Annotated in this window: 49 protein-coding genes; 10 read left to right on the top strand and 39 right to left on the bottom strand. The window is 69.8% G+C overall.

The features are described from left to right. Together mycP (ATM97_RS09470) and ATM97_RS09465 are read left to right on the top strand one after the other, a co-directional pair. Positions 1-1368: type VII secretion-associated serine protease mycosin (gene mycP, locus ATM97_RS09470; protein WP_255587468.1), on the top strand; the 1368-nt coding region annotated here is incomplete at its 5' end. A gap of 65 nt (positions 1369-1433) precedes the next feature. Next, positions 1434-2198, top strand: a complete 765-nt coding sequence (locus tag ATM97_RS09465; protein ID WP_218717582.1) for an ion channel — start codon at positions 1434-1436, stop codon at positions 2196-2198. Here the strand turns inward: ATM97_RS09465 and eccB (ATM97_RS09460) are convergent, their stop codons facing one another. Beyond that, complete coding sequence (gene eccB / locus ATM97_RS09460) at positions 2199-3686, bottom strand: type VII secretion protein EccB (protein ID WP_218717581.1); 1488 nt, start codon at positions 3684-3686, stop codon at positions 2199-2201. A gap of 83 nt (positions 3687-3769) precedes the next feature. On the opposite strand from eccB (ATM97_RS09460), the gene eccE (ATM97_RS09455) reads away from it, so the two are divergent. Beyond that, positions 3770-5413, top strand: coding sequence for a type VII secretion protein EccE (eccE, locus tag ATM97_RS09455; RefSeq protein WP_218717580.1), 1644 nt, complete (start codon positions 3770-3772; stop codon positions 5411-5413). Positions 5414-5476: 63 nt separating this feature from the next. Here the strand turns inward: eccE (ATM97_RS09455) and ATM97_RS09450 are convergent, their stop codons facing one another. Beyond that, positions 5477-6037, bottom strand: a complete 561-nt coding sequence (locus ATM97_RS09450) for an NADPH-dependent FMN reductase (RefSeq protein ID WP_218717579.1) — start codon at positions 6035-6037, stop codon at positions 5477-5479. A gap of 116 nt (positions 6038-6153) precedes the next feature. Here ATM97_RS09450 and ATM97_RS09445 point away from each other — a divergent pair, with 116 nt between their 5' ends. Continuing rightward, on the top strand, positions 6154-7134 hold the full coding sequence (locus ATM97_RS09445) for a GAF domain-containing protein (protein ID WP_218717578.1): 981 nt from the start codon (positions 6154-6156) through the stop codon (positions 7132-7134). Here the strand turns inward: ATM97_RS09445 and ATM97_RS09440 are convergent, their stop codons facing one another. Beyond that, positions 7135-7944 (bottom strand): S-methyl-5'-thioadenosine phosphorylase, encoded by an 810-nt coding sequence (locus ATM97_RS09440; protein WP_218717577.1) that lies wholly within the window; start codon positions 7942-7944, stop codon positions 7135-7137. It abuts the gene before it with no gap. Positions 7945-8088: 144 nt separating this feature from the next. Here ATM97_RS09440 and ATM97_RS09435 point away from each other — a divergent pair, with 144 nt between their 5' ends. Beyond that, on the top strand, positions 8089-8424 hold the full coding sequence (locus ATM97_RS09435; RefSeq protein WP_218717576.1) for a metal-sensitive transcriptional regulator: 336 nt from the start codon (positions 8089-8091) through the stop codon (positions 8422-8424). A 6-nt stretch (positions 8425-8430) separates the two neighbouring features. Here the strand turns inward: ATM97_RS09435 and ATM97_RS09430 are convergent, their stop codons facing one another. From ATM97_RS09430 to infA, 16 genes are all read right to left on the bottom strand, one after another. Then, positions 8431-9306 (bottom strand): nitrilase-related carbon-nitrogen hydrolase, encoded by an 876-nt coding sequence (locus ATM97_RS09430; RefSeq protein ID WP_218717575.1) that lies wholly within the window; start codon positions 9304-9306, stop codon positions 8431-8433. A 204-nt stretch (positions 9307-9510) separates the two neighbouring features. Continuing rightward, entirely contained in the window at positions 9511-10476 is a 966-nt protein-coding gene (locus ATM97_RS09425) for a helix-turn-helix domain-containing protein (RefSeq protein WP_218717574.1), read from the bottom strand. An 80-nt stretch (positions 10477-10556) separates the two neighbouring features. After that, on the bottom strand, positions 10557-11495 hold the full coding sequence (locus ATM97_RS09420) for a nitrilase-related carbon-nitrogen hydrolase (protein ID WP_218717573.1): 939 nt from the start codon (positions 11493-11495) through the stop codon (positions 10557-10559). A 72-nt stretch (positions 11496-11567) separates the two neighbouring features. Beyond that, positions 11568-12572 (bottom strand): helix-turn-helix domain-containing protein, encoded by a 1005-nt coding sequence (locus ATM97_RS09415; RefSeq protein WP_218717572.1) that lies wholly within the window; start codon positions 12570-12572, stop codon positions 11568-11570. A 102-nt stretch (positions 12573-12674) separates the two neighbouring features. Then, positions 12675-13640: an AraC family transcriptional regulator gene (locus ATM97_RS09410; RefSeq protein WP_218717571.1), complete on the bottom strand. Its 966-nt coding sequence runs from the start codon at positions 13638-13640 to the stop codon at positions 12675-12677. Between the two features lie 85 nt (positions 13641-13725). Further along, positions 13726-14679, bottom strand: a complete 954-nt coding sequence (locus tag ATM97_RS09405) for a helix-turn-helix domain-containing protein (RefSeq protein WP_218717570.1) — start codon at positions 14677-14679, stop codon at positions 13726-13728. A 301-nt stretch (positions 14680-14980) separates the two neighbouring features. Further along, positions 14981-15958 carry a helix-turn-helix domain-containing protein gene (locus ATM97_RS09400; RefSeq protein WP_218717569.1) on the bottom strand — a complete coding sequence of 326 codons (978 nt, stop codon included), beginning with the start codon at positions 15956-15958 and terminating at the stop codon, positions 14981-14983. 461 nt (positions 15959-16419) lie between these two features. Continuing rightward, on the bottom strand, positions 16420-17586 hold the full coding sequence (locus ATM97_RS09395; RefSeq protein ID WP_218717568.1) for a hypothetical protein: 1167 nt from the start codon (positions 17584-17586) through the stop codon (positions 16420-16422). 125 nt (positions 17587-17711) lie between these two features. Continuing rightward, positions 17712-18551 (bottom strand): tRNA pseudouridine(38-40) synthase TruA, encoded by an 840-nt coding sequence (truA, locus tag ATM97_RS09390; protein ID WP_218717567.1) that lies wholly within the window; start codon positions 18549-18551, stop codon positions 17712-17714. 82 nt (positions 18552-18633) lie between these two features. Continuing rightward, positions 18634-19146, bottom strand: a complete 513-nt coding sequence (gene rplQ, locus ATM97_RS09385; RefSeq protein ID WP_019045113.1) for a 50S ribosomal protein L17 — start codon at positions 19144-19146, stop codon at positions 18634-18636. Positions 19147-19192: 46 nt separating this feature from the next. Continuing rightward, the gene (locus ATM97_RS09380) at positions 19193-20251 is read right to left on the bottom strand and encodes a DNA-directed RNA polymerase subunit alpha (protein WP_022567324.1); all 1059 of its coding nucleotides are present in this window, start codon (positions 20249-20251) and stop codon (positions 19193-19195) included. A 91-nt stretch (positions 20252-20342) separates the two neighbouring features. Continuing rightward, complete coding sequence (rpsD, locus tag ATM97_RS09375) at positions 20343-20948, bottom strand: 30S ribosomal protein S4 (RefSeq protein ID WP_218717566.1); 606 nt, start codon at positions 20946-20948, stop codon at positions 20343-20345. Positions 20949-20970: 22 nt separating this feature from the next. After that, positions 20971-21384, bottom strand: a complete 414-nt coding sequence (gene rpsK / locus ATM97_RS09370) for a 30S ribosomal protein S11 (RefSeq protein WP_019045110.1) — start codon at positions 21382-21384, stop codon at positions 20971-20973. 9 nt (positions 21385-21393) lie between these two features. Next, positions 21394-21765 carry a 30S ribosomal protein S13 gene (rpsM, locus tag ATM97_RS09365; RefSeq protein ID WP_019045109.1) on the bottom strand — a complete coding sequence of 124 codons (372 nt, stop codon included), beginning with the start codon at positions 21763-21765 and terminating at the stop codon, positions 21394-21396. A gap of 179 nt (positions 21766-21944) precedes the next feature. Next, complete coding sequence (gene rpmJ, locus ATM97_RS09360) at positions 21945-22058, bottom strand: 50S ribosomal protein L36 (RefSeq protein ID WP_011207363.1); 114 nt, start codon at positions 22056-22058, stop codon at positions 21945-21947. 148 nt (positions 22059-22206) lie between these two features. Further along, positions 22207-22428, bottom strand: a complete 222-nt coding sequence (infA, locus tag ATM97_RS09355; protein ID WP_003418601.1) for a translation initiation factor IF-1 — start codon at positions 22426-22428, stop codon at positions 22207-22209. A 269-nt stretch (positions 22429-22697) separates the two neighbouring features. On the opposite strand from infA, the gene ATM97_RS34295 reads away from it, so the two are divergent. Beyond that, complete coding sequence (locus ATM97_RS34295; RefSeq protein WP_308248427.1) at positions 22698-26021, top strand: AAA family ATPase; 3324 nt, start codon at positions 22698-22700, stop codon at positions 26019-26021. A gap of 21 nt (positions 26022-26042) precedes the next feature. Here the strand turns inward: ATM97_RS34295 and ATM97_RS09345 are convergent, their stop codons facing one another. Then, positions 26043-26435 carry a DUF4254 domain-containing protein gene (locus ATM97_RS09345; RefSeq protein WP_218717565.1) on the bottom strand — a complete coding sequence of 131 codons (393 nt, stop codon included), beginning with the start codon at positions 26433-26435 and terminating at the stop codon, positions 26043-26045. A gap of 281 nt (positions 26436-26716) precedes the next feature. On the opposite strand from ATM97_RS09345, the gene ATM97_RS09340 reads away from it, so the two are divergent. Continuing rightward, positions 26717-27526 carry a GntR family transcriptional regulator gene (locus tag ATM97_RS09340; protein WP_255587460.1) on the top strand — a complete coding sequence of 270 codons (810 nt, stop codon included), beginning with the start codon at positions 26717-26719 and terminating at the stop codon, positions 27524-27526. After that, positions 27523-28122, top strand: a complete 600-nt coding sequence (locus tag ATM97_RS09335; RefSeq protein ID WP_218717563.1) for a GNAT family N-acetyltransferase — start codon at positions 27523-27525, stop codon at positions 28120-28122. The genes ATM97_RS09340 and ATM97_RS09335 overlap by 4 nt, the downstream gene beginning before the upstream one ends. Positions 28123-28126: 4 nt before the next feature. On the opposite strand, the gene eccCa is transcribed toward ATM97_RS09335, so the two are convergent. From eccCa to eccD, 3 genes are read right to left on the bottom strand one after another with little or no spacing between them, the layout of a single operon-like run. Continuing rightward, positions 28127-32197: a type VII secretion protein EccCa gene (eccCa, locus tag ATM97_RS09330; RefSeq protein ID WP_218717562.1), complete on the bottom strand. Its 4071-nt coding sequence runs from the start codon at positions 32195-32197 to the stop codon at positions 28127-28129. 11 nt (positions 32198-32208) lie between these two features. Beyond that, positions 32209-33615 (bottom strand): type VII secretion-associated serine protease mycosin, encoded by a 1407-nt coding sequence (gene mycP / locus ATM97_RS09325; RefSeq protein WP_218717561.1) that lies wholly within the window; start codon positions 33613-33615, stop codon positions 32209-32211. Further along, entirely contained in the window at positions 33612-35072 is a 1461-nt protein-coding gene (eccD, locus tag ATM97_RS09320) for a type VII secretion integral membrane protein EccD (RefSeq protein ID WP_308248426.1), read from the bottom strand. Before eccD ends, mycP (ATM97_RS09325) begins: the two co-directional genes overlap by 4 nt. A gap of 157 nt (positions 35073-35229) precedes the next feature. Here eccD and eccA point away from each other — a divergent pair, with 157 nt between their 5' ends. After that, positions 35230-37071, top strand: a complete 1842-nt coding sequence (gene eccA, locus ATM97_RS09315) for a type VII secretion AAA-ATPase EccA (protein ID WP_218717560.1) — start codon at positions 35230-35232, stop codon at positions 37069-37071. Positions 37072-37125: 54 nt separating this feature from the next. On the opposite strand, the gene eccB (ATM97_RS09310) is transcribed toward eccA, so the two are convergent. Continuing rightward, entirely contained in the window at positions 37126-38634 is a 1509-nt protein-coding gene (eccB, locus tag ATM97_RS09310) for a type VII secretion protein EccB (RefSeq protein ID WP_218717559.1), read from the bottom strand. Positions 38635-38751: 117 nt separating this feature from the next. On the opposite strand from eccB (ATM97_RS09310), the gene eccE (ATM97_RS09305) reads away from it, so the two are divergent. Continuing rightward, positions 38752-40491 carry a type VII secretion protein EccE gene (gene eccE, locus ATM97_RS09305; RefSeq protein ID WP_218717558.1) on the top strand — a complete coding sequence of 580 codons (1740 nt, stop codon included), beginning with the start codon at positions 38752-38754 and terminating at the stop codon, positions 40489-40491. A gap of 214 nt (positions 40492-40705) precedes the next feature. Here eccE (ATM97_RS09305) and ATM97_RS09300 read toward each other — a convergent pair whose 3' ends face one another. From ATM97_RS09300 to ATM97_RS09230, 15 genes are all read right to left on the bottom strand, one after another. Then, positions 40706-40999: a WXG100 family type VII secretion target gene (locus tag ATM97_RS09300; RefSeq protein WP_255587458.1), complete on the bottom strand. Its 294-nt coding sequence runs from the start codon at positions 40997-40999 to the stop codon at positions 40706-40708. A gap of 32 nt (positions 41000-41031) precedes the next feature. After that, positions 41032-41361: a WXG100 family type VII secretion target gene (locus ATM97_RS09295; RefSeq protein WP_218717557.1), complete on the bottom strand. Its 330-nt coding sequence runs from the start codon at positions 41359-41361 to the stop codon at positions 41032-41034. A gap of 42 nt (positions 41362-41403) precedes the next feature. Beyond that, positions 41404-42195, bottom strand: coding sequence for an ESX secretion-associated protein EspG (locus ATM97_RS09290; RefSeq protein WP_218717556.1), 792 nt, complete (start codon positions 42193-42195; stop codon positions 41404-41406). Continuing rightward, positions 42192-43181 carry a PPE domain-containing protein gene (locus ATM97_RS09285; protein WP_218717555.1) on the bottom strand — a complete coding sequence of 330 codons (990 nt, stop codon included), beginning with the start codon at positions 43179-43181 and terminating at the stop codon, positions 42192-42194. Before ATM97_RS09285 ends, ATM97_RS09290 begins: the two co-directional genes overlap by 4 nt. A gap of 14 nt (positions 43182-43195) precedes the next feature. Continuing rightward, positions 43196-43507, bottom strand: coding sequence for a PE family protein (locus ATM97_RS09280; protein ID WP_218717554.1), 312 nt, complete (start codon positions 43505-43507; stop codon positions 43196-43198). A gap of 28 nt (positions 43508-43535) precedes the next feature. Beyond that, complete coding sequence (locus ATM97_RS34775; protein WP_218717553.1) at positions 43536-44897, bottom strand: hypothetical protein; 1362 nt, start codon at positions 44895-44897, stop codon at positions 43536-43538. A gap of 2 nt (positions 44898-44899) precedes the next feature. Then, positions 44900-45211, bottom strand: a complete 312-nt coding sequence (locus ATM97_RS09270; protein WP_218717552.1) for a type VII secretion target — start codon at positions 45209-45211, stop codon at positions 44900-44902. A gap of 100 nt (positions 45212-45311) precedes the next feature. Beyond that, entirely contained in the window at positions 45312-45596 is a 285-nt protein-coding gene (locus ATM97_RS09265) for a YbaB/EbfC family nucleoid-associated protein (RefSeq protein WP_308248425.1), read from the bottom strand. Between the two features lie 36 nt (positions 45597-45632). Beyond that, entirely contained in the window at positions 45633-45965 is a 333-nt protein-coding gene (locus tag ATM97_RS09260) for a hypothetical protein (protein WP_218717550.1), read from the bottom strand. A 20-nt stretch (positions 45966-45985) separates the two neighbouring features. Further along, positions 45986-46768 carry an ESX secretion-associated protein EspG gene (locus ATM97_RS09255; protein WP_218717549.1) on the bottom strand — a complete coding sequence of 261 codons (783 nt, stop codon included), beginning with the start codon at positions 46766-46768 and terminating at the stop codon, positions 45986-45988. After that, positions 46765-48519: a hypothetical protein gene (locus ATM97_RS09250; protein WP_218717548.1), complete on the bottom strand. Its 1755-nt coding sequence runs from the start codon at positions 48517-48519 to the stop codon at positions 46765-46767. The genes ATM97_RS09255 and ATM97_RS09250 overlap by 4 nt, the downstream gene beginning before the upstream one ends. A gap of 175 nt (positions 48520-48694) precedes the next feature. Beyond that, complete coding sequence (locus ATM97_RS09245) at positions 48695-49171, bottom strand: YbaB/EbfC family nucleoid-associated protein (RefSeq protein ID WP_218717547.1); 477 nt, start codon at positions 49169-49171, stop codon at positions 48695-48697. Positions 49172-49268: 97 nt separating this feature from the next. Beyond that, on the bottom strand, positions 49269-50468 hold the full coding sequence (locus ATM97_RS09240) for a hypothetical protein (protein WP_218717546.1): 1200 nt from the start codon (positions 50466-50468) through the stop codon (positions 49269-49271). Positions 50469-50483: 15 nt separating this feature from the next. Next, positions 50484-51233, bottom strand: coding sequence for a toxin-antitoxin system YwqK family antitoxin (locus ATM97_RS09235; protein WP_218717545.1), 750 nt, complete (start codon positions 51231-51233; stop codon positions 50484-50486). Between the two features lie 22 nt (positions 51234-51255). Further along, a complete protein-coding gene (locus ATM97_RS09230; protein WP_218717544.1) occupies positions 51256-56856 on the bottom strand; it encodes a hypothetical protein in 5601 nt (1866 codons plus the stop codon). Between the last annotated feature and the right edge of the window lie 142 nt (positions 56857-56998).

Raw genomic sequence — 56998 nt, 5'->3', positions numbered from 1 at the left:
GTGGCGCTCGGTGTGGGCGCGTCGTTCGGGTTGGGCGCGGCGCCCGCCTCGGCCGACCGGCCGCCCGCCGCCGATCCCGCCAATCTGCCCGCGGGCGATCCGGCCGCGCCGCCGGAGAAGACCGAAGTCGGCTCGAACGCGGTGTGCACCACGGTGGCCACCGGTGGCGACGGGCCAGCCATCCCGGACGCGCAACGGTCCCTCGATCTGGCTCGGGCGTGGGAATTCTCGCGCGGCGCAGGCCAATTGATCGCGGTGATCGACACCGGCGTGAGCAGGCACGACCGCCTGCCCGACATGATCGCGGCCGGCGACTTCGTCGCCAATTCCGGTGACGGTGCCGAGGACTGCGACGCGCACGGCACCTTCGTGGCCGGTTTGATCGCGGCGACCCAGGTGCCCGGCCAGGGATTCGCGGGAGTGGCGCCGGAGGCTCGCATCCTCACGATCCGGCAGACCAGCAAGATGTATCAGAAGGAGGGCGCCAACCGGAACAAGGCGCCCGAGGACCTGCCCGACGGCTACGGCAACCTGAACACGATGGCCTCGGCCATCCGGCGCGCCGCCGACATGGGCGCGGGCGTCATCAACGTCTCCGAAGTCTGGTGTGGCACCAACAAGGACGTCAACGACCGGGCGATCGGCGCGGCCCTGCAGTACGCGGTCGAGGTCAAGAACGCGGTTCCTGTGGTGGCGGCGGGTAATTCGGATACCTGCAAGACGGCGAACACGGTGGTCGATCCGCTGGAGCCCAACGCCGACCCGTGGACCAAGACGGCGATGAACGTCAGCCCGGCGCGCTGGGACGAGTACGTGCTGGCCGTCGGTTCGATCGACGCGAACGGCGCACCGTCGAAGTTCACCGTCGCCGGGCCGTGGCTCAGCGTCGCCGCGCCCGGCGAGAACATGACCTCGCTGAACCCGCGCGGGCCCGGCACCGCGACCGGAACGGTGAACCAACAGGGCCAGACCAGCCCGATCAGCGGCACCAGCTTCGCGACACCGCTGGTGTCCGGGGTGGTGGCGCTGGTGCGCGCGCGGTTCCCCGAGCTCAGTGCCAAAGAGGTGATGAAGCGGATCCAGGCGACCGCGCACGCGCCCGCCGAGGGCTGGAACCAGTACATCGGGTACGGCAGCGTCGATCCGATCGCGGCGCTCACCGCCGAGGTCACCGGGGCGCTGCCACCCAAGCGGCCGTCGCCGGCCAAGCAGGTGCAGCTCGCGGTTCCCGCGCCTGCCCCGGTGCCGGACAACACGGCCAGGAACGTCGGGTTGATCGGCGCGGGCGTGGTCGGGCTGCTGTTCGTGCTCGGCATGCTCGCCTCGTTCCCGATCCGGCGTCGATTCGGAGTACGCGAGGACACCTGAGGGAGCGGACGCGGTACCGTCCTGGTCGAGCGCACTCCGCGCAGCCCGTCGACCCAGGTAGCAGTATGGATCCGTTGACCACAGAGCAGCGCCCGCAGACCCGTCGGCAGCGGTGGGAGCAGGCGACCAACCTGCCGATGATGGTGCTGGCCGTGCTGTTCCTGCTGCTGTACGCGTGGCGGGTGCTCGACACCGACGCTTCGCCGACCCTGGACGCCTGCCTGGTGTGGGCCGATGTCGGGATCTGGGCGGTCTTCGCGGTGGACTTCGCGGTCCGGCTGCGGTTGTCCACCGATCGGCGCCGATTCGTCCGCAAGCATCCGCTCGACCTGCTCGTCGTGCTGGTGCCGCCGTTTCGTCCGCTGCGCCTGGTGCGCGCCGCGCTGCTGCTGCTCGACACGCTCAATCGCGCGACGCACCCGCGAACGCGCCTGGTCACCTTCGTCGGCACCAGCTCGCTGCTGATCCTGCTGCTGTCGAGTCTGGCCTTCTTCGACGCCGAGTTCGGTGCGCCCGAGAGCAAGATCGAGACCTTCGGCGACGCGCTGTGGTGGTCGGCGGTCTCGGTGACGACGGTCGGTTACGGCGACGTCTACCCGGTGACCAGCGAGGGCAGGCTGGTGTCACTGGTCCTGATGACGCTGGGCATCGGCCTGATCTCCTTCGCCATCGGCACCATGACCAGCTGGGTCGTCGAGCAGCTCAAGACCGTCGACGACGCGGCCGACCGGACCGAACGCACGCTGGCCGAACTCGTCGACGAAGTACGCGAGTTGCGTTCGGAGGTCGCCGAATTGCGGGCGCGATCGGAGACCCCGCCCGTCGGCTGACTACTTGCTGTTGGCGACGGTGGCCACCGGCTGCTTGGCCGGGGACGAGTCGGGCGCGACGCCGTCGTGGGCGACCATCGCGTCCTCCCGGCCCAGGCTCGGGCCGCCCGCGAGCAGCCCGACGATCGGCCACGGCGCGGGCTCGGCCTTCACGTTCTCCAGCCCCAGTGCCTTCACCGCGTCGGAGTTCTTGATACCGAAGCGAACTCCGGTGTCGGCGATGTAGAACAGGCTGTCCTTGCGGCGGCTGTCCGGTTCGATGCCGGTGGTCTGGACGTAGGCGCCCGAGGCGGGCGGGATGTAGACCGAGTCGGCCTTCGGTCCCGAGCCGTCGGCCTGGGCGAGGCTGACCAGCTTGGCCTTGTCCGGGATGGGCAGGTCGATACCGGTGAGCACGGTCAGTTCGGCGCGCGCGGTGGCGTCGTTGTTGTCGATGGCGCCGGGGATCGGCTTCCAGGACAGGCAGCTGACCGGCTGATCCTTGGCGGTGATCAGGACCGGCCGTTCCTTCGGGTAGTTGTCCACCTTCAGCGCCCGCGACTCCTTGGCGTAGGTGCGCTCGGTGTTCTGGATCGTGGTGCCCGGCATGGTCGAGTTGACCGAGTTGCGGATGATCTGGGCGGTCAGCGCCGAGACGGGCTGCAGACCGTCCTGCAGCACCACGTAGTCCTGGTTGGGCGCGTTGAACACCTGGACGACATCGCCGATCTTGTGACCACTGACGTTGTAGGACGGCACGCCGCCGGGGTTGTCGATGACCGGCGCGATGATCGGCAGGACCTCGGGAATCGCGTTGAGCACGCCCTCGCTGATGGTGCGCGGGGTGACACCGGAGATCCCGAGCGCGAGCGTGACGGCCGGGTCGTTCATGTTGACCTTGGCGCGCTTGCCGTCGAACACGAGGAAGACGTCGTCCTTGGCCTTGACCAGCAGCGCCCTGTTCGTCGGCATCGCCGAGGCCTTGTCGCCGAGATCGAGCGAACCGGCCAGCACCGAGGTGGTCAGATCGGCGGTGCCGTCGGACTTGAGCTGGTCGCACACCGACCACTGCCTGCCCTTGCCGTCCTTGTCGTACAGCAGCGACGAGGGCGCGCCCGGTATGCCGATCAGCTGACCGCGCGGCTTCTTGCCGAGCTCGGACTCCTTGACGATGACCGCCTTGGCCGCCTCACCGGCGGCGAGCCGGGCCGAGGCCAGGTTGAGCGCGGGGTGCACGACGTTGTCGATGACGACATAGACGCCACCGGATTCCTTGCCGATCAGAATCTTGTTGTCGCCGATCTTGTCCTGCGGGCGCAGCAGCGCGAGGATGCCGCAGCCCGCCAGCACCACCAGGCCGAGCACCAAACCCACCGCGTAGGCACGGGACTGGGCGCGCATCGGATCGTGCAGCATGCGCACATCCCGGCGCACCAGGGCGTGCTCCATCCGCCGCACCAGGAAGCGGTAGCCGCTGACCTGCCAGCGTGTGGTGGGTTTTGAAGGCATGGTTCCTCCCCCGAACAGTGCTCTCGTCCGGGCAACACAGTACAGTTCCCGGCAGCACTTGTTCACGTTCGGGGGAGGAACCAATGGCCGAGTACACCGGTGCTGGTCCACGTCCACTGTTCGGTCGCATCACGTTGCCGCAGCTGCTCATCGCGCAGGTGCTCGGCCTGACCGTGGGGCTCCTGGCTCTGGTCTGCGGCCTCGGCCCCTTCCCCGCTCTCGGCATCGCGATCGTCGTCGCGATCGTGCCGCTGATCCCGATCGGCAAGCGCACGATCCTCGACTGGATCGGCACGATCCGCCGCTATCTCGGCAAGCGCGAGTACACCCTCGGCGACACCGTCGACTTCCGTGACACCGACGGCCGCTCGCTCGGTCTGTATTGGGATGGCAGCCGGGTGGTCACCGTGGTCGAGGTGCTGCCCCCGAAGGGCGGGTTGACCAGGATCGCCCGCACCGCGGTGCACGCCTCCCACCTGCTCCCCCTGCCCGAGCTGGCCGCCTGTCTGCACCAGCACGACATCCTGCTCAGCGGCATCGACATCATCAGCCACGGCCACCGCAGCCGCTCCGGCACGCCCGCGGGCGCGATCTACGAGTCTCTGCTCGGCCCGCTGCCCGCGACCGCGCACCGCACGGTCTGGCTCGCGATCAGCTACGACTCGGTGCAATGCCCCGACGCGACGGCCCGGCGCGGCGGCGGTACCGACGGCGCCTCGCGCGCGGTCACCATCGCCACCCAGCGGATCATGCGCACGCTCGAGGACGCCGACTGCAGCGCGCGTATCCTCACCGCGCCCGAGATCCGCAAGGCCGTCCAGCAGATCACCGCGGGCCTCGACCCGCGCACGCTCACCCAGCGGTGGAAGTTCGCCGAGATCGGCAACACCGTCAATATCGGCAGCGCGGTGGACCCCAAGCAGCTCGGCTCGGATCTGCTCGCCCAGCTGTGGGTCGCGCCCTCGCGGGGCACGACTGTCGCGGTGCGGCTGCGCCCCGGCAGCGACGCCGAGTCGGTGAGTGTCGGTGCCGCATGGCGATTGACCGCGCGGGAGCTGCCGGAGAAGACCGCGTCCAAGGGCATGATCTCGATGAACGGCCGCCACCGCGACGCACTGCTCGCGCACCTGCCGATCGCGGTGCCCGGGGTGGACGACACCGTGCCGACCACCGAATACCCGATCGATGTCATCGGCGCGCTGCACCTGCCGTCGGCGGGCTGCGGCCAGCTGCTCGGCTCCGACGACGAGGGCAACGGCGTCGCCACCAGGATCATCGGCGCCGGTATCTCCTCGGTCTACGTGGCCGGCGAGCTGTATCTGGCCCAGCAGTTGGTGTTCCGCGCGCTGGCCGTCGGCGAGCGGGTGCTCGTGCGGACCGATCGCGCGCACGCCTGGGAGCACCTGGTCAACACCGTCGGCAATCCGGAGCGGCTGACCATCGCGGTCGAAACACACCAGTCCGACGCGGGTTTCACCGCCACCGTCGTCGACGGTGTGCTCGCCCCCGCGCCGCACGCCGGTGTCACCACCGTCTACCTGACCGGCGATCCGAACGGCTGGCCCGCGTCCCGCCCCGATCTGGAGATCTTCCAGCCGGGCGCGATCGGCAACCGGGTGGTGCTGCGCACCGGCACCACCAGGGTGAACCTCACCCTGGTGTCGATCCCGCGCGAGGCGACCTACATCGGCCAGCCGCGCGGGCAACGCTCGATGGCATCTGCCTGACCGGTCAGCGGAGGCGGTAGCCGCAGGCCGCCCGGGCATGCCACGAGGACCGGCTTGATCGGGTCAGCCCGGGTAGGGGTCGGCGGCGCGGGCGGCCCGCAATGTTCTTCCCCACCAAGCCAATTGGCCGAGCATCCGCGCGCTCGCGTCGATCGCGGCGTGATCGTCGGTGGCGCCCTGGGCATCGAAGCGCCGCTTGGCCTGGGCGAAGCTCACCGATTCGCGCACCGAGACCATGTGCAGTTCGGCGACCACCTGCCGCAATTGCTCGACGGCGCGCAGGCCGCCCGAGAGACCGCCGTAGGAGACGAAGCCGATCGGCTTGGCCCGCCACTCCCGTTTGGCACTGTCCAGCGCCGTCTTCAAGGACGCGGGATATCCGTGGTTGTACTCGGAGGTGACGACGGCGAAGGCGTCGGCCGCGGCGAGCCTGGCCCGGAACGCGTCGGCTTCGGGCGTCTCGGTGAGGTCGACGGGCAGGGCGATATCGCGCAGATCGAGCACCCCGACCGCGAACTCCGGCCGCTCGCCGAGCACACCGAGGAACCAGTCGGCCACCACGGGCGCGAACCGCTCCGGGCGGGTACTGGCGACGATGACCTCCAACCGCAACGGTGTGTCCATACCGCGAGCTTATCGACGGACCCCCGCCCCACGGCGGCCGGCGGATCGGGCACGATGGGCGCAGGCGATTTCGTTCGATATCCGCAGGTGGGGAGTAACCGAAGGGGGCAGAACAGGTGATCATCGGGCAGTGGCAGCTGGTGGAGACGCTCGGCGCGAGGTGGTCGATGCTGACCACGGGGTCGACGCCGCGGGAGTGGGCGTCGTATCAGCGCGCGATCCCCGTCGCGCTGCAACCGATGATCGCCACCGCTCACGATTCCGGCACACCGGTCGATCGAGTGCTGCCCAAGTCGCGACAGCCCTGGTCGGAGTTGCGGTTGCGGGCCGAGCCGGTGGTCTGGCCCGACGCCGGGACGCACGCGGTGAAGGTCTGGGTGGGCGAGCGGGCGCCCGCCGAGGATCTCGGGGTCGGCATGTTCCAGATCGACGCGCAGGCCAGGGTGGTGCGCACCCGCCCCGACGGTCTCGGTTCCGCTCTCGGTTCCACGCCGGGCGAATTCACCGGCGCCGAGGCCTTCCAGCGGATCGAGCGTTTCGATCGCGCGCTGGATATCGTCGCCGCGCTGACCCGTTCGGACCCGGACAGCCGCTGGTCGGGCATCGCCACCGTGCACTCGACGACCGGACCCCGGTCATTGCTGGTCGCGGCCCGCAACGGGACCGCGGCACAGCGGTTCTCGTGGCGCGGCCTCACAGTGGACGTCACCGACAGCATCGCCCCGCAGCCCAAGTCGTTCGAGGCCGCGACACTCGCGCTCCTGCGCGACACGCAACCGGGCCTGTACCTGTGCATCCTCGACACCGCGCAGGTCCGGCAGGTGCGATGGGTCACCGAGCCGGTGCCCGGGTTGCGCTGGCGCGGAATCGACGAGCGGCTGATCCCGCACCCCGACGACCGCGCCCGGATCGTCGCGGCGCGGGCGGAGATCCTGGCGGGCGCGGCCCGCGCGGGGATGACCGGGGTGCGGCTCGCGGCCGAGGCGGGCGGCTGGCTGGTCGCCGACGTCGAGGTGTCGCCGCTGCCCGCGGGCGCCGACGGTACGGCGCCCGCGTTCGTGCTGGCTCAGCTGCAGGTCACCGCGCCGGCGCGGTGATCAGGGCAGTTCGAAGGGCAGCGAGACCCCGGCGTGCACGCGGCAGCGCTCGCAGGTGTCCTCGCCGTCGACCGCGGCGACCGCGCGGCGCATCAGCTCCTTGAACGGGCCCAGGTTCTTCTTGAACTCGGCGAAGACGTCGACCGCGTGCACGCCGTCGCCCTCCTCGAGGCCGGCGTCCAGGTCGGTGATGAGAGCGACCGCGGCGTAGCACATCTCGAGTTCGCGGGCGAGCACGGCTTCGGGGTGACCGGTCATGTTGACCAGGTCCCAGCCCTGTCCGGCGAACCAGCGGCTCTCGGCCCTGGTGGAGAAGCGCGGGCCCTGCACCACGACCATCGTGCCGGAGTCCTCGACGCGCAGTTCGTCGCCCGCAGATTTGACCGCGGCCGTGCGCAGGTCGTCGCAGTAGGGGTCGGCGAAGGAGACGTGGACGCCGCCGCCGTCGAAGAAGGTCTGCGGGCGGCCCGCGGTCCGGTCGACGAGTTGGTCGGGCACCGCGACGGTGCCCGGGCCCCAGTCGGCGCGCAGGCTGCCGACGGCGCACGGCGCGAACACCCGGCGCACGCCGAGCGAACGCAACGCCCACATGTTGGCCTGGTAGGGCAAAGTGTGCGGGGCGAACTCGTGCTGCTTGCCGTGGCGCGGCAGGAACGCGACGGCGCGTCCGTCGACCTCGCCGATGGCGACGGGCGCGCTCGGCGCGCCGTACGGTGTGTCGACCTCGACGTGCACCGCGTCGTTGTCGAAGAAGTCATAGAAACCGCTGCCGCCGATGACGGCGAGTGCGGGCCGGGGAAGCGAACTCATACCGGTGATTCTCCCGTCCGGCCAGGTCCGGCGCATCACCGGGACCGCGCCGGCGGCCGCATCTGACATTTCCGGCCGGAAACTGTACCCTAGGGGGGTATCAGCTCGGTAATCCGGGCACCCCGTCAGGCGAGGAGACCTCCGGTGACCGCACCCACCCCCGACACCACGACCGGCGGCGAGCACACGGGCCACCAGGGCCACGGCTACATCACCGCCAAAGAGGACTATCTCAAGCGCCTGCGCCGGATCGAGGGTCAGTCGCGTGGCCTGCAGCGGATGGTCGAGGAGGAGAAGTACTGCATCGACATCCTGACCCAGGTCTCGGCGATGACCAAGGCGCTGCAGGCCGTCGCGATGGGCCTGCTCGAGGACCACATCTCGCATTGTGTCGTCGACGCGGCGGTGGCCGGCGGGCCCGAGGCCGAGGCCAAGATCAAGGAGGCGACCGACGCGATCGCGCGTCTGGTCCGGTCCTGACCGGCCTCAGCAGGCCCGCGGGTAGCCCTGGCCGTCCGTCCACGGATTCGCCGACTCGTCGACGACGAAGTCGGCGAACAGCACCCCGGGCTTGCCGGGCGGCAGCGGCGGCACCAGGTCGCGGCCGTCCGGTCCGAGAATCCGGGCGACCCCACCGCCACCGCTGAGCATCGGGGACCCCGGCGGGCGCGCGTCGACGGCGGCCCAGCCGGTCATCGGGACGAGCGCGGTCGGCGCGATCACCACGGTCCGGCTGTCGCGGGCGTACTGTTCGCCGACCGTGCTGTTCACCGCGACGGCGAGGTCGTCGTCGACGTCGTGACACACGGTGAACCCGGAGAACGCGGCGACGTGGATCTGCTCCCGCCACAGGGCGACGCGCCGGTCCGGGCACAGGTGATCGGTGCCGCCGAGAACCCCGATCCGGCCCAGCTCGGTGTGGTGGACCATCGGCGGCGCGATGCCGTCGGCGAACACCTCCCGCTCCAGCGATCTCGGCGACGGCTTGTGCGACACCCGGACCCGGCCGTCGGGGCTGATCATGGCCTGCGCCAGATAGAGGTCCTCGCCCGCGCGCTCGGCGAAGCCGAGCACCACGTGCACTCCCGCCCACCGCGCCGCGTCGGCGATGGCCCGCATCTCGGCGCCGTCCCTGGTCATCGCGTTGGCCAGATACCGCGCCCGGAACTCCGCGCCCCAGTCGACCGAGTTCAGCCACAGCCACCACGGATAGCCCGGCAGGAAGGCCTCGGGAAACGCGACCAACCGCGCGCCACCCGCCGCCGCGTCCTCGATGAATCCGATCGTCTGCGCGACCCCGTCGGGCAGATGTAACCACGTCGGCTCTGCCTGTACGGCCGCGGCGCGAACCCGAATCGCCATTGTGCCCGCTCCCTGTTCTCACCCAGCACTGGAATCCAGTGTCGGGCAGCGAGTACGCCGATCCACAGACCAGCCGTGCCATCCCACTGACAATCAGTGCCAGCCGGCGGCTCGACCGAGCCGGGCGTGCCGAAGACCCGATACCAGTGCGCATCCGGCGCGGCCGGTTCGTTCACCATCGACGCTCGCCGGGAACGGAAGGGGTCAGCCGATGTGTGATCGACGGTATTCGCCGGGCGTCATGCCGGTTTCCTGCTGGAAGGCGCGGTAGAACTGCCGTTCGGAGGCGAAGCCGGAGTCGAAGGTCACGGTGCACGGCGGATGCGAACGATGCCGCGCCAGTAGCCTTTTCGCCCGCTGCACGCGCATCTTGCGCAAGGTCGCGGCGAGACTGTCACCGGCGCCGTCGAACATCCGGAACAGGGTTCGGCGGGAGATATGGCACGCATGCGCCACCTCATCGACGGTCAGGTCCGGGTCGGTGCAATGCTCGCGCAGGAAGACCAGGACCTGTTCGCGATTGAGCGCGTCGGCCGCGGCCTCGACCGGTCGCAATCCGGCGGTCAGCACCACCGCGGATCCGAACAGATCGAGGGCGTTGCCCGCCAGCACCTCCGCTTGGGCGGGCGCCTCCCGCCGGACCCTGACCAGACCGCGGAAGAAGCTCGCCACGACCCCGGGCGCGCTGGCCGCGGGCACGGTGACCGCGGTCGGCAGGTCCAGCTGGCCGAGACCGGGTTGCTCGCGGAGCAGCCGGATCGGCACCTGCACCACGACCTGCTCGAAATCGGTTCCGTTGGACCAGAAGTACGGCCTGGACGTGTCGTAGAAGACCATGTCGCCGGGACCGACGACCGCCGACCTGCCGTCCTGGTTCAGGCACGCCAGGCCGACGGTATGGATGCTGGCGAGCAGGTACTCGTCGTCGGAGCGGGCGATGTGACTCGCTGTCCGACGGAACTCCTGACTACTCCCCGCGACCGTGGTGAGACTGAAATCCCCCCTGCCTGCCAGCGATCCGGTGCTGACCCGGCCGTAGAAGGGCTGGTCGGGATGGGTGTCGACGGCGAGCGGCACATAGGTCCGCGACATCAGCGCTTCCCACTCGTCGCGCGCCGCACTCCGCGGCGTCGGCGAGGAGAACTCGAGCATTGTCGGTTCGATGGCCATGGGCAGCCAACCCTCCGGGACACACGACGTCAGGCGTAATCGTCCCTACGGTATCCGGCGTGGACAGTCCCGTCAGGCGCTCAGGTGCCCGCCAGCTCGACTTGAACCGGTTCCCGGCGGATCCGGCCACTGGGCACCCGGAAGTTCTCGCGCTCGCCGCAGGCGGCCGGGGCGGAGCGGAGGCTGCGGGTGAGGTCGAGGTCGGCGTAGAGGAGGCCCTCAGCGCCCTCGGCCAGCGGGGTGGCCAGTTCCAGGCCGCCGGGGCCGAAGATGCGGGAGACGCCGCCACCACCGCGTAGCAGCCGACGGTCGGGGAGGCGCGCGTCGACGACCTCCCAGCCGGCGACCGGCACCACGGCGACGGGAGCGATCACGTAGGCCGCGCCGTCCATCGCGTAGCGCACGCTGGCCGCGGTGTTGAGCTCCGGGCCCCACTCCTTGCCCTCGCCGTAGTACACGGTGAAGCCCGACCACGACGCGATGTGGATCTGTTCGCGCTCTTCGTGCATGCGGGCGCGCAGCGCGGCGCGCATGTGGTCGGCGCCGCCGAGCACGCCGATCCGGCCGTGCTCGGTGTCGCGCACCAGCACCTCGTCGTCGGCCGCGCTGAAGACCGTGCGCTCGAGGCCGGTCGGTTCCCCCTTGCGGGCGAGGGCGATCTCGCCCTGCACATCGATGAGCGCCTGCGACATGAACACCTCGCGGCCCGCGCGCTCGGCGAACCCGATCGACACGTGAATACCCTTGCGGCGCGCGGCATAGGCGATGGCTCGCAACTCGGGGCCGTCGGCGGTCAAGGAATTGGCGAGATAGCGGGCGAGGAACTCCTCGCCCCAATCGACCGAGTTGAGCCACATCCACCACGGGAATCCGGGCAGGAATGTCTCGGGAAACGCGACCAGCCGAGCACCACCGTCGGCGGCTTCTTCGATCAGTCCGATGGCCTGCTCGACCCCGGCGGACAGGTTCAACCACTTCGGCTCGGCTTGCACCGCAGCAACGCGTACCCGACCAAACATCGTGACCCCTTGTCGCTCAATCCTTGAAAGGTGTTCGATTCACTCTCTCGCAGATAGCGCGGACATAAACTGTCATACCGTGCCACTCGACTGACCGTCCGTGCCAAACCGGCGGTACTCCCCGGGAGTTCGGCCTGTTTCCCGACGAAAGGCCCGGTAGAACTGCCGTTCCGTGGCGAAGCCCGATGCCGCGCCGATGGCAGCGAACGTCAGGTCTGGTCTGGAGACCAGCATTCCACACGCATGGCGCACGCGAAGCCGCCGCAACAGATCGGTGGGTGATTCACCGTGCTCCTCGAACACGCGGTACACCGATCGCCGGGAAACGAAACACGCCGCCGCGAGGGCATCGATCGACAACGCCGGATCGGTGTAGTTGGCCCGCACATAGGCCAGCACGCCCTCTCGGGTCAGCGAACTCTCGCCGGGACCGGCCAGCGGCTGACCCGCCACCAGCGCGGCCGCCGAGGCGATCAGGTCGATGGCGGTTTCGGTGAGCGCGGCGGCCTGGGCGGTATCGCGATCCTGCAACCGCGCCAGGTCGGTCAGGAACCCACTGACGATCGCGACCGGTCCGTCGGCGGGAATGGTGCGCGCGGCCGGGACCCGCACCGCCGACATCCCCGGACGCAGGCGCACGGCTTCCATCGGGATCTGCACGATGACCTGCTCGATGTCCTCGCCGACCCGCCATTCGTACGGCGCGTTCGACTCGTAGAACACCATCTCCCCCACCCCGACCCTGGTGCTGCGGCCGTGCTGACTCAGCACGGCCGAACCCCGGGTGTGGATGCTGATCAGCAGGTACTCCTCGACGGCCCGCGCGATCAGCGACCGCGTCCTGGTGACCTGCTGACGAGTCGAGGCCAGCCGGGACAGACCGAAGTCCGGATAGGCATGGTGGGCGATGCGGCCGTGGAACGATTCCGCGCCCGCCGGGCGGGCGGCCAGTGGCACGTAGGTCTGCGTCAGCATGGCTTCCCACTGCTGGAACTGCTCGTCGGCCCCGCCGGTGCCGACCGCGAGCACCCCGGGAAGACGCGACTGATCAACTGCTGCCGGAACATCGACTGTCATCGGGACACCTCGTCGTATTCGCATTCACACGACGTAGAGACTCGTCGAGTACCCCCCTCGACTGGGAAGAGGATATCACCGATGGAAAAGAATTCTTTTCGATTACAGCCCGGCACACATCGCATATCCCGCACGGTATTCCCCCGGCGCCATTCCGAATTCCGCGTGGAACACCCGGTAGAAGTGACGCTCGGCGGCGAATCCGGCGGCCGCGGCCACCTCTTCGATCGGCCGCATGTGCCCGTCGCGCAATAATTCGCACGCGTGTTCGAGGCGCAGTCGGAGCAATCGTCGGGCCGGGCTTTCGTCGCCTTCGAACAGCCGGTACAGGGTGCGGCGCGAGATCGCGAATCGCTGCGCGACGGTATCGACGGTGAGATCGGCGTCGGCGAACCGGCGCCGCATGAAAGCGAGGATTCCGGCCCGGGTCGATTCGGCGGCCGACGCGCCCCGCGGCACCGACCCCGCCGCGAGTTGCAGCGCCGAGGCCAGCAGTCCGACGCCATGGCGCGCGAGCTCGGCGGCCACCACCGGGTCGCCGTGCTGCATGCCCGCCAGCCCGCGGAAGTACGCGCCGACCGCGGCGGCGGGATGTTCGGGCCCGAGCGCGATGGCCGACGGGATGGTGGCCAGGGGTGCGCCGACCGCGGCCAGCGCGTCGATCGGCACCTGGACGACGACCTTGTCGAAGTCCTCGTCGACCTCCCAGCGATAGGGCCGGGCGCTGTCGTAGATGACCATGCTGCCCGCGTCGACGTGGGCAGACCGGCCGTCCTGGTGCAGCACCCCACGTCCGCCCAGGTAGATGCTGGCCAGGATGTGGCGGTCGGCGGCGGCCTCGACCTGCCGCGGCGTCCGGCGCACGGTCTGCGCGCCGGCCTGCACCGAGGTGACCAGCAGATCGTCGTACGCCGTCGCCGCGATCCGGCCCCGAAAACCCTCCGTGCGGTGCGGCGCGACGGCGAGCGGAATGTAGGTCTGGCTCATCAGCGATTCCCACCGCTCGACCACCGCGCGCTGGGGCAGCTCGTCGCCGGCCCGGACGGTCACCGTCGTTCGTTGGCTCATGACCGCTCAGCCCCCTCTGTCACTCGGCCCTGCGTGCGCACAGTATGCCACGGGAATACGGACATAACGCCCAGAAAACGCGGGGTCACGCGGTGTGGCGGCGAGGCTCGCCGCTCGCGGGCACCTGCCCGGTGACCAGGCGATACTCCCCCGGGGTCATCCCGGTCTCCACCCGGAACGCGCGGAAGAAGTGCCGCTCGGAGGCGAAGCCGGAGGCGAGCGCGATCGAGGATGTCGACCGGCCGGCATCGCGCAGCAGCAGCACCTGCGCGCACTCGACCCGCATGCGCCGCAGCACCGTGCTCAGGCCGTCGCCGGTCTCGTCGAAGAGGCGGTACAGGCTGCGCCGCGACACCAGGCACGCGCGCGCGATCTCGTCGACGGTCAGGGCCGGATCGGTGCACCTGGACCGCATGAACGACAGCACCTGCTCCCGCGACAGCGCCTGGGCCGACTGCCCGGTCGGCAGCGCGCCACCGGCGAGCGTGACCGCCGACGCCAGCAGCTTGACCCCGTTGTCCGCCAGGACGACCGCCTGCTCGGGCGCGCTCTGCTGGATGCGGGCCAGATCGCGGAAGAACCCGGCGACGACGCCTGCCGGACTCTCGGCGTGCACCGTCGTCGCCGTGGGCAGCGCGTCGCGCCCGGTGGGGATGTGTTCGCCGAGGACCGACAGCGGGACGCGGGCCACCACCTGCGACCAGGAGCCGTCGATGTCCCAGTGATAGGGGCGGGTGGTGTCGTAGAAGACCATGTCGCCCGGACGCAGCACCGCGATCCGCCCGTCCTGGTGCAGCCTGCCGAATCCCTCGGTGAGGATGCTGACGAACAGGAACTCCCCGTCGGTGCGCGCGATACCGCTCTTGGTACGCCGAATACGCTGGCCACTGGCGCCGACGGTCGACAATTCGAAGCCGGGCAGGCTGCCGCGCACAATGCGGCCGTGGAACACCTCGTCGCGTTCGGGATCCACCGCCAGTGGCACATAGCTCTCCGACAGCAGGGATTCCCACTCCGCGAAGGCCTCACCCGCGGCCATCTCCGGACTGTCGTCCAGTCTCAGTTCGACGAGAGGCTCAGACGACTCCACGCCAACCACCTCGCTTTCCTGCGAACCGACCAGCAAACCGTGGGCGCAACAACGAATCACCCGTCGCCCGGTGTCCGAGCCTGCCAGATTCAGCGGGTCGTTGCCAACGAGTGATTCGAAATGGAAATATCAACTAAACTCAAATCTTCAACCGACCCCGGCCTTTACAGGAGATTTGGCCCGCTCCGCCGCATGACCGCCGCCACCTTGTGATGCTGATCACCGACCCCCGCGCGTCGCCGGGTCACGCTCAGCGCAACGCCACTCGCGCCCGGGCAACCATCCGGTATTCGCCCGGTGTCATTCCTGTGACCTCCCGGAACACTCGGTAGAACTGCCGTTCGGTGGCGAAGCCGGAGGCCGCGGCGACCGTCGCGATCGAGCCGATGTCCCCGGCCTCCAGCAACTTTCGGGCCCGCTCCACCCGCAGCCCGCGCAGCACCGCGCCGAGCCCACCCTCGAACTCCGCCACGATGCGATACAGCGTGCGGCGCGACACCCGGCAGGCATCGGCGATCCGGTCGACCGTCAGGCCGGGATCGGTGAAGTTGGCGCGCACGTAGTCCAGCACGCGCTGACTGCTCATCGCCTCCGCCTGCGCGTGACCGGGGCGCCCACCCGCGGCGATCACCGCGGCCGCCCCGACGAGATCGATCCCGCTGGCGGCCAGCATCCCGGCGGCGGCCGGATCGGAATAGTGCAGTTCGGCCACCCGCTGGAAGAACCGGGCGAGCGTCGCGCCGACCCCACCGGCGCCCAGCATCATCCCGGCGGGCAGCGCCTCGGCTCTGATCCCCAGGAAGTCGACGACCCGCTGGCGGGGCACCCGGATCGTCAGATCCTCGATCGGGCCGTCCGACCGCCACCGGATCGGACGGGAGGTGTCGTAGAAGATCATCGACCCCGGCGTCAGCACGACGCGATGTCCCGCGTGCTCCACCTCCGCCCGGCCGCCGAGCACGACGCTGCCGATGACATGGAATTCGCCGGCCCTGGCGATGTGCCGCCGGGTGCGGCGCAGCTCGTGCCCCTGCACCCGCACTGTCCCCACGGCCACGTCACCGAAGTCCGCCGAGCGGATCCGGCCCGCGAACTCGCCGTCGACCGTGGGCGCGATCGAGACCTCGGTGAGCGCACTCCCGACCAGGTCCGCCCAGAATCCGAACGCGTCCGGCGTCGCCGTCGGCTCGGTCGAGCAGACTTCGGGAAAACCCTCGAACCCCTGCATCGCCCGATCGTTCCACCGGCGCCGACCCGCTGTCAGGAAATTTGACGAACATCACCGTTCGACTAGCTAACGAAGTGCGCGGCCTGCGGCTTCGCCCGGAACTCCGCCGAAGTCACCACGGTCGCCGCCCGGAGCGCCCGGCAGAGCCGCCACTCAGCGGCGAACCCGCCGCGGCCGCCACCGCAACGAGCGGCCCCGCCGGCTCCATCCGCAGCAACGTCTTGGCACGCTCCATCCGCATCGTAGACAACGGCGCCAGAACCCGTTGCCGCACCATCGCTTTGGCCCCGGCCGGGCCGGGCAGTCGACCCTGCCGCCGTCACCGGCGCCGAGGCGACCAGCGGCACGCCGTGCCCAGCCGGCTCGGTGGCCTGCCGGCCGTTGCCTCGACACCTCCGCCCGAACGGTTGTCACCCGGGATGGTGCACGCTATCCGGAATCGGTGGTTGTCCCACCGCCGCTCACGCCACACGACGGTGGGGGCGGGCGAGGATCTGCAGCACCAGCAAGGCCACCACCGCCGCCAGGGCGATGAGCGCGGTCACCCACGGCGTCGGGTAGTCCCAGAGGACGAACACCGTCGCGGCGACGACCAACACCGCGGCCCGCAGTGGGCCGAGATACGCGGCGGCGAAGCGGGAGGCCCGGCCGCCCTCCCCGCGCCGCGTCCGCGCGATCGCGCCGTCGAGGGTGTCGCGCATCTTGGTGGCGAGGGTCGACGGCCCGGCCAGGAAGGCGCCGAGCGCCGTGAACGTGGCGACCAGCGCGACCACCCGCGTGGTCACCCGCAGCGGCTGGGCGAGGGTGTCGTATACCGTCCTCGCCACCTCCTGCGAGACGTTGTGTACGTGGTCGAGATAGACCGTGCGCATGATCAGCAGGGCGGCGCTGAGCACCACCATCGACACCAGCATGCTCAGGGCCACCGCGAGCAGCGCCCGTCGCCGAGAACCGCTGCCCGCCACCAGCACCGCGCCGATCGCGCAGCCCAGCGCGGCGACGCCGAGCACGATCGCGCCCCGGTCGAGCAGCCGCACGGCCCGTTGGGCTTTCGCCAGGTCGGCGGATTCGATCAGGACGAACTCGCCCTGCGGATCGACATCGAGGCGGGCCAGGTCGAAGCCACGATCCGCGAGCCGCGTCTCCACCTCGCGCAGCATCGGTTCCAGCGACAGCGAGACGACGCCGTCGGTACTCACCCGCAGCACACCGTCATCCACCCCGGTGAGCGACGCGACGAGAGCGCGATGGGCCTGCCGGTTCGCCGACTCCCACAGGCGGGCGAAGGAGTCGCTGCGCACCAGCGTGTCCGCCGCGTCGCGCACCAGCGCCTCGGACTGCGTGGCCAGCAGGGTAGGCACACTGCGCAGCGCCGCCTCGACGCGCGGTCTGAGGTCACGACGGTCGTCGAGCGCGTCGACCAGTTCGGTGGCGGCACCGCGCACATCGACGCGTGTCATGACCGCCTGGGTCAGCGCACCGGCGACGGCGTCCTGGATCACCGGATCGTGGGCCAGCGGGGCCATGGTCTCGACGTAGTGATCGGTATCGAGGAGCTCGGCGCGCGCGTAGCCGGCGAGCACCGTCACGAGGGTGAGCACGCCGGTCGCGCAGACCAGCAAGGCCACGGCAATCCGCCTGACCGTACGGGCACGTCCACCAGAATCGTCTGCCATCTGCCCGGCTTTCTCGCTGACGTCGAGTCTGCCATCGTATCGCCGTGCGCCCGGTGGCGACAGCAACCGCGCGGCGGCTACTCCCCGCAGCACCCGCCCGCGGCGGGCAGCGTCCTGGTTTCCCTGGTCTGGGCGTTGCGCGCGGCGAGGTCGGCATCGGCCGGGTAGTCGACGCGCACCAGGCTCAGGCCGTGCGCGGGCGCGACGGTCACCGAGCTCGATCGCTCCGTCTCGGTCAGCAGGCTCGCCACCCACTCGGGCGTGCGGCGGGCCTCACCGACGGCCAGCACGGCGCCGACCAGGCTGCGCACCATCGACCAGCAGAAGGCATCCGCGCTGACCCGCGCGTTCAGCAGCTCGCCGTCGCGCTCCCAGTCGAACCGCTGCAGCTCGCGCACCGTCGTCGCGCCCTCGCGGCGGCGGCAGAAGGCGGCGAAGTCGTGCAGCCCGAGCAGCTGCCGGGACGCCGCGCGCATGGCGTCGAGGTCGAGACCGGGCTTGGCGGCGACCACGCTGCGGGCCTGCAACGGCTCGGCGCCGTAGCGGGCGGTGGTCAACCGGTAGACGTAGTGGCGACGGGTCGCGGAGAAGCGGGCGTCGAAGTGCGGCGGCGCGGGCGAGACCTCGGTGATGCGCACGTCCTTGGGCAGGAACCGCGCCATCCGGTACAGCAGTTTGTCGGCGTCGAGTTCGCCGGTGGTGTCGAAATGCGCGACCTGGCCCTCGGCGTGCACCCCGGCGTCGGTGCGCCCGGCGACGGTGAGCTGAATCGGTTCGCGGAACACCTTCGACAGCGACTCCTCGAGCGTGCCCTGCACCGTGCGCAGTCCCGGCTGACGCGCCCAGCCGGTGAAATCGGTGCCGTCGTAGCTGATCCCGAGCCGCACCCGGATCACTTCCCGCTCGGTGTCGTCCATCGCTTCCTCCGCACCTGTCTTTGGCAAAAGAACGAGCCCGTCACCCACGAAGGGTGACGGGCTCGGCCGGACTCGAAGAGAATCAGGCGTCCTTCTTGTCCTCGGTGGCCTCGTCGGCGGCCGGGGCGTCGGCCACGGTCTCCTCGACGACGGTCTCCTCGGCCTCGGCGGCCGGGGCGGCCTCGGCCTTCTGCGAAGCGGCGACGCGACGAGCCCGATCGGCCTCGTTGGTCACGGTCTTCTCGCGGACCAGCTCGATGACGGCCATCGGCGCGTTGTCACCCTTGCGCGGCAGCGCCTTGGTGATGCGGGTGTAGCCACCCTCGCGACCCTCGAACGAGGGGCCGATCTCCGCGAACAGCGCGTGCACGATGTCCTTGTTGCGGATGACCTTCATGACCTCGCGACGGTCGGCGAGAGTGCCGCCCTTCGCCTTGGTGATGAGCTTCTCGGCGTAGGGGCGAACCGCCTTGGCCTTCGACTCGGTGGTCGTGATACGACCGTGCTCGAAAAGCGCCGTGGCCAGGTTGGCGAAGATCGCCTTCTGGTGCGACGCCGACCCGCCGAAGCGAGCACCCTTCTTGGGCTTAGGCATTGGATTCTCCTTGGGAAAGGTTCACCGGGGGTGCCCCCCTGGCGACCTAGAGCTGTTCGGTCTCGGCGTAGTCCTGCTCGCCGCCGTCGGTGTCACTGAACGTGCCGCTGTCGCTCCACGTTCCGGTGCTCGCGTCGTAACCCACCACGGAGGACGGGTCGAACGACGCCGGGCTGTCCTTGAGCGAGAGGCCCAGCGCGTGGAGCTTGACCTTCACCTCGTCGATGGACTTCTGGCCGAAGTTACGGATGTCGAGCAGATCCGACTCGGTGCGGGCGACGAGCTCGCCCACGGTGTGCACACCCTCGCGCTTGAGGCAGTTGTAGGACCGGACGGTGAGGTCCAGGTCCTCGATCGGCAGACCGAACGAGGCGATGTGATCCGCCTCGGCCGGGCTGGGGCCGATCTCGATGCCCTCGGCTTCGACGTTGAGCTCACGGGCCAGGCCGAAGAGCTCGACCAGGGTCTTGCCGGCCGAAGCCAGCGCGTCCCGCGCCGTGATGGAGTTCTTGGTCTCCACGTCGAGGATGAGACGGTCGAAGTCGGTGCGCTGCTCGACACGGGTGGCCTCGACCTTGTAGGTCACCTTGAGCACCGGGGAGTAGATCGAATCCACCGGGATCCGGCCGATTTCCGCACCGGTCGCCTTGTTCTGCACGGCGGGCACGTAACCGCGACCCCGCTCGACGACGAGCTCGATCTCGAGCTTGCCCTTGTCGTTCAGGGTGGCGATGTGCATGTCCGGGTTGTGCACGACGACGCCGGCGGGCGGCACGATGTCACCAGCGGTGACGGTGCCGGGGCCCTGCTTACGCACGTACATGGTGACCGGCTCGTCCTCTTCGGAGGACACGACCAGACCCTTGAGGTTCAGGATGATGTCGGTGACGTCTTCCTTCACACCGGGAACGGTGGTGAACTCGTGCAGGACACCGTCGATGCGGATGCTCGTGACCGCGGCCCCCGGGATGGAGGACAGCAGGGTACGACGCAGCGAGTTGCCGAGGGTGTAACCGAAGCCCGGCTCGAGGGGTTCGATGGTGAACTTCGAGCGGTTCTCCGCCACAACCTCTTCGGTCAGTGTCGGACGCTGGGAAATCAGCATGAGGATCTACTTCCTGTTCAGGGCATCCGCTATTTGATGCCTCGTCAGTGAGTGCGGGGGTCGCCGTGTGCGCGACCCCCACCAAAAGCGCTTACTTCGAGTAGTACTCGACGATGAGCTGTTCCTGCAGCGGCACATCGATCTGCGCGCGCTCGGGCAGCTGGTGCACCAGGATGCGCAGGCGGCCGGGGACGACCTGCAGCCAACCGGGAACCGGACGCTCGCCGACGGTCTCACGCGCGACCTGGAACGGCAGGGTCGGCAGCGACTTCTCCTTGACATCGATGATGTCGTACTGGGAGACCTGGTAGCTCGGGACGTTCACCTTGACGCCGTTGACCACGAAGTGGCCGTGGCTGACGAGCTGACGAGCCTGACGACGGGTGCGCGCCAGACCGGCGCGGTACACGACGTTGTCCAGACGCGACTCGAGCAGACGCAGCAGGTTGTCGCCGGTCTTGCCCTTGAGGCGGTTGGCCTCTTCGTAGTAGCGACGGAACTGCTTCTCCATGACGCCGTAGGAGAAGCGAGCCTTCTGCTTCTCCTGCAGCTGCATGAGGTACTCGGATTCCTTGATCCGCGCGCGGCCGTGCTGGCCGGGCGGGTAAGGACGACGCTCGAACGCCTGGTCGCCTCCGACGAGGTCGACGCGCAGACGACGCGACTTGCGGGTGATGGGGCCTGTATAACGTGCCATTTTTTAGCTGTTTCCTTTCCCGCTAGACGCGACGACGCTTGGGCGGCCGGCAGCCGTTGTGGGGCTGGGGGGTGACGTCGGAGATCGAGCCGACCTCGAGGCCTGCGGCCTGGAGCGAACGGATCGCGGTCTCGCGGCCCGAACCCGGGCCCTTCACGAACACGTCGACCTTCTTGACACCGTTCTCCTGCGCCTTGCGGGCAGCGTTCTCGGCGGCGAGCTGCGCGGCGAACGGGGTGCTCTTACGCGAACCCTTGAAGCCGACGTGGCCCGACGACGCCCACGAGATGACATTGCCCTCGGGGTCGGTGATCGAGACGATGGTGTTGTTGAACGTGCTCTTGATGTGCGCGTGGCCGTGCGGGATGTTCTTCTTATCCCGGCGACGCGACTTCTGAGTCTTCTTCGGGCCAGCGGCCCGGCTCTTCGGAGGCATACGCTATCCCTACTTCTTCTTGCCGGCGACGGTCTTCTTCGGACCCTTGCGCGTACGCGCGTTGGTCTTGGTGCGCTGACCACGAACGGGCAGGCCACGACGGTGGCGGATGCCCTGGTAGCAGCCGATCTCGATCTTGCGGCGAATATCGGCCTGGACCTCGCGGCGCAGGTCACCTTCGACCTTGAACTCCGACGCCTCGATGTAGTCGCGGAGCTTGGTCAGGTCGTCGTCGCTGAGATCCTTCGAGCGCAGGTCCGGGCTGACGCCGGTCTGAGCCAGGATCTCGGTGGCGCGGGTGCGCCCGATTCCGAAAATGTAGGTCAACGCGATCTCCATGCGCTTTTCGCGCGGGAGATCGACGCCCATCAGACGTGCCATGTGGCAGGTTCCTTAATGGTTGCGGAGGTCTGCTCCCTGTCCGTCCCCCCGTCTTTCAGGTGGGGGCACCGGCCTCCGTACCGGTGGTTGGCGCGCACAGCCTGCGTGCGTGCTGGAGCTGGGAGTTCTTCTTTTCGGTCAGTCCGATCAGACGATCGGTGCCCGGCGGTGAGGCTGGATCAGCCCTGACGCTGCTTGTGGCGCAGGTTGTCGCAGATCACCATGACCCGGCCGTGGCGGCGGATCACCTTGCACTTCTCGCAGATCTTCTTGACGCTCGGCTGAACCTTCACGTCCGTCCAATCTTTTCTTGGTCCACAAGGGTCTGTGAACACAGTTTTTCCCCAGCCGACGACTGGGGAAGTCTTGTAGCGCGCTCCGACCAGGGCCGGAACACCATGCGACGCCGCGTGCCGTCAGGCTCGCGGCGTCGAGCGGGTCTCACTTGTAGCGGTAGACAATCCGGCCGCGAGAGAGGTCGTACGGCGACAGCTCGACGACCACACGGTCTTCCGGAAGGATACGAATGTAGTGCTGCCGCATCTTTCCGCTGATGTGCGCGAGAACCTTGTGACCGTTCTCGAGCTCGATCCGGAACATCGCATTGGGCAGCGGCTCGACAACTCGACCCTCGACCTCGATGGCCCCGTCTTTCTTCGCCATATCCTCCGCGATCCCGGTTATGCTTCTAACCTGAGTTGGATTGCCTCGTAGCTGCTCGCTGGCATGCGAACAGTCGGCGCATAGGTGCACCGCCGCTCAAGCTTACCGGTACTGCACTCCAGAGGCAAAAACGCCCCGAACCGGCCGCCGGTCCGGCGGGGTCGGCCGCCCGGACCGCCCACCACCGCGCCGGGGTTGTCGCGTAAACTCACCGGCGTCGGAGATGTGGGTCGAGCAGATCGGGGGACCCTGGTGAGCGGAACGCGCCGGTGAGTCGTAACAACGACAGCCTCCCCATGTTGCCGCCGTGGCTGTCGGAGAGCGAAGTCACCCAGGTCGGCTACGAGGCTCCGGTCGAGAACCTCCCCCAGGACGACCTGATCGACGAGGCACCCAAACGCCGCCGCTTCATGGGCCGTGGCGGGAACGACGATGCCAAGAAGGACAAGCGCGGCCGCCGGCGCAAGGGCGAGGACCAGCAGCCCGAGCAGCACCGGCCCGATCCCGCCCCCGAGCCCATCACGCAGCGGCCACCCGCCGAACAGCCGCCCAGGCGGCAGTCGGAGTGGACCGCCGAGACCGCCAACCCACTGATTCCCGGCGATCAGCCGAGCGCCGGATGGCCGGGTGGACCGACCGTCGGCGCTGGTTCGCCGCCGCCGTGGCCGCAGGAGCGGGCACCGTACAACGACAGCGCCCCGGTGGCACCGCCCGCACCCGCGCCCACCGGCGACCCGTCGATGCCCACGGGTACCTACTTTCCGCAGAGCCCGCCGTCGCACGGTGGCCCGGCCGCCGCGCCGCAGGTCGGCCCGACCGGCCCGCACGAGAGCTCCGCCGCCTCCTACGCCGACCCGGTGTCCCCCACCGGTCCGCCCCATCACTCCGCCACCTCCTACGCCGACCCGACCGCATCGGCGGACGACCATTCCGGCCCTGCCCTGCCCACACGCACGCCCGCGCCACCGTCGAACGGGTTCACCCCCCTGGGCCCCGGCCAGCAACAGCGCCAGCTCCCCGACCTGCCGCCGCCCCCGCCGCTGCCGGATCCGCCCACGCGCACCCGGCCGACCGAAGCGCCACCGCGCCTGACCGCACCGGGCGAGCCCTCCACCTCTGCCCCGTCCGACCCGCTCCTCGGCCCGATGCCGACGTCCGCCGTCGAATCGCCCGCGCCGTCGACCGGTAGCGCTGACCCGCTGCTCGGCCCGGTGACGAATGCCGCTACCGGTGCTCCGTCGACCGGTGCCGCCTCGGTGGGCGGGTGGCCGACGCCCGATGACGCGGTCGCCGACGTGCGCCCGCCGTCGCCGGAAGCGCACCTCGCGCGCACGCCCGACCAGGCATCTGCGCCCGTTGCCCGGCCACTGCCGGACCCGGCCGATGCCGCACCGGCGAAGTCGGGCGAACTCGCCCCGTCCGAGTCCAGCGAACAGGCAGGCAGCACCCGCGGTCGGCACAGCCTCGATCAGCCGGAGTCCGCAGCCCCGACGAGCGGTGACACGGCATCGGCGGCACCGGATACCACGCGGACTCCCCCGCGCCTGCCGGAACCGCCCGCGCACCTGGACGACCGGTCCGCCACGGGTACCACGCACCCCGCCGACGCACTGTCACCTGACGCCTCACGGATTCCGCCACCCCTGCCGGAGCCGCCTGCGCGCCTGGACAACCCGTCGACCTCCGACACACCGACACGTCCAGCGACATCGGCGGAGGCCACCCCGCGCACTGCACCGTCACCTGACGATGCCGCGCCCACCACAGCCGCGCCGGCCGACGCCACCACTCGCATGAGCCTGCCGGGTGATCTCACCGGCGGTAGGCCGTCGAGTGCCCCCGAGTCCCGGTCCGCTTACAGCGCAGGCGAATCCACGCCGCCCAGCGGCGCGGGGTCCCCGTATCGTCCCGGCGAGTCGATCGCTCCGCCGCAGGCGCCGGGCCCCGAGCAGTCGCACTACGTCTCGCAGACGCCGACCTACCATTCGTCGCAGTACAAGGCGATTCCCGGCGATCCGTCGCACGGCACGGGTACCCCGTCGACGCCGGACGCGCAGACCGAGATGTTCCGCGGCGACGACCCGCGGATTCAGGCCGCTCGGAATCAAGCCCCCGGCGACTACGCGCCGCCCACCTGGCAGGCCGGACAGCAGCCGCAGGCACCGCAAACCGGTTTCCGCTCCGGCGAATTCGCGCAGCCACCGAACCCGGTCTCGCCGTATCAGCAGGCCCCTGGCCGGTACCAGCCGAGCGATCCCGCGCACCACCTGCCCGAGTCGTATCACCGTCCGGACGGCGCGCCCGTACCGCAGCCCGATGGCGCCGCCACACCGCACCAGCGTCCCGACGGCACGCAGGCCGAGGCGACCCGGCACTACCAGCAGCCCGATGCGGCCCAGGTCCCGCCGTACCAGCGGCCGGACGGCGCGGCACCGCAATTGCCGCCCGATGGTTCCCCGGCACCGCAGTACCTGCCCGATGGCACCCCCGCGCCGCAGTTCCAGCGCCCCGACGGAGTCCAGCCGTACCAGCAGCCGGGTGACGTCGCGCCCCAGCAGTTCCAGGGCGGCCCGACCGTGCCGCCGTACCAGCAGGCACCGGGTCAGTACCAGCAACCCGGCCAGTACCAGCAGCCCGGCTGGGGCGCGCACGCCCAGCACGGCTACCAGCCGCCGTCGCTCGACAACGTGCCGGTCAAGCGGGTCAAGAAGGCGCCGGGCAGTGGCTGGCGTAAAGCGGTGCACCATGTTTCGGGTGGTGCGATCAATCCGGGGATGTCCGCCGAGGAGCGGCGCCTGCAGGAACTGGTCGCCCGCATCCGGCAGCCGGTGCGCGGTGACTACCGGATCGCGGTGCTCTCGCTCAAGGGCGGTGTCGGCAAGACGACGACCACCACCGGCCTCGGTTCGATCTTCGCCTCGATCCGCGGCGACCGGGTGATCGCGGTCGACGCCAACCCCGACTTCGGCACCCTGTCGCAGCGCGTGGCCTTGCAGACCCGCTCGACCGTGCGCGACCTGCTGCTCGATCCGTCGATCGAGCGCTACTCCGATGTCCGCCGCCACACCTCGCAGAGTTCGAGCAGGCTGGAAGTGCTTGCCAGCGAACGGGATCCGGCCGCGTCGGAGTCGTTCAACGACGAGGAGTACCGGGCCGTGGCCCGGATCCTGCAGCGGTTCTACAACATCATTCTCACCGACTGCGGCACCGGCCTGATGCACTCGGCGATGAGCGGCGTGCTCGATCTGGCGCACTCACTGGTGCTGATCTCGTCGGCGGCGATCGACGGCGCGCGCAGTGCCGCGGCGACGCTGGACTGGCTGTCGCTGCACGGGCACGACCACCTGGTCCGCAACGCGGTCGTGGTGATCAACCTGCCGCGTGAGGGTTCACCGAATGTCGGTGTCCAGCAATTGCGCGAGTACTTCCTCTCGCGCTGCCGGGCCGTGCACATCATCCCGTTCGACGAGCACCTGTCGGAGGGCGCCGAGATCGATCTGCACCGGCTGCACAAGACGACCAAGCGGGCGTACGTGGAACTGGCGGCGACCGTCGCCGACGAGTTCGGGGTAGACCACCACCGCTTCGGCTGAGAGACGCCGCGGGCCGACCGGTCACCACTCCGGCAGCCTGCGGCGACCGGCGATCACGTCGCGGACCAGGTCGTCGTAGGCGTCGGCCAGTTCGGCCAGGTGGTGCCACGCGCAGTGCAGCATCTCGTCGTTGGCGGGCATGGTCATCAGGGCGTGGTGCGCCCGCACCGAGGACTCGGCCAGCCGGTCGATGACCGCGCCGATCGTCTCGGTGTGCAGGGTCGCGCCCAGGCGGTGCTGCGGGACGCCGCGATGCACCCAGTCGTCGATCGCGAGGACCAGTTCGGCTCGGCGGCAATCGATCTCACGCAGGACCACCGGATCGGTGTCGACGAATCCGCCGCGCCCGACGATGCGCTTCTCGTGCAGGACCGCGAGATCACGCGCGAACCACAGCAGTGGTCCCCCTACCACCCGATGTCCGCGACACGCCCGGACGAGAAGGTCGGAGAGCGGCAGGAGGCCGGTAGTCGCCGGCGGCCCGGCGGGATCGACACACCGCAAGGTGTCGGGGAAAGCCATTACGACCGTAGAACTCTCCGCACCAGCCACGTTGCCTCGCCGTCGTCGCCGCACAGCACCGGATCAGGACGTTCATTACAATAAACCTCGCAAGCTTCCTGTCAAGCATTACTCGGCCGTAGGTAACGCAGACGAGTACACTTCGTTACCTGCACGACCTACCGAGGAGCATGATGGCGGACGGTCCGACCTACCTCCGGATCGCAGACCTCCTCCGCGAGGAGATCCGCGCGGGCACGTGGAAGCCGGGCGATCGACTGCCCAGTCATGCCGAACTGGCCGAGCAGATGCAGGTCTCGATCACCACCTCGCGCAACGCGATCCAAGTGCTCGTCGCCGAAAACCTTGTCTACACAGCTACTTCCCGCGGCACCATCGTCCGAAACCAGGAAGTACTGGAATCGGTGGTCACCGACCACATCCGCCCGGACCGGCCGCGCTCGGCGCACGACATCTTCGAAGAGATCGCGCGCGCCGCCAACCGCGAGCCCGCCAAGGAGTTCAGCACCAGAATGGAGCCCGCCGACGACCAGGTCGCGCAGTGGCTCGGGGTCGCCGTCGACTCCTGGGTGCTGGCCCGCACCGTGGTGCAATACCTCGACAACGAACCGTGGTCGTGGGAGGTGAGTTTCTACCCACGCGATCTCGCCGAAGCCGCCGGCATCGATTCCCCCCACGACATTCCCGAGGGCACCACCCGTCGGCTGGCCGACCGTGGTTACGGCGAGACCGCCCACCGCGACACCCTCGCCGCCCGGCCCGCCACCGCCGAGGAGGCGGCCGTGCTCGGCGTCGCCACCGGCACCGTCCTGCTCGACCACCTGCGCATCGGCGCCAACCACGAACGGGTCACCCGGGCGACCCGGCATCGTTCCCTGGCGGGCCGCAACCGGCTGGCCTACCAACTCGGCGACGCGGCGGGCACCGCCGTCATCGCCCACACCCTCGGCATCGCACCCGGACCTGCCGTCGCATTGCCATGACCGTGGGGATGCGCCCGGCCGCCCTGGGCGACCTGCCGCTGATCTGCCGCCTGCGGGTGCAACGCACCGCCTGGCTCACCGCGCGCGGTTCCGACCAGTGGACGGTCGCGGGCCGGGGCCGTCCCATCGAGATCTTCGCCGGCGCGGTCGGCCGGGCGCTGGACGCGGGCGAGACGTGGATCGCCGAGGTCGACGGGGAACCGGCGGGCACGATCACCGTCAACCAGCGGGCCGATCCGGGCCTGTGGTCACCGTGGGAGCTGGCCGAGGCGGTGATCGTGCATTTCATGATCGTGGACCTGCGGTTCGCGGGCAGACAGGTCGGGCATCGGATGCTCGCGCACGCCGCCCGGCTGGCCGATCAGAAGCACCGCGACTGGGTCCGGCTCGACGCCTGGACGTCCAACCACCAACTCCACGAGTACTACCGCCGGGCAGGCTTCACGCTGGCGCGCATCGCGGGGCCGCGCGCGGACGGCCCGTCCTGCGCCCTGTTCGAGCGACGGACCGACAGCTGGTGCGGCCCGCCGATCTCCCGGCAGACCCACCACCGGGCCGGTACCCAGGCGCTGCCGATCGGCCGACTGCCCGGCTGACCCGCTACACCGGCGGCAGGTCGGCGATGTGGACCAACTCGATGCCCTGACTGCGCGAGACCAGCGTGCCGCGACCGGGCGGCATCTTGCTCGGGCGCACGTCACCGACCAGCTTTCCTTCGTCCCTTGACCCGCTCATGATCAAGGTCTGGACCGACAGGTTCTTCATCGCACCGAGCACCGGGTCGTAGAGCGCACGCGAGGCGCCACCGATCCGGCGGGTGACGACGAGATGCAGGCCGATGTCACGGGCCTGGGGCAGGTACTCGAGCAGCGGCGCGAACGGATTGCCCGAACCGGTGACCACCATGTCGTAGTCGTCGACGACGACATAGATCTCCGGGCCCGACCACCAGCTGCGTTCGCGCAGCTGCTGCTGGGTGATGTCGGAGCCGGGGATCCGCTTGGCCAGGTAGGCGGCGACCTCCTGGATCATCGGCCCACAGGTCTGCGACGAGGTCGAATAGCCTGCCAGCTGGTCACCCTCGAGCACGCCGAGCATCGTGCGCCGGTAGTCGATCAGGATCACCCTCGCCTCGGCGGCGGTGGACTGTTCGGCGATGCTCATCACGATGTTGCGCAGCAACGTGGTCTTGCCGCATTCCACGTCGGCGAAGGCCATGAAGTGGGGCTCGACCCCGAAATCGAGTACCAGTGGCTGCAATTCGGACTCGCCGAGACCGACGACGACCTTGGTGCGATCCAGTACGACGCCCTGGTCCCTGGCGGCGGCGATGACCTGCTCGCGCGGGAAGCTCAGCGGCAGCATGCGCACTTCGGGCGCGCGCCGGCCGGGGTAGAGCGCGATCAGCTCCTCGCGTGCCCTGGTGACGCCGTCGGCGATGCTCGCGGGATCGGAGTCGGAATCCAAGCGGGGCAACGCGATCAGCATGTGCAGTTGTTCGGCGGTGAGACCGCGGCCCGGTCTGCCGACCGGAACCTGGTGCGCGGTGCGGCGATTCATCTCGGAATCACCCGGGTCACCGAGGCGCAGCTCGAGCCGGGTGCCGATCTGGTCCTTGACCACCGGGCGGATCTCCGCCCAGCGGGACGCGCCGATCATCAGGTGGACGCCGAACGAGAGACCCTGGGTGGCGATGGCGTTGATCTGCGGTTCCAGCAGATCGAATTCCTCACGGATGGCGCCCCATCCGTCGATCACCAGGAAGACGTCGCCGAACTGGTCGGCGGACATCGGGTCCCCGGGTGGCGCGGTGGTGCCGTTGATCTGTCTGGCTTCCAGCGCCGAGAACTTGCGCCTGCGGAACTCGGTCATCGACTCGATGCCCAGTTCGGCGAACCGTTCCTCGCGCTGCCGCATCAGGGTGGTGAGCTCGGCGATGGTGCGCCGCACCCGGTCACCGTCGAGCCGGCCCGCCACCGAACCGACGTGCGGGACGCCGACCAGGCCGGCCATACTGCCGCCACCGAAGTCCAGGCAGTAGAACTGCACCTGTTCGGGCGTGTGGGTGGCTGCCGCGGCCATGATGATGGTGCGCAGCGTCGTCGACTTGCCCGACTGCGGGCCACCGACCACGGCGACATTGCCCTGCGCGCCGGCCAGATTGATGGTCAGCACGTCGCGCCGCTGTTCGTAGGGCTTGTCGATCACGCCGATCGGCATCCACAGCTGACCGTGCCGGTTCACCGGCGAGCGCCAATCCGGGTCGGGCAGCAGCATGTCCGCGGTCGGCGATTCCTCCAGCGGCGGCAGCCAGACCTCGTGGGCCGGGCGGCCGTGGCCGGTCAGCCGCTTGACGACGACGTCGAGCAGCGAGTCCGGAATCCCCTCCTCGGCGACCGGAACGCTCGGCGGTGGCGGCGGCAGTTCCAGCCTGCCGCGCAGGATCGGATCGTCGTCGGTCTCGATCGGCTCCGGCGTGGCATCGGTGACCTCGACCGGCGCGGCGGTGAACACCACCGGTCGCTGGCCGCCCATCGGCGCGCCGTCGTCGTCGACGACGGTGCCGACGGGCGCCACATACGGACCCGAGACATAGCTCGCGTTGAATCGGAGCGGCTCGGACGCATCGCTTTTCAGATAGCCGGCGCCGGGCACACTGGGCAGGTGATAGGCGTCGGTGATGCCGAGCACCGCGCGCGACTCGTTGGCCGAGAAGGTACGCAAACCGATCCGGTAGGACAGATGCGACTCCAGGCCGCGCAGCTTGTTCTCCTCCAGGCGCTGCGAGGCCAGCAGCAGATGGACGTGCAGCGAGCGCCCGAGCCGGCCGATCATGACGAACAGCTCGGCGAAGTCCGGCTTCTGCGAGAGCAATTCGGAGAACTCGTCGACGACCACGAACAGCGCGGGTAGCGGATCGAGCGGAACGCCCGCCGCCCTGGCCTTCTCGTAGTCGTTGACGTTGGCGTAGTTGCCCGCCGAGCGCAGCAGCTCCTGGCGGCGGTTCATCTCACCGGCGAGCGCGTCCTTCATGCGGTCGACCAGGGAGAGTTCGTCTTCCAGGTTGGTGATCACGGCCGCGACGTGCGGCAACGAGTCGAGCCCGAGGAAGGTCGCGCCGCCCTTGAAGTCGACGAGCACCAGGTTGAGCGCGTCCGGCGAATGCGTGGTGACCAGTGAGAGCACCAGCGTGCGCAGGAATTCCGACTTGCCGGAGCCGGTCGCGCCGATGCACAGCCCATGCGGGCCCATGCCGTTCTCCGCGGATTCCTTGATGTCGATCTCGACCGGCGTGCCGTCCGGTGTGATGCCGATCGGCACCCGCAGCCGCTCGCGCGCGGTGCGTGGCCGCCACACCCTGGCCGGATCGATCTGGGCCGCATCGGGAATGCGCAGCAGCGCCATCAGGCCGGGGTCGCTGGTGGTCCCCTCGCCCAGGCTGACGATCTGCGCGGCTGTCGCCACCCGGTACCGCGCCAGGGCGCGGGCGAATGCCGCGGCCTCGGCCACGCTGACCTCGTCGGCGGTGGCGAAGCGCTCCACGCCTGCGGCGCTGCGCGCCGACACCGCACCGTCGCCGACGACCAGCTGCAGACCACGCCGCGCCGCGAGACCGTTCTCGGGTGCGGTCAGGTCGAGCACGGTCACCGAGTCGAGCCCGGATTCGCTGATGATGCGCTCGTTTCCGCTGATGTAGCCGTCATCGATCACCACGACCACGTGCAGCCGGCCCTGGGTCGGCTGCGGGTTGCGCATGAACCGGCCGCGTTCCATCAGTTCGGTCTGCAACGCGGATTCGAGCTCGCCGAGCGAGGTGTAGATCATCCGGGCGGAGCCGAGTCCGTCGCGCACCGACGGATGCTGCACGTGCGGCAGCCATTTCGCCCAGGCCCAGTGCCCGTCCGGGTCGGCGCAGACGATCGCGACGACGAGGTTGTCCGGTCCGTGGAAGGTGGTCAGCTCCATCAGCATGGCGCGCACCAGTTCACGGCCTTCGTCGAGGTCGCCGCCGATATTGATGGCGGGGAACGCGCGCATCGACACCGCGGTCGGCAACTCGTGCACGACCGAATGGGTGCGCACGAACCGGCGCAGCGCCACGGTCGAGACCGGCTCGAGGTCTTCCAGCGGACCGGTCTCCGGACGCGCCAGCTTGGTGGCGAGGCGATGGCTGCCGACGCCGACCCGCACGTGCCCGAAATCCGGGTCGTTGGGGCGGCGCTCCCACATCCGCCTGCTGCCGATCAGTGCGGGCAGGTCGGCCGGTTCGGGATGACTCCAGCCGAGCGTCTCCAGCTGTTTGCTGCCGGTGGTGCGCACGTCCTTGCGCACCTGATCGAGGTACCGGAAGTAGTCCTTGCGTTCCTCGTTGAGCTCGACGGCGCGCTTGGGGCCGCCCCCGCGCATGCCGGCCATCATGCCGACCATCGACATGAGCATCATCATCGGGAACATCATCATCATCGGATTGGCCAGCAGATTGCGGCCCATCGAGACCATCATCGCGATCATGCCGACGACCGCGACCACCATGATGACCGGCATCAGCTTCATCATCAGCGGCGACGGGATGGCGCGCTGGATCTCCGGCGGCGGGGTGAGCGCGACTTCACCGCCCGGTGCGCGCGGCGGCGCGATCCGGGGGCGACGAACGAAACCTTCGGTAGCCATCGATCCCTCTACTACTCGAATTCCTGGTTGAGGTCGGCACCGCGCCTGCGGAACGGAAAGCCGAACGCGGCGCCGATTCCCAACGCGGCCAACAGGGTCAGCGAACCGATGATCGCGACCCGGCGCGGTCGCGGATCCGGCTCGGGTGCCACGTAGGGCGCCGCGATCGCGTGCCCGACATCGGCGCCCTCGCTCGGTGGCTCGGTGGCCAGCGGCGCGGTGAGCGCGGCCAGCGGATCGATCAGGCCGGCCCCGATGGCGTCGTCGCGCCCGCGGCCCGGCGCGTGCGCGGTGCGAGTGATCCGTTCGATCACCTGCTGCGCGGACAGTTCCGGATAGCGCGACCGGATCAGCGCGGCCAGCCCGGCGACATACGGTGCGGCGAAACTGGTTCCGTCGACCGGCTGCACGCCGTCCATCGTCTGGACTCCGTCGACCAGGCCCGCGCCGCCCGGTTTGCTGTCCAGCGACACGATGTTGCGCCCGATCGCGGCGGCCCCGATCCACGGACCACGCAGCGACAGCGCCGAGGGTTTGCCGTCGGCGTCGACCGAGCCGACCGCGAGCACGTACGGGGCGAACCAGGCCGGCGAGGCGACGGTGGTCACCGAACTCCAGCCCGAACCTTCGTTCTGGTTCTGGCACGGTCCGCCCTGCTCCACATTGCCCGCGGCCGCGACGACCACCACATTGCGGTCGTAGGCGTACTTCACGGCAGCGCCGAGCGCGCCGTCGGCGGTGTTGGAACCGGCCGCGGTGCACGCTACTTCGGAAATGTTGATCACGGTCGCGCCCATGTCGACCGCGCGGACGACGGCGCCGGCGAGGGTGAGCACGCTGCCGTATCCGTCGCTGCGCAACGACCCCTGCGACTTGTCCGCGCCGCGATCCTTGGCTTCGTAGGCGAGGCTGAGCTGGCGGATGGTGAGGATCTCCGCCTCGGGAGCGACCCCGACGAACGCGTCCTCGGGTGCGGGCCGCGCGGCGATGATGCCCGCCACCAGCGTGCCGTGCCCGTCGCAGTCGACAGTGCCGTCGGAATCGCTCACGTAGTCACCGCCCGCCTGCAGCGCGGGTAGCCGCGGATGCCGGTTGACGCCGGTGTCGATCACCGCGACCTTCTGACCGGCGCCGCGGCTGAACTGCCAGGCCGAGGGCAGGTCGAGCACCCGCTGCGCCATCGGTGGCTCACTCGGCGCGCTCCCGCGCAGCACGGGTTCGGCGCACAGTTCGCGCTGTTCGGTCGGCTCGAGCGGGGCCGGCCTGCCGCTGAGCGCGAGCGCCGCGTCGAGCGCGCCCTGGTCGATCCGGGGCGGGGCGATCGCGCCTGCGGGCGCCGGGAAACCCGCCACGGCGCCGAGCACGGTCGCCGCGCAGGTCAGCCGGAGCACCGCGCGCCGCAAGGGTGCGCGGGTCATATGTTGCGAGCGGTCGAGTACACGTCCATGACCCACAGCGCGAGCGGGACCATCGTGATGATCAGCAGATACTCGAAGATTTCGATCATCCGCCTGGTCACCGGGGTCACCTCGAGATGCGGGCCGATCACGCCGAACCCGATCACACTGCCCGCGGTCAGCAACAGTAGTGCGACCGCGACGAATTCCAGCGAATCGTGCCCGAGTCCGAGACCGGTCAGCAGCGCGATCATGATGAGCGCGCCCGCGGTGATCAAGGTGGCCGCCTGCACCAGGTCGGCGTAGGAGCGCCCACGCAGGCAGAGCACGACCGCGGCGACCGCGGCGAGCGCGACGCCACCGGAGTGGAACGGCCCGAGCGGATCGGCCGCACCGACGGCGCCGACCAGCGCGGCGACCGCGCAGGCGATGACCAGCCCGGTCTGGATCTGATTGGCGACACGGGCACGTTCACCGAGACCCGCCGCCGAGGGCAGCGCGATCGCGCCGACGGCGCCGACACCCTCGATCGTCGGCCGCTGTTCGTGGTCGGCGGGGTCGATCGCCCCACCGGCTGTCGGCACCGGCGGAATCGGCAACCGGGCTGTCACCGCGGCCAGCCGCGGCACCGACGACAGCAGGATCACCGCCGCGACCAACACCCCCGCGAACAGCTTGGCCAACCCCGGATGCCACAGCAGGTAGACGGTGCCCGCCACCGCGCCGAACACACTCAGGGTGATCGCGGCGGCGAACAACCCGGCGCCGATTCCGGTGATCCGGTAGCCCGCGATGGCCGCGACCAGCAGCACGACGCTGCCGAGCAGCACCTGCCCCGCGCCGAGCTGACCGGGCACGATCAGCGCGCCACCGCCGAACAGCAATAGCAGGGCGTCGAGCGAAAGCCAGTTGCCGGTCAGCGAATCCGCGAACTTGCGGGCGGCGATACCGGCGGCCGCCGACGCGGCGATGCCGGTGCCGAGCAGTGCGAACGCCGGAACGAGCGGATCGCTGTCGGCGCGCGAGACCGCGAGCAGCACGAGCGCGGCGACGATCGCGATCGTCGCGATCACCAGTCCGGCCCACCGTGCCGCCGTGCCGGACCAGCCGCGGAACTCGCCTGCGGTGAGCCGGGATACGGCGTCGATCACGTCGTCGAAGAGCGCGGGCGACTCCTTGCGGGTCACCGGGCTCAGTACCAGCAGCTCGCCGTCGTAGACCTCGGCCTCGGTCAGGGTGCGACTCGGCGCGAGGGGGTCCTGCCCGAGCCGGGCCAATGTCCAGTGCTGGGCGCGGACCGGGGCGGAGTCCTCGTCCCCGTCCGGCAGGCGGGGATCACGTGAACGGATCAGGGCCACCAGGTCGCCGATGAATCCGGCGATCGGAACCGTGGCGGGTAGGCCGATGTCGAGCTGCGTATCACCCCCGATCACTGAAACTCGGCATAGTTCGGGCTCATTGCCTAACAACGTCGACACCAGTGATGAACTCTCAGTCGTAGCTGACTACTTCCGTTGCGACCACACGGCAGCGTTACCTAATCTAACGGACAGGGCAAACCGGCGCGATCGAAGTCCCGCCGCCGGATTGAACAGCAGCTGTCCACCAGACGAAGATTTCGGGGTCCGACACCACATGCCAGACATTCGCCAGGCTCAGCGCGCCTTCGACGCGGGCGTCCTCTCGCTCGGTCTGTCCATCGACGGTCAGGAGTCCGCGCGCGACGAAGAGTACGCGAAGCTGGCCTTCCAGCGCGCGACGGAATGGGATTCGTCGATGTGCGACGCGTGGCTCGGCCGCGCCGCCGCAGGCGAAGTGACCAAGGAGGTGCTGTTCAACCTGCATCGCACCAGCCTCGATTCGCTCGGGCGCGAGCAGCGCAGGCTCGGCCTCGCGCCGCGGGCGATGGCGGGCCGGTTCCTCCCCGGCCTCTACATCGACTACCCGCTGGCCGGGCTCACCGAGATCTGGCTCGCGTGGGCGGCCCAGCTGATCGCCGACAAGGACTACGACCAGGCCGAGCAGGTGCTCGACAAGCTGGCCGAGTTGCGCGCCACCCGTGCCGACGATCCGGACAAGCAGATCGACGACCGGATCAGCGCCTACATCCGCGGCATCCTGCACTACAACACCCAGCGCTGGCCCGATGTGATGACCGTGCTCGCCGGCTCGGCGGACTGGAAGGACCCGTACTTGGCCACCGGCGCCAACGTGATGGTCGGTACGGCGTGCGCGCAGCTCGGTCTCTTCGGCGAGGCCATCCGGCGGATGGAACAGGCCGAGGCCGGCCCGATCCCGTCGGCCAAGTTCACCGCGATGTACAACCGGGGCCTGTGCCTGCGGGAATCGGGCAACGAGGCCGAGGCCCAGAAGCTGTTCGAGCAGGTCTATTCGCAGCTGCCCGACTTCGCCGCCAACACCAACGCCATGCGCGATCGCACCTTCCGGATCGTGGTCACCAGCCGCGAGGTGATCGACGCCCGCACCGACAAGTGGGATCCCACCTCGGCCCTCTCGCTGGCCGCGATGAACGAAGCCGCTGCCGAGGACCGCGCGAAAACCGTACTCGCCGAGGCGCGTGCGCAGTTGGACAAGCAGGTCGGTTTGGCGTCGGTGAAGAACCAGGTCGCCAAGCTGCAGTCGTCCGCGCAGCTGGCCAAGATCCGCGCGGGCAAGGGTCTGTCGAGCCAGTCCCGTGGCCAGCATCTGGCCTTCACCGGTCCGCCCGGCACCGGCAAGACCACCATCGCGCGTGTGGTCGCCAAGATCTACTGCGGTGTCGGACTGCTGAAGACCGACAAGGTGGTCGAGGCCAAGCGCGTCGACTTCGTGAGCCAGAACCTCGGTGGCACGGCCATCAAGTCCGAGAAGCTGATCGACAGCGCCATGGACGGCGTGCTGTTCATCGACGAGGCGTACACGCTGATCCAGACCGGTCTTTCCGGCGGTGACGCGTTCGGACGCGAGGCCGTGGACACGCTGCTGGCGCGCATGGAGAACGACCGCGATCGGCTCGTAGTGATCATCGCGGGCTACGACGGCGAGATCGACCGGCTACTAGCCGCCAACGACGGTCTGGCGTCGCGATTCGCCAAGCGCCTCCAATTCCCCTCGTACACAGCCGAAGAACTGGGCCAGATCGGTGAAATCGTCGCGAGCGGACGCGATTCACAGCTGGCGCCGGAAGCACTGGAAACCCTGATCGAGACCTGCCGGTTCCTCTACGACCTGGAGAGCACCGACCAGAGCGGGCAGCCGCGCCGCGGTGTCGACCTGGCGGGCAACGGCCGCTTCATCCGCAACGTGATCGAGGCGGCCGAGGAGGAACGCGAGTTCCGGCTGGCCAACACCGACGGCCTCGACCTGGCCGAGGTCGACGACGACGTGCTCATGCGGATCGAGGAGACCGACATGCGCACCGCGTTGAAGGGGATCGTCGCCACGCTCAATGTGGGTCAGGTGCCGAATCTGAGCTGAGCCCGAATACGGCGGGGGCCCGGCGCACTGCGCACCGGGCCCCCGCCGCGTTCGCTACTTGCTCGCGGAAGGCAAGGAATCGTAGCTGGTCAGAGCGTCTTTCGCGGATAGCGTCGGGCCGGGGACCAGCTGACCGATGATCGACCACGGCGCGAGTCGCGGCTTGTCGCCGAGCCCGAGCACCGCGGCGGTGGCCGCGTCGGGAATGCCGTAGCGAATTCCGTTGTCGGCCACGTAGAACAGCGATTCCCGGCGCAGGCTCCCTGGCTCTGTCCCGGTGACCTGCACGAATTCGCCGGTGCTCGGCGGCAGGTAGACCGCGTCCATCCGGTCCCCCGAGCCGTCGGCGGTCGCGAGGGTCACGGGCTTGGCCGAAGCGGCCAGCGGCAGCTTCGTTCCGGCGAGCAGAGTCACCGTGGCGCGTTCGGCCGGACCGTCCACCGAGGTGCCCTGCGCGGTCGCGACGCCCGGGTTCTTGGCCCAGTGCACGCAAGCGACCGGAGCGTCCTCGGCCGCCAGGATGCGCGGCTTGCGCTCGGGGAAACCGTCGACCGGCAGGGTGTGCAGCACCGGCATCCGGTCGAGCACGTCCGGTGCCAGCTCGGCGATCTCCCGCATGCCCCGCGAATCGGCGTTGCGCAGCAGGTCCGCGGTGAATTCCGAGACCCGCTGTACCCCGTCCGCCAGCACCACGTACATCGTTTCCTGACCGGCGGCCTGCACCCCGGTCACCGAGATGATGCCGCCGATCGGCACATTCGACAGTTTGCCCGGGCCCGGCTCGCCCGCGCGCTCGATGGTCGGCACAGCCAGCGGGGGCGCCTGGGTGGTCGCGCCGAGGACCGCGCTGCCGATCGGGCGGACCTGCTTGCCGGTGAGCCCGAGGGTGCGCGCGATCACCGAGTTGTTCGGGTCGAGTTCGGCCCTGGTGCCCTGGTACACCAGGTAGGTCTTGTCGTCGCGGCGCATCAGCAGCGCGTCGTCGGCGCCGGCGGCGCCGATCCGGTCACCGGTTTCCGGCTTGCCGACGATGGCGGTGGTGAGCCCGCCGGTGGCACCGGACGCGCTCCCGGATGCCGAGAGCTGAGTGGTCTCGCACAACGTCCAGTTCGAGCTGTCGCCCTGCTTGGATCCCGGCATGGCGGCCGGGGCACCCGGGATGCCGAGCAGCGGACCGCGTGGCATCGAACCGAGCTTGTCGTCCTTCACCGACTTCGGCGTCTGGGCGTCGCCGGCGATCAGCCGGGCCGAGGCGAGATTGAGCACCGGATGGAGCGTCTTCTCGCCCTCCTTGGCCTCGACGACCACATACATGGCGCCGCTCTGCTTACCGCTGACGATCAGCGCGTCACCGATCGCGCCCTGCGGTTTGAGAAAGCCGAGAATGGCCGCGCCTGCCACGATGATCAGTCCGAGAACCGCGCCGACCATCATCGACCGGCTCTGCGACCGCATCGGATCGTGCAGCATGCGCACGTCGCGGCGGACCAGCGCGTGGTCGAGCCTGCGCAGCAGGAAACGATAACCGTTGACCTGGGCCTTGGTTGTCAGCTGTGCCGGCACAGGGACTCCATTGCTGCGTTGATCACCATCTCGTCGGACACGGTACCGTAAATCCGGAATTGTCCTTCACCATGATTCGACGGATGCCAAGCAGGGACAACGATTTTGAACAACAGTATGAACGCCGGGCAAACCGCCGGCGACAATGCCTACGACACACTGCGTGACCCGGAATTCTGGCTGTTCCGGATGTATCCGCTGCGCGCGTGTGTATCGGTCGCGGTGCTGGCGGCGATCGTGGCCTGGGTGGTCCTCGCGACGTCGAATTCGGGCTACGGGGCGATCGGTGGGGCGGTGGCCGTGCTGCTGATCGGGCTCGTCCCGATCCGCCGGCGCACGCTCGCGGTGCGGTTCGGCGGCTGGCTCGCGCGCCGTGCGCGCGGCCGCACCGACACCCTGGACCGGGCACCCGCGTTCGATGTGCCGCTGCCCGAGGGCGGCGGCTGTGGCGTGCGCTGGGACGGCGATCTGCTGCTGACCATGCTCCGGATCGATCCGCCGCCGGACTCGCTCACCCTGCTCCAGCGCGGCACCCTCAGCGCCGACCAGCTGCTGCCGCTGACCGAGGTCGCGCGCTGCCTGGACCAATTCGACGTGGAGCTGGTGAGCATCGACGTGATCGCCACCGGCGCGCGCACCGCGGGCACCGGCGCGGCCGCGCACCTGTACGACCGGATCCTCGGCCCGCTGCCCGCCATCGCGCACCGCACCTGCTGGCTCGTGCTGCGGCTGGACCCGGTGGCCAACGCGGCGGCGGTCGACAAGCGTGGCGGGGGCGCGACCGGTGCGCTGCGCACCATGATCATCGCTACTCGCCGGGTCGCCAATCGTCTCGCCACCCACGGTATCGACGCCGCGGTCCTCACCGCCACCGAGATGAACAGCGCGGTACGCGAGCTGACCCACGGTTTCGACCCGCTGCACCTGACCGAGTCGGCGCACGGCCTCGAATCCGAATTCGGCAGGCACCTGACCCACTACCAGCTCACCGCGCCGATGATCGGCACCAACGGGCTGGCCGAGATCTGGTCGCTGCCCTCGCTGTCGACCACGGTGACGCTGCGTCTGCATCCCGGCGCCCGGCGCATCGGACGCGCGTACGACAAGGCCGGGACCGTCGTCCTCAACGCCGTGGTCCGGTTCGATTCGGTGGCCCCCTACGAGCAGGCGCCGGTCGCCGGACTGCGCGAGCTGCCGGGCAGTCAGCGCCGAATCCTGCTGGACACGTTGCCCATCGGCGCGGCCGAGGACTTCGGTGGTCGCGACGGCTACCGCGGCACCCTTGCCGCGCTCACCGACATCTCCGTGCCGACCACCGGCTGTGGCCAGTTGATCGGTGCCGACGAACGCGGTCAGGGCATCGCGGTCCCGTTGATCGGCGCGGGTACCCGCCACGTCGACGTGATCGGAAACCTGGACCTGGCCCAGCAGGTCATCCTGCGTGCCACCGCGCTCGGCGCCCATGCCGTCGTGCACACCGCTCGGCCGCAGGCGTGGCAGTCGATGGTCGCCAACCTCGCGACCCCACAGCTGCTCTCGATCGCCCCGCGCGCGGCGGGCGCGACGCCGCAGACCCCGCCCGGGCCGCCGCCGGTTCCCGCGGCTCCCTACCCGACCACCACGGTGCTGGTCTTCGACGGCATCGCCCCGACCAGCCACCTCGGTGGCGCCACCATCGTCGAGATCCGCACCACCGAGCGGGATCCGGAGGCGATCGCCCCCGACGTCACCCTCGTCCAGGATCCGTACGCCCCGAACCGGATCACGGTGCGGACGAGTACCGGCAGCGCGACGGTGTCGATGGTGACGACCCCCGACGAGATGCACTACATCGGCGAATCACTCGCGGCGAGATGAGTTCGGACTGATCGACGACCTGAGCCCGAACTCAGCGCCGACAGCGCCGACCAACCCCGCACGGGCCGACCTCGAGGAGGCCCGCCCGCGCAGCGGGCGTAGCGGCCCGGCCCGACGAAAACGGGGCGAGACCATGTGCCGCAGGCACGAGTCTCGCCCCGTTTTCGTTGGGCCCCAAGGGGGCCGCGCTCGAGCGCGCCAGCGCTCCAAGAACTCAGAAGTCGGCGAAACCGTCGCCGACCTTGCCGTCGGCCTCGAGCGCGCGGTTGAGCGCGGACTCGACCTGGGCGGCGAGCTTGTCGAGCTTGTCGAGGGTGTCGGTCAGCTCGGTGGTGACGTTCTTGTGCGCGGTGTCGAAGTTCGAGATCGCGTTGTCACCCTGGAGGTTCGCCCGGAAGTCCGTCGCGGCGCCCTCGAGTTCGTCGATCTCGCCCTTCATCTTCCCGCCGTAGGTCTGCAGGTCGCTGAACAGCTCGTTCATCGCCGCGGGATCGTAAAGAATGGTCATGAGCTCAGTTCCTGTTCGTTTCTGATTCGCGGTCAGAGGTTGGTGTAGCTGCCGCCACCGCTGGTGGAACCACCGCCGGACAGGCCTGCGCCGTCCATGTTCACGAGGGTGGACTTACCGGTGTTGACGGCCTCGGTGAGCCGGTCGAACTTCTTGTTCAGAGCATCGGCCTCGTCGTGCCAGGCCTGGGCGACCTTCACGAACTCGTCGGAGGCGTCACCCTTCCAGCCGCGGAGCACGGCCTGGGCCGCGTCGTCGATCTGACCGACCGACGTACGCAGGTTGTTGATCGTGCCTTCGAGCTTGGAGACGACGCCGTCTACGCCGCCGGCTTCTACACCTACTGGTCCCTGAGGGGGCATGTGCCGAACCTTTCCTACTTGATGGTTGAAACGAGAGATGGCTTAGTCGGGCCGCCACCCCCCACCGGGAAGCCCCTCGAGGAGCGCACCGACGGCCTGGGTGAGGCGATGGTCGGTGCCCGGCGTTATGGTCGACCACACCTGCCCGTCGGGCGCCGTCATCGGCGCGACGACGATCCGGCCGCGCGCGGTGTCGTACACCGCGACCGCGCCAGGGGCTCGGGTGGTCAGCCCGTCATGGTGGACGGCGGCGACGATCTCGGTGTAGCCATGGCAGGTGCCGAAGGCCGCGCCGAGGACGGTCGCCTGGTGCGCGTCGATGCCGAGCGCGTACATCGCGTCCACGTACTGGGAAGTTGTCTCCGCGGCATCCAAGCGCGCCGCCAGATCATCGGCCGCGACGCTCACGCCTGCCACCTCCGCCGGCGGGCACTGCGGTAGCGCGGCGAGCAGGAGGCGGGTCAGTTCGCGGTCGGAACCGTCGATCGCACAGGTGCCGATCTCGAAACCGGCGCCGACCCGGATCGCGCTGGCGTGGCTCGCGCCACGGCGGGCCACGCAGATTCGGCGCCGGTCGCCGTCGCCGTAGCTGCGGGCCACGAGTTCGGCATCGGGCTGGGCGAGGGTGTGCAGCGCGTCCGCCAGGTCGGGCTCGACGTCACCGTAGCCGTCGAAGACACCGGTAGCCGTGAGCTCGGCGACCGCGGCGTCCCTGGCGGCGCGCCACGCGTCGAAGCTGTCCTGCTGCGGACCGACCGCCAGGACGAGAGGCAGGGTCTGGACACCGAGCCGATCGGCGACGGCCAGCAACGAATCATTGGTGAGGGTGGTCATGGCCGTCCCTCCGTGGTCGCCGTGGACGCGCTCCCGGTCTGGGGCGCGGGGCGTTCGGCGACGCCGAGCACAGCGGGGGCAGCCTGGATTTCGCCTTCGGCGACCAGCTGGTCCGATTCCTCGTACGCGAGGCCGGCGCGCGGGAAGCGGGACGCCGAGTCCTGTCCACCCGCGCCCGCGCCCATCGCGCCGGGCACGACCGGCGCGGCCTGTCCGGTCGGAGTGGCGACCGGCGTCGGCTGGGGGGTGGTGGTAGCCGCCGCGGCGGACTGCACGAAAACTGGTGCGCGATACGCGGTTTGCACCGGAGCGGGCATCGGCGGCAAGGCACCGAGGCCGAGTGCGCCGAGCCCCGGCACCGCCGCGGCGCCCGGCGCCCCGGGAGTTCCCGCCTTCGCCGACTGTTCGCCCGCCAGTGCGGATTCCGGTGCGATCGGCGGCGGCGGCGCGTGCAACCAGGGCGTCGCCAGCGGTTCGCTGGCCGCCTCGTAGCTGCGCATCACCCGGGAGGCGACGGCTTTCGCCACGTCCGCCTCGGTGTCGGTCTGGGCCGCGATGGCCTTGATCGGCGCGCCCAGCGCGGTGCCGACCTGTTCCAGCGCCTGCTGCATCGCGGTGATGGCCGCGATGTCGGCGGTGTTCGGCATCGCCAGCGCGGCCACCTCGTAGGCGAGGACCTGAGCTTGCAGCCGTGCGGCATTGGCGGTCGCGGCGGCCGCGGTGTCGATCAGCCACTCCCGCAGAGTCGAGATCCGTTCCCACACCTGCTCGCTGCTCCCCGACTTCCAGGAGCCACGCAGGGTCTGCAGCACCTGCTCGTAGTCGAGCACGGCCGCGCCGAAGGCCGCGGCCAGCCGCGTCCAGGCGGCGGCCGCGTCGGCCATCGGCATCGGTCCGGCACCGGTGGTGAGGTCGGTGGCGAGCTTGTGCGGCTCACGCGCCTCCCACACCACTCCGGTGAAGCCGGGCTGCGGTGGTTCGATCATCGGTGATGGATGCCTTACGCCGCAGGCCCGTTGAAGCCGGTGGTGTTGTCGGTTTCCATCTGATCGAACTCGGAGACCTGGGCCCGCAGGGTGGCGGCGAGCTTGTTCATCTCGTGCGCGCCGGCCTCGGCACCGGTCAGGTAGTCGTCGGCGACACCGCTGGCGGTGGTCGCGGCGCGCGTGGACACCTCGTCCGCGCCCGCGGGCACCACCCGCAGGGTCGGGGCGACCGCGGACAGCTCGGTGGTGAGCCGGTCGGCGATGCCGTCCAGTGCTGCCGCGGCCTTGCTCGCCGCGGCCGAATCGAATTCGAAGGTGTTACTCATCTGCCACTCCTGTCGTGGTCGTGCCGCGTCACAGTGAGAGTTCTTTGTCCGGCGGCGCTTCGGTGGTCACCGGTTCGGCGGCACCGACCACCGGGGTCGCCACCCCTGCGATCTGGCCGACGACTTCGTCGCCGTGATTGCCGGTCACCAGCTGCGAGTGCACGGCCTCGTTGCCGCCACCATCGATCGCGCGTGCCATCGGCATGCCCGCGCCCGCGCCGGCGCCCATCGGCATATAGCCCGGTGCCGAGCCGCTCGCCGATGCGGTGGTCGTGCTCGCGCCACCGGAGCCCGCGCCCGTGCCGCCGATCGCACCGGTGGCGCCCACAGTGGACAGCCCGCCACCGCGACCGCCCTGCCAGGGACTCAACGGCGACGATGCCGCCGCCGCGCCTCCGACCGCGCCGATGCCACCGATCGCGCCGCCTCCGCCGCCGGCGCCGGACAGGCCCTCGGCCGTCTCGGTGTCGGCATCGGCGATCTCGGCGCCGGTAATCGCCGCGTCTTCGGTCGTGCCGGTGGTGCTCGTCGACAGCGAACTCACCTGCTCGGCCAGCGAACCCAGCGACGACACCGCGGTGCTCGCCGTGCTGATCAACGGGCTGATCAGGCTCATCAGCTGGCTCAGCGACTCGCTGCTCGCGTCGACACCGGACGGCGCGTTGGTCACCGGGACCTTCTCGCCCGCCTGCGCCATCTCGCCGCTCCGCGCCACCATCTCGGCCTTGGTCTCGGCCGTGATGGCCAGACCCTCGGCCATGGCCTCCATGGTGGCCGCGATCAGCACCGCCTGCCCGCCCGGCGTCGCCGCGTAGAGCGGGGCGAGGGCCACAGTGGCCGAATAGCGTGCGATCACCGCGGCCAGCTTGGCACCACCCACGGCGACGTTGCCCGCCGCGTGGGTGAGCACCGCCTTCTCCTGCACGCTCTGCGTCGCGAGGTTGGCACCGTCGGACTGCGCCGCGGTCGCCTTGTTCGTCGCCTCGGTCGCCGCGGCGCTCTGCCACAGCTGCATCACCGTCTGCAACGCGGTCGACCCCAGTGACATCGCTGTCTCGAGCACCGAGGTGATATTCGACAGCGCGTCGGTGGGATTCGACGACGTGCCGGACGTGGAGTTCGTGCCGCCGAGCGCGCCGGTGCCGAAAGCGGAGGCCAGATCGGTGAGCGGCCGCATCAGCGCGGACAGGTCGATCGTCGGCAGCGCGGGCATTTCCGGCAGCTGGATGAACTCCGGCAACTGCGGCAACTGCGGCAGACCCATCGAGCTGAGCACCTGGCTCACCGGCTGGTCCAGCATCGGGGCCAGGGAACTACCGCGCAGCAGCTCGAGCACGGTCGGGTCGACCGATGCCGCCGCACCGGCCGTGCTTCCCCCTGGATAGGTCATGGCTACTGATCGACCGCTGCGATGCCCAGCTTGGCCGCACCGTCGGCGCCCTCATACGTCGCAGCAGCCTGCGCGGCGGTCAGCGCGGTACCCGCGTGCACCGCGGCGAGCTGCGCCACCGAGGTCAGATGGTTGGCCTGCGCGTAGGCGAAGGACAGCAGGAATTCCTGGCCGATCAGGCCGAACACGGGCACCGCGGCGGCCATCGTGGCGGCCTGGTCGACCGCGCCCGCCTGGGCGACCCCCGCCGCCATGGTGGCCGAGGCACCCGCGTACGCACGAACTGCATCGGGAACTACCGCAACGTGATTCATGGCTATCGTCCAATCTCGAAACAGCCCATGGTGTTTCGTTACCTTATCTACCCGTCGGAAACCCGCGCCACACAAATCGGCGGTTAAAGCCAGTTGAATCTCACATGCCCGTTTGGTTGTACGCGGTCACCAGCTCGGCGCGCTCACCGAACGCACGGTGTGCGGCGGCCTGCGCGGTCCGCACCAGCACCTGCTCGAAATCGGCCGGTGACAAGCGGCCGACCGCCGCGGAGAGTTCCAGCCCGACCAGCGCGCCGCTGCCGTCGACGGTCACCGTCACCGCCCCGTCGGGCGAGGTTTCCTGCGCCCTGATGCCATTGGTCGCCTCGGTCAGGTCCTGCAGCCGATAGAGCTGGCCCTGCACCTTCGCGATCAGCTCATCCATGGTTTCGACCATCGCCGTGTCCTCCCCTCTCGCTCGCTAGACCGACCGTAGCCAGCTGTCCGGCTCGGTGTCGTACTCCTGTTCCTCGACGATCTCCGCCGCCGCGACCTCGGCCTCGGTCGGCAATCCCGTCGCGGCCAGCAGCACCGGATCGAACCCCGCCTCCGCCAGCTGATTACGCCGTGCCAGTCCGGCCCGCTTGGCCGACTTCTGGCACAACCGCAGGATCTCGGCCGCCAGGTCGGCGGGATCGCGGCGCAGCTGATCCGCGTCGACCGTGATTCCCACCGGCAGCCCCTGCTCGGTGGTCCGTACCGTGATCGCCCCCGTCAGCGACGACGCGCTGAACTCGGTCGGAAACTCGTCCATCGATGCCCCTCCCATCCGCACTAGGCCCGATCATCCCTGATGGCTCTGACAACTTCGGCGATCTGGCTGTTGATCAGCGAGACCACCCGTCGGCGATCGGCACCGACGGCCACCGGCGGCGTGCCGGGGACGATCACATAGCGACCGTCGTCGGTCAGATCGCGCCAGCCCAGCCGCAATCGGAGTATCCCGCGCGGACCGAATCGCGACCAGCCCTGCTCGATGTCGATGAAGCCGTCACGATCCAGCGGCGCCTGCTGAAAGGTCTGTGTCTGCACCGCGGAGTCGTCGTCGTAGTGCTGCACCAGCGAGCGACCATAGGTGCGGTCGAATTGATCATCGCCCGGTTCGTCGAGGCGGATGTCGCGGCCACGGCCCGCCTCGGCCTCGGGCAGGTGATCGGCGATCACCTCGCCCAGCGACAGGGCGCTGTGCCGCGTGACGACGAATCCCTCGGCGTGGTAGAGGGTTTCGCCGGGCCGCTGCCGTACCAGGTAGCCCAGTTCGCCCTTGCGCACCGCGAGCATGCGCACCGAATAGGCGGGATCGATCAGCTTCTCGCCACCGCCGTAGCCACGCACCGCGATCCGGATGTCGGGGTGCGTGAGCACATCGATGATCTCGTCGAGCTCGTGTCCCCACCGCCGCCTGATTCGCGCCCACGCGTCCTTGCGCACGAATTCGGCCTCGTCCGCGTCGCCCGGTGCGCCGGTGTGGATGAACGGGTCGGGCATGTACTCCTCTTCGATGCCCGTCCACAGCGCGTCGAACTCGTCACCGGTGAATTCCCAGGTGGGCGTCACTGTTCCACCACCGGCCTCGCCACGATCGGCGCGTCACCGATGGCCTCGTCCAAGTGGTCGGTCGAGTCGAGGTAGTCGGCCCGCTTGTGTTCCTTCTGCTGGCCCTGGCCGCCCGCGCCGGCGCCACCCATCGGCGCCATGGGCATGCCGCCCATCGGCGAACCGGCGGCCGAGGACGCCACGCCCGCGCGGAAGCCCTCGGCCCCCGTGACGGCCGAGGCGCGCGGGAACAGCTTGGACGCGCTGTCCAAGCTCGGCGACAGCGGTGCGGCTCCCGCGCCACCGCCGCCGGCGCCCGAACCACCGCCGCCGCCCCCGCCTTTGCTCGCGGCGCTGAGCGCCTTCTTGGCCTGATCCTGTAGCGAACTGAGCGCCGCGGAGCCCGGAATCCCCGCCAGGGAACTCTGTTCGGCGGCCGAGGACGCCTGTTCCAGCGCGGATTGCGCGGCCGAGCTCGCTTGCTCGAGACCGGACTGCAGCGCCGAGGTCAGCTGATCGGCACCGGACGAACCACTCGATCCGCTGCCACCGTTCTGGCCGCCGGACCCGTTCTGACTCCCCGTGCTGTCCTTGCCACCGGTGTCGCTGCCCGACTTCTGTCCCTGCAACTCGGCGAGCGCCCGATCGAAGGCCGCCAGGGATTCCCCGGATTTCGAGCTGGAACCCGAGCCGGAGCCCGAACCCGAGCCGGACCCGCTTCCACTTCCACTTCCACTGCCGTTGCCGTTGCCGTTCCCATTGCCGTTCCCGGTCCCGTCGCCCGTGGTCGGCGCGGTCGGCTCGGGCAGCGTGGGGATATGGCTGGTCGTGCTGTTGAGCCCGGGGACATAGGTGTTCCACATGACCTGACGGCCGTTCTTGGCGCAGGTCTCCTTGTCCGCCTGGGCCTGGGTACCGTTGGGGTCGGAATAGCAGCGGGGCAGCATGAGCGCCGTCGCCAGCCCCTTGGAGGTGGCGTTGATCCAGCCGACGGTGTAGTCGAGCGCCGCGGCCACCTGTTTGGTCTGCTCGACCAGCAAGCCGTTGGCCTCGTGATAGGCCGACATCGCCGCCATGGCGCGGGTGGCGCCGCCCGGGCTGGTCCAGCTCTTCTTGCTCGCTTCGACTTTGGCGTTCAGATCGTCGAAACCTGTTTTGAGCAGATCCGCCAGATCACCCCAGAACAACGCGGTGTGGGCCAGACTGCCGGGCACCGTCGACAGCGACGACATGATCGCCTGCAGTTCGTTGTAATTGTAGTTGGGGGTCTCGGCCTTCATGCCCGCCGGATCGAACGTCTTGCCGTCGGCCAGGATCTTCGGCAGGTTCACCGCCGTCGCGACCGCCGGGTATTGGACGACGGTGGGCGGCAGCACCAATTTCGTACTGGCGCTGCGGCCCTGTTCGATCTTGGTGCGCAGCGATTCCAGATCGACTTTGCTTCCGTCCTCGGCGCCCTTGTAATGCCGGGCCGCGTCGAGGAAGGTGTTGGCGACATTGTCGAGGACTGTCTCGTGTTTGCCGAGCACGGTCTTCAGCTGACCGGCCTTGCCCTCGAACTGCTTCGACAGTTGCTTACCCGACTCCAGCGAGGAGAACTCGGGCAGGTTCGCGACGCCGTCCGCGGCGGATTTGACGGAATTGACCCAGTACCGCGCGTTGTTGGCGGCTTCGACCAGGTTCGGCAGCGCCGACGGCTCGAGCATCAGCGATCCGTCCGAGGCTGCCGAACGCAGCCCCGCCCACTGATCCTGCGCCGATGGTCCCGTCATGAAGTCGACCCTCCCTGTCCGTACCGGTGCCGCCTCGCGCCCCGCCTGGCACCGCTACCACGACACCGCCGATTCGCACGGCTTGCTAACGATTCTACGGTCCGACAGATGAATTCCGCATGTACAGCGCCAATCCCGCTGGTGGCGATGGCTCGACCATCCGCCGCCGCCGATCTCACCAGCTCGCGTCGGTGGCGGTCCGCGAGCGATCCCGCGCGCCGTCCGGCTCGTCGGCTGAGAGCCGTTCCCGCTCAGGCGAGTTGGGCGGTTCCAGCGACGCCTCCACGGGCTGCGGAATGGCGAATCCATCCATGTCGTCGACCAATTCGGTGATCTTCGGGAGCCGAGCGCGTTCCCGCTGAATCGGCGCCATCATCTCCTGGGTCTTGCGCGCGACCTCGGTCGCGGCCTGCTGGGCGGCCTCGGTGACGGCCTTGGCGATCTCGGTGTAGGTGAGATCGTCGATGTCGGGGGTGAACTTCGTTTCGATCACCTTGTAGTCGGCGTTGACCGTGACGGTCACCCGCTTGCGCACGGTGGCGCTGGCGATGATCTTCGCGCGGTCCTGCTGCACCTGCGCGATCGCCTGCATCTGCTTCTGCACCGTCTCGAGGATGTCCGCCATCTGCGCCTTGGCATGTTCGTTGGTCATACTCGATTCCCTCCGACTTCCGAGCCGTCCCGAGCGGCTCTTCGGTGAGCGAGCACACCACACCCACCACGCCCGCGCAACAGCACCAGCGCTCAGCTCACCGCGCCAGGCCCACGGAATGCGTGCCGAGCAAACCGGCGAGATTCAGCTCGAACCAGGCGGCGTCGACGTGATAGGCGTCGGCGGGAAAGACCCGTGTGAAGGACTCCCTGGCCACGGCCGCCCGCTCGGCGGACTCGACCAGACCGAGCACGGCATCCTTCTGCGCCTGCGACGCCTTCTCGCCGAGCAGTCCGGTCAGCACCTCGACAACGGTTCTGGTATCCCACATCCCCGGTACCGCGGCGGCGAGCGCGTCGGCCCCCGCGGAGGCACCCCGGTACCAGCGGCCCCCCTCCCACCAGTAGCAGAAGGTGAGCAGACCGTTCTCGGCCCGCCGGTTGATCACCGGCGCCGCGACCCAGTCGGGGGCACCCAGGTAGAAGTCCGGCATCGGCAGGTCTTTGTTGTAGACGGCGTCGAGTTCCGGTGCGTTCCACACCCCGCCGGAGAGCACGGCGCGGTCGCCGGGCAGCAGGCACAGGGTGGAACCGCTGAACTTGGAACCCTCGAAGACATGGAACGCCGGTGTCACCCGCGGCCCCCACTTGGAGCCGACCGCGACGAAAGCCGCGGCGATCAGCGCCCATCGGCGTGCCATCGGCTCGAGCGCGGGGAACTCCACGTCCGGCGCCGAGCCTGCCGCGCCCCGGCCCGCCGCGATATCCGCGCGCGCCTGCTCGGCCGCGGCCACCGGGCCGCGCACCTGCCGATTGCCATGGTGGATGTAGGCGGCCAGCCAGATCGGCAGGCGATCGCGCGGATAGATCTCGATGTCGGTGCGGTACACCGTCGGCGGGAACAGCTGATCGTCCGGGAACGGCTCGTCGCCGTAGTCGTAGTCGACCTCCATCCGGCCGGCGTTGGTGAGGGTGAGCAGGTAGCGCCACCACGGACCGTCGCCCATCGAGGCGGAGATGTGCCGGTGCTCGCGCAACGACTCCAGCAGTTCCGGACTCGGGAAGACCCGGGCGAAGCGCCCCTGCTCGTCGTGGAAGACGATCATCGACACCTCGGCCGCCGCCGTCATCGCGAACGACGCCTCGACCGTGGTCCAGCCCGGCGGTCCCAGCGCCGCCACGGTTTTCGCGATCCGATGACTCAGTGCGGCGGCGCGCTCCGGAATCCCGCCGTCGTCGGTCACCACCGTGGTGAGGGTGAATCCGACATCGGGATCACCGGCCAGCTCGTCAGCCACTGCGCACTCCTTCGTCTAGTCCCGGTCTTCGCCGTACCGCGCGATCACCGCACCCGCCTCGTCCCATCGGGTGCGGGTGAGCAGCGCGCCGTCGTCGTCGAAGACGGTCTCTTCCTTGCGGTCTCCGGTGGGGAACCATTCGACCCAGTGGCCCACCTCGTGCCGATCGGCGTATTCGCTGGTGTAGCGGGGGGTGCCGTCGAGGTACCAGCCGCGAGTCGGCCCGTCGCGGTAGCCGTCGGCGTAGGTGGCCAGATCGGTGATGGGGGCGCTCGGCGCCGGGCGGCGGAATTCCTGGCCGGTGAACGGCACGCCGCCGTAGTACATCCGGTTTTCCGTCTCGTCCCAGCGCAATTCGGGGTCGTCGGACGACACCGCGTCGGCGGCGATGCCCTTGCGGGTGCGCTCGTCGGCGAATTCGATGAGCGCGCCCGCCTCGTCCCAGACCGAGTGGGTCTGCAGGACGCCTTCGATGTCGTAAACGTCTTCGAGGCGGCGGGCGCCGCCGGGGTACCACTCCTGCCAGGTGCCGACCGGCCGATTGCGGTAGAACTCGCCGTTGTAGCGCATCGTGCCGTCGGGGTACCAGCCCGACCAGTCGCCGTCGCGCTCGCCCTGGTCGTAACTCCAGTACTCGCGCCAGGTGCCGTCGGGGCGGGTGTGGGTCACCGCGCCGGTGTACGGCTCACCGCGATACGACAACCTGCCGGTCGCCGCATCGATCTCCACGTCCGGATCGTTCCATTCGATCGGATCGTCACTCACCTGGGGAAACCTCTCCGATCGGTCAGGCTCTGTCGCTGAACATTGTCATCCGGCTGGCGGGATCGGCAACTACGTTACGGATCAGCAGTCCGAGGTCCAGTTCCGGTGGGAGTGCCCGGTAGATCAGCTCACCCATCGGCCTGCCACCCACCGCGACGGTGAATCGCGTCATCCGCTGCGCCGACCGTTCCCAGCCCACCTGCGCGGCGCCGCTGAGATCGATCGCCTGGGTGCCGACCTGCACCATCAGCCGGTCGGCGAGCCGGTAGAAGATCACCGTCACCCCACCGAGGTCGGCGTACAGGCCGTCCGCGCCGATCTGCCCCGGCGCGGCGGGCCGCAACGCCCCCGACTGCGGATCGAACTCGGCGAGCACACCACTGGCGTACGGGCGCACGACCAGCCTGACCCGTTCGACCGGAGCCTGGTACTCCGGCCGATACGGCCTGCGCTGACCGCTCTGCCCTGCGCTCGGCGGCATCGCCGGCGGCGGATACCCGGGAGCACCACCCGAGGGATAGCCGGAGCCCGGCTGCTGCCCACCGGATTGCCCGTTGCCGCGACCATTTCCCGGTGCGGACGGCTGGTCATTGCCCGGCGGATACAGCTGCCCATTGCCCGGCGGATACGACGGACCGCCACCGGGCGGGTATGGCTGACCGCCACTGGGCGGGTATGGCTGACTGCCACCGGGCGGGTACGACGGACCGCCACCGGGCGGATACGGCTGACCGCCACCGGGCGGGTACGACGGACCGCCACCCGGCGGATACGGCTGACCGCCACCCGGCGGATACGGCTGACCGCCACCCGGCGGATACGAAGGACCGCCACCTGGCGGATACGGCTCACCGCTCCCAGGCGGGTACGGCTGAACCGGCCCCGGCGGTTGGGTAACCCACGGCGGCAACGGCGGCATGGTGGGACCACCGACCGGCGGGGTCGGCGGAATCGGGAAGGACGGGACCGTCGGTTCGTGCGGAGCCGGCACCTGCTGCTGCGGCGGCACCGGCGGGCACGGCGGCGCGGGAATCTCCGGCAGGCACGGCGGATCCGCCTGACCCGGTGGACTCGGCGGCACCGGTGGACTCGGCGGCACCGGTGGACGCGGCGGCTCCGGCGAACGCGGCGGCTCCGGTGTCGATGCCAGTGGTGGTACCGGCCAGGCGACTGCGTCGAACCGCGGCACCTCGAGCTCTACCTCGTACTCGTGCGGCGGATGCGGAATGTGCGACCGATAGGCCGACCCCGGCAGCTGCCGCCCCATCCCCGGTCGATCCCCGTCCGGAGTGCGCGGCGGCGCCTGCCCACCCGGATCGAAACCCTTGTCCGGTTCCTGCCCACCGTCCCGATCGGCATCCGGATCATCGGACCTGTTCCGACCGCCACCATCGGCGTCCGGATCACCGCCCACCGGCCGAGGACGCGAACCGTCACCGGGCGCGGAAGGCCCACGGCCTGCGTCCACCGTGGATTCGTCCGCCTCACCGACCGCAGGCCGACGAACACCCTGACTCGCCTGATGATCAGCCGGAAGGCCAGGATCACCCGGATCGGTCACCGGCCGCGACACCGGCGGACGAGAGGTATCAGCCTCGCCCACGACACCTTCCGGATCGATGGGCGACCGACGGCGCGAACCGTCACCAGGCTCCGGCACGGCGGCGCCGCGATCGGCATCCGCACCGGGCTCATCGGAATCAGCGCCCGCCGGACGGCGAACGCCCTCAGCCGCAGGGTGATCCGTCGCGATGCCCGGATCACCCGGATCGATCACCGGCCGCGACACCGGCGGCCGGGCCGGATCATTCTCGGCCACGAGATCATCCGGATCGGTGGACCGACGGGGCTCGCGCGGGTCGGCGTCGCTCGGCAGCCCGGCATCGGCGTTCTCCGCGGGCGGCCCGCTCTCCGGGCCCGCGGACAGTCCTGGACGCACCGGCGCGCCGTTGACGGCCGGACCAGAGGCGGTGAGGCCGGGCGCAGGCGATCCAGCGGGAGTCGGCCCGGCGGCGTCCTCGGCGGGCGCGGGCAGCCCGGTCCGGTCCGCCCCGCCGAGCTCGGGGTCGGTGACGAACGGTTCGGTGAGCAGCTCCCGCAACCGGGCGATATCGGCTGCGGCCCTGCGGATCTCGTCGCGGATCTGCTCGTGCACCTCGGCGAGCTTGTCCAGGGTCAGTCGCTCGTGCTTGTCGATGCGACCGTCCCGGAACCACTCGTAGACCTTCGCCACCTTCGCGTCGTCGGCGTCGGTGAGGTCGGCGCCGAGCAGGCGGGCGTGGTCGCGGCTCGGGCCGGGGACGGCGTCGCCGGGCACGGGTGGCAGTGGCGACCGGTTGCCGAGATCGGCGGCGCCCACCTCCCGCAAGAAGTCCAGGGCGTCGCGCTCGTGCACCGGCGGATCGTCGCCGACGGCACGCGGATCGGTCTCCGGGTTGTAGACCAGGTCGTCGGCGTACGGATCGATCTTCGCCAGCGCCCGGACGTAGTCGGCGAGCGGACCGGTGAGATCGTCCGTCGCACCCCGCGCCGCGCGGTTCGACACTGCCTCGGCCAACGCGGCGGCGTCCAGCGGCAGACCACCGCGCGGCAACCCGAGATGCGGAGCGAGCGCGTCCCGCGCGGCATCGACCGCGGCCGGGTCGAACGCGCGCAGCAGTTTCGCGTACTCGGTGAGGTCCTTGGCGCGCTGGCGGTGCAGTTCCACCCGGGTGCCGGGATCGGCGAGCCGTTGGGCGACCAGTTCCGGTCCGAGATCGCCCGCGTCGACGCCGAACCGCAGTGCCAGCGCGCTGCGCGCGTTGTGCAGCGCGTTGAAGTTGTCGACCGCGTCGACGATGATCGCGTAGTCGACGGCCGCCTCGAGCTGCCTGGCCCGCACCTGATTGGCCCGGTCCAGCTCGGTGAGCAGATCGGTCAGTCGCTCACGCGACAGGTTCGAGGGATCGTCGATGCCCAGCCTGCCCGCCACCTCGGCGAGCTCCGCGCGCACCTGGGCCAGCGAACGTGGTTCCCGGACCGGCTGATTCACCTCATCGGCGACGACCGGCAGGTTCGTCTCCGGCGCGGTGTGCCGCGGCGGTGTCTCGATCATCCGCCACGGACCCGACCCGTCCCGCACCATGGTCGCGTCGACGGTACGGCCGTCGACTGCGCCCCGCAGGTGCCGGACCTCCGGCGCGTCGACCTCCAGGACGCGCACGCGCCCCTGGTCGTCGACCCCGACGATCCTGACCTGGATCTCGACCTCGCCGCGATTGAGCCGATCGAGGAAATCCCCGTCGGCCTCGGCCAAGGCCCGAGCCAGCGCACGTTCGTGTCCGGCGCCGGTATCGACGATCGCGATCGTGCCGTTCTCGGCATCGACGACCAACCGGTCACCGGTATCCCCGGCAGCGAAATCGGCCACCCGCTGGGTGAATTCGCCCAGCACACCGACATTGTCGTCGAGTTGCCCACGCAGCCTGGCGACCTCGGCGTCGAGGTTGCGGACCAGCGCTTCCAGGTCGGCGCCCGCCAGATGGGCCCACGTCGACCGCTCGTCCCGCAGGCCCGCACGGCGCAGCGCGTCGTCGAAGATCTTGCGCGCGTCCTCGGCGTGCACGGTCCCCGAACCACCGTCGTCGCTCAGATCGGGCCAGATGTCGACCCATTCGCCGCCGTTGTTCACCCCGCGCCAGTTCAGCATGTCGAAGCCGAAGCGGTCACCCCTGGCCGCCACGACTTCCTTCAGATAGGCGCCCAGCGGGTCCTTGCTGAAGAAGTTGGCGGGCCGGAACGGGATGTCGGCGTGCTCCTGGTTGAACAACCGCGCGGCGGCCTCCAGCGCCTGGATCACACCGTCGCGACGCAACAACCGGTACTCGGCCTCGGCGAGCGCCTTACGCAGACCTTCCTCGCTGAAATCGGTGATCCGCACGCCGAGTTCGCGGGCGAGCGCATCGAGCACGGTGGCGTCGGCGATGCGCTGGTCGACCGCGTCGACCACGTCCCGCAACCACGGCGGCAACGGCTCGGCGACCGCGGGCGACTGCTCGGGTTCGCCCGTCGACTGCCGCGGCTCAGCGGTTTCGGTGCGCTCCGACGCTTCCCGGGCGGCCTGTTCCGCCGGTGTCAGGCTTTCCGGTTCCAGCAGATGCTCGAGCCCGGCATCGCGCAGTTCCTGTTCGATCCGACGGCGCAGCTCCGGATCGGCGTCGGAGATCCACGGCTTGTACTCGGTGCCGTCGAGATTGCGCAACGGCAGGAATTCACCCGCCTGGTTCGCGATGCGCGCGGACAGATGCTTGAGGATCGGCACCAGCTCGCGCTTGCGCCACATCTCGATGCTCTCTTTGAGGACGCGCACCGGATTGAACTTGAGCTGGAGCTGGTCGTATTCGCCGCCAGGCGCGTCCGGAGTCGCGTCCTTCACCGTGGTCAGCGGCAGCCCGGCACTGTGGCCCAGCATCGAGAGGGCGGCGCTGTCCTGGGTCGACCCGGACGGGTACTTCGGGTTCTCGCCGTAGAACCCACGGTTGACGATCCTGTCCCACAGCCTGCGCAGCCAGCGCTTCTTGGGTGTCTCGACAGCTGTCTCGGCGGGCCGCACCCGCGGCGTCGGCTCGGGCCGCGCGACGGGTTCGAGGCGCCAGGCGTCCGGTCCGTCCTCGACCCGCCGGACCAGTGTCTGGTCGCCGTCGACATCGACGGACAGCATCCGGTCGTCGAGTGTGGTACGCGCCAGCCGATCCAGATGCGCGAGATCGGCGGCGTCCCGGGTGACGCCGGCGCGCAATCGAGTGATGTCGTCGGCGGCGCGCACGAGACCGGGATCGGCCGCCAGCCCGAGCCGGGCCGCCCAGCGACGCGCGACGGCCTCGCGGGCCGCCCGCTGCTGCGGATCGGTCGCCGTCTCGGCGTGGCGCACCGCCGAGGCGAACGCCTCGACCGCGCCCGCGCGCAGCAGCTGCCGATATCGAGCCCCGTCGAGCGAACCGGGGTCGGTGAGGTCGACCCCGAACCTCGCGGCCAGCCGGTCCAGTGCCTGCTGCGCGGGCTCCATCCGGGGTCCGCCCGGCTGCTGGGTGCCGTCGGCGGGCGGCAGGATCGCGGTGGGATGCAGCGGCTGAGCCTGCGGGTTCGGTTCCGGTTCGGTACCGAGCGACGGCCGGGAGCCCTCGTCGAGCCCGGCCCGGCGCAGGTCGTCGGCGACCTCGGCGCGGACCTCGGGATCGCCCTCGACCCGCCACTGGTCGATACCGTCCTGGAGCTGATCCAGGTTCAGTGGCGCGTAGTCGTCCGGGTAGCGCATCGGCGCACCGAGCTCGGCATCGGGATCCAAAGCACTGTCGAGGAATCCACGCGCCCTGGCCATATCGGCGATCTCGGCCAACGCCCCGAGCGGATCACGCTGACCGGTCAGCGCCTCACCCAGGCCGAGCGCCTCGGCGAGCCGACGCACCTGCTCGACCCGCTCCGGAGTCAGCGGCGGCGCGTCCGCGTGGGTCGACGGCGGCAGATCACCGAGGTCGCGCAGGAACTGGCGCACATCGTCGATCCGGACGTCGCGCTGCTCGGCACGGCTCGGCGGATCGGCCGGCGCTTCGGCACCCGGCTGATCCAGCCCGGCGGCATCGGGCACCGCGAGTTCCGCGGGTGCGGTCGGGATGCCCCGGTCGAACGGCGACGAATTCTTCGCCGGCTCCTCGGGTTCCGGGCTCGGCGCGGTCGGCGGATGCGCGGGCGGCTTCGACGGCGGGCCGCCGGGCGCGGGCCGCGGCGCG

It is taken from the genome of Nocardia sp. MH4 (assembly GCF_019266065.1).
Classification (GTDB): Bacteria; Actinomycetota; Actinomycetes; order Mycobacteriales; family Mycobacteriaceae; genus Nocardia; species Nocardia canadensis.
Note: the sequence above shows the minus strand (reverse complement) of the source record. Positions and strands in the feature narration are given on the sequence as shown.

Coding starts and splice junctions, on each gene's coding strand:
- ATM97_RS09465 (WP_218717582.1), top strand. CDS start 1,434: ATGGATCCGTTGACCACAGAGCAGCGCCCGCAGACCCGTCGGCAGCGG.
- eccB (WP_218717581.1), bottom strand. CDS start 3,686: ATGCCTTCAAAACCCACCACACGCTGGCAGGTCAGCGGCTACCGCTTC.
- eccE (WP_218717580.1), top strand. CDS start 3,770: ATGGCCGAGTACACCGGTGCTGGTCCACGTCCACTGTTCGGTCGCATC.
- ATM97_RS09450 (WP_218717579.1), bottom strand. CDS start 6,037: ATGGACACACCGTTGCGGTTGGAGGTCATCGTCGCCAGTACCCGCCCG.
- ATM97_RS09440 (WP_218717577.1), bottom strand. CDS start 7,944: ATGAGTTCGCTTCCCCGGCCCGCACTCGCCGTCATCGGCGGCAGCGGT.
- ATM97_RS09430 (WP_218717575.1), bottom strand. CDS start 9,306: ATGGCGATTCGGGTTCGCGCCGCGGCCGTACAGGCAGAGCCGACGTGG.
- ATM97_RS09425 (WP_218717574.1), bottom strand. CDS start 10,476: ATGGCCATCGAACCGACAATGCTCGAGTTCTCCTCGCCGACGCCGCGG.
- ATM97_RS09420 (WP_218717573.1), bottom strand. CDS start 11,495: ATGTTTGGTCGGGTACGCGTTGCTGCGGTGCAAGCCGAGCCGAAGTGG.
- ATM97_RS09415 (WP_218717572.1), bottom strand. CDS start 12,572: ATGACAGTCGATGTTCCGGCAGCAGTTGATCAGTCGCGTCTTCCCGGG.
- ATM97_RS09410 (WP_218717571.1), bottom strand. CDS start 13,640: ATGAGCCAACGAACGACGGTGACCGTCCGGGCCGGCGACGAGCTGCCC.
- ATM97_RS09405 (WP_218717570.1), bottom strand. CDS start 14,679: ATGGCCGCGGGTGAGGCCTTCGCGGAGTGGGAATCCCTGCTGTCGGAG.
- ATM97_RS09400 (WP_218717569.1), bottom strand. CDS start 15,958: ATGCAGGGGTTCGAGGGTTTTCCCGAAGTCTGCTCGACCGAGCCGACG.
- truA (WP_218717567.1), bottom strand. CDS start 18,551: ATGGACGACACCGAGCGGGAAGTGATCCGGGTGCGGCTCGGGATCAGC.
- rplQ (WP_019045113.1), bottom strand. CDS start 19,146: ATGCCTAAGCCCAAGAAGGGTGCTCGCTTCGGCGGGTCGGCGTCGCAC.
- ATM97_RS09380 (WP_022567324.1), bottom strand. CDS start 20,251: ATGCTGATTTCCCAGCGTCCGACACTGACCGAAGAGGTTGTGGCGGAG.
- rpsD (WP_218717566.1), bottom strand. CDS start 20,948: ATGGCACGTTATACAGGCCCCATCACCCGCAAGTCGCGTCGTCTGCGC.
- rpsK (WP_019045110.1), bottom strand. CDS start 21,384: ATGCCTCCGAAGAGCCGGGCCGCTGGCCCGAAGAAGACTCAGAAGTCG.
- rpsM (WP_019045109.1), bottom strand. CDS start 21,765: ATGGCACGTCTGATGGGCGTCGATCTCCCGCGCGAAAAGCGCATGGAG.
- infA (WP_003418601.1), bottom strand. CDS start 22,428: ATGGCGAAGAAAGACGGGGCCATCGAGGTCGAGGGTCGAGTTGTCGAG.
- ATM97_RS09340 (WP_255587460.1), top strand. CDS start 26,717: ATGGCGGACGGTCCGACCTACCTCCGGATCGCAGACCTCCTCCGCGAG.
- ATM97_RS09335 (WP_218717563.1), top strand. CDS start 27,523: ATGACCGTGGGGATGCGCCCGGCCGCCCTGGGCGACCTGCCGCTGATC.
- eccCa (WP_218717562.1), bottom strand. CDS start 32,197: ATGGCTACCGAAGGTTTCGTTCGTCGCCCCCGGATCGCGCCGCCGCGC.
- mycP (WP_218717561.1), bottom strand. CDS start 33,615: ATGACCCGCGCACCCTTGCGGCGCGCGGTGCTCCGGCTGACCTGCGCG.
- eccA (WP_218717560.1), top strand. CDS start 35,230: ATGCCAGACATTCGCCAGGCTCAGCGCGCCTTCGACGCGGGCGTCCTC.
- eccE (WP_218717558.1), top strand. CDS start 38,752: ATGAACGCCGGGCAAACCGCCGGCGACAATGCCTACGACACACTGCGT.
- ATM97_RS09300 (WP_255587458.1), bottom strand. CDS start 40,999: ATGACCATTCTTTACGATCCCGCGGCGATGAACGAGCTGTTCAGCGAC.
- ATM97_RS09295 (WP_218717557.1), bottom strand. CDS start 41,361: ATGCCCCCTCAGGGACCAGTAGGTGTAGAAGCCGGCGGCGTAGACGGC.
- ATM97_RS09290 (WP_218717556.1), bottom strand. CDS start 42,195: ATGACCACCCTCACCAATGATTCGTTGCTGGCCGTCGCCGATCGGCTC.
- ATM97_RS09285 (WP_218717555.1), bottom strand. CDS start 43,181: ATGATCGAACCACCGCAGCCCGGCTTCACCGGAGTGGTGTGGGAGGCG.
- ATM97_RS09280 (WP_218717554.1), bottom strand. CDS start 43,507: ATGAGTAACACCTTCGAATTCGATTCGGCCGCGGCGAGCAAGGCCGCG.
- ATM97_RS34775 (WP_218717553.1), bottom strand. CDS start 44,897: ATGACCTATCCAGGGGGAAGCACGGCCGGTGCGGCGGCATCGGTCGAC.
- ATM97_RS09270 (WP_218717552.1), bottom strand. CDS start 45,211: ATGAATCACGTTGCGGTAGTTCCCGATGCAGTTCGTGCGTACGCGGGT.
- ATM97_RS09265 (WP_308248425.1), bottom strand. CDS start 45,596: ATGGATGAGCTGATCGCGAAGGTGCAGGGCCAGCTCTATCGGCTGCAG.
- ATM97_RS09260 (WP_218717550.1), bottom strand. CDS start 45,965: ATGGACGAGTTTCCGACCGAGTTCAGCGCGTCGTCGCTGACGGGGGCG.
- ATM97_RS09250 (WP_218717548.1), bottom strand. CDS start 48,519: ATGACGGGACCATCGGCGCAGGATCAGTGGGCGGGGCTGCGTTCGGCA.
- ATM97_RS09245 (WP_218717547.1), bottom strand. CDS start 49,171: ATGACCAACGAACATGCCAAGGCGCAGATGGCGGACATCCTCGAGACG.